The organism is Flavobacterium sp. 28YEA47A, from assembly GCF_041262125.1.
GTDB lineage: Bacteria > Bacteroidota > Bacteroidia > Flavobacteriales > Flavobacteriaceae > Flavobacterium.
Map to the genome: position 1 here is coordinate 1 of NZ_JBGCCI010000006.1, position 57,671 is coordinate 57,671.

43 protein-coding genes (1 of these 43 running past the window's edge) are annotated in these 57,671 nt (G+C 40.2%); 16 read left to right on the plus strand and 27 right to left on the minus strand.

Annotated features, from left to right (window positions below; translation table 11 throughout):
• The 3 genes from ABH942_RS09885 to ABH942_RS09895 form a co-directional block, all read left to right on the plus strand.
• Window positions 1-1,925: gliding motility-associated C-terminal domain-containing protein (locus ABH942_RS09885; protein WP_370031536.1), on the plus strand; the 1,925-nt coding region annotated here is incomplete at its 5' end.
• 52 nt (window positions 1,926-1,977) lie between these two features.
• The gene (locus tag ABH942_RS09890; protein ID WP_370031538.1) at window positions 1,978-2,889 is read left to right on the plus strand and encodes a type IX secretion system membrane protein PorP/SprF; all 912 of its coding nucleotides are present in this window, start codon (window positions 1,978-1,980) and stop codon (window positions 2,887-2,889) included.
• Between the two features lie 11 nt (window positions 2,890-2,900).
• Entirely contained in the window at window positions 2,901-4,832 is a 1,932-nt protein-coding gene (locus ABH942_RS09895) for an OmpA family protein (protein WP_370031540.1), read from the plus strand.
• A 286-nt stretch (window positions 4,833-5,118) separates the two neighbouring features.
• Here the strand turns inward: ABH942_RS09895 and ABH942_RS09900 are convergent, their stop codons facing one another.
• The 9 genes from ABH942_RS09900 to ABH942_RS09940 all read right to left on the minus strand — a co-directional run bounded on the left by ABH942_RS09900 (window position 5,119) and on the right by ABH942_RS09940 (window position 26,194).
• Window positions 5,119-5,517, minus strand: a complete 399-nt coding sequence (locus ABH942_RS09900; protein WP_370031542.1) for a hypothetical protein — start codon at window positions 5,515-5,517, stop codon at window positions 5,119-5,121.
• A gap of 158 nt (window positions 5,518-5,675) precedes the next feature.
• A complete protein-coding gene (locus ABH942_RS09905) occupies window positions 5,676-5,891 on the minus strand; it encodes a hypothetical protein (RefSeq protein ID WP_370031544.1) in 216 nt (71 codons plus the stop codon).
• A gap of 35 nt (window positions 5,892-5,926) precedes the next feature.
• Window positions 5,927-12,499 carry a T9SS type B sorting domain-containing protein gene (locus ABH942_RS09910; protein WP_370031546.1) on the minus strand — a complete coding sequence of 2,191 codons (6,573 nt, stop codon included), beginning with the start codon at window positions 12,497-12,499 and terminating at the stop codon, window positions 5,927-5,929.
• Window positions 12,500-12,610: 111 nt separating this feature from the next.
• The gene (locus ABH942_RS09915) at window positions 12,611-15,835 is read right to left on the minus strand and encodes a gliding motility-associated C-terminal domain-containing protein (RefSeq protein ID WP_370031548.1); all 3,225 of its coding nucleotides are present in this window, start codon (window positions 15,833-15,835) and stop codon (window positions 12,611-12,613) included.
• Window positions 15,836-16,010: 175 nt separating this feature from the next.
• On the minus strand, window positions 16,011-19,979 hold the full coding sequence (locus ABH942_RS09920) for a T9SS type A sorting domain-containing protein (protein ID WP_370031550.1): 3,969 nt from the start codon (window positions 19,977-19,979) through the stop codon (window positions 16,011-16,013).
• Window positions 19,980-20,316: 337 nt separating this feature from the next.
• Window positions 20,317-20,511, minus strand: a complete 195-nt coding sequence (locus ABH942_RS09925; protein ID WP_370031552.1) for a hypothetical protein — start codon at window positions 20,509-20,511, stop codon at window positions 20,317-20,319.
• A 12-nt stretch (window positions 20,512-20,523) separates the two neighbouring features.
• Window positions 20,524-23,274 carry a T9SS type A sorting domain-containing protein gene (locus ABH942_RS09930; protein ID WP_370031554.1) on the minus strand — a complete coding sequence of 917 codons (2,751 nt, stop codon included), beginning with the start codon at window positions 23,272-23,274 and terminating at the stop codon, window positions 20,524-20,526.
• Window positions 23,275-23,896: 622 nt separating this feature from the next.
• Entirely contained in the window at window positions 23,897-24,703 is an 807-nt protein-coding gene (locus ABH942_RS09935) for a helix-turn-helix domain-containing protein (protein ID WP_370031556.1), read from the minus strand.
• Between the two features lie 75 nt (window positions 24,704-24,778).
• A complete protein-coding gene (locus tag ABH942_RS09940) occupies window positions 24,779-26,194 on the minus strand; it encodes an aldehyde dehydrogenase family protein (RefSeq protein ID WP_370031558.1) in 1,416 nt (471 codons plus the stop codon).
• Window positions 26,195-26,396: 202 nt separating this feature from the next.
• On the opposite strand from ABH942_RS09940, the gene ABH942_RS09945 reads away from it, so the two are divergent.
• The 3 genes from ABH942_RS09945 to hemN all read left to right on the plus strand — a co-directional run bounded on the left by ABH942_RS09945 (window position 26,397) and on the right by hemN (window position 29,657).
• Window positions 26,397-27,215, plus strand: coding sequence for an SDR family NAD(P)-dependent oxidoreductase (locus tag ABH942_RS09945; RefSeq protein ID WP_370031560.1), 819 nt, complete (start codon window positions 26,397-26,399; stop codon window positions 27,213-27,215).
• A gap of 77 nt (window positions 27,216-27,292) precedes the next feature.
• The gene (locus ABH942_RS09950; protein ID WP_370031563.1) at window positions 27,293-28,189 is read left to right on the plus strand and encodes a helix-turn-helix domain-containing protein; all 897 of its coding nucleotides are present in this window, start codon (window positions 27,293-27,295) and stop codon (window positions 28,187-28,189) included.
• Window positions 28,190-28,289: 100 nt separating this feature from the next.
• A complete protein-coding gene (hemN, locus tag ABH942_RS09955) occupies window positions 28,290-29,657 on the plus strand; it encodes an oxygen-independent coproporphyrinogen III oxidase (protein WP_370031564.1) in 1,368 nt (455 codons plus the stop codon).
• A gap of 229 nt (window positions 29,658-29,886) precedes the next feature.
• Here hemN and ABH942_RS09960 read toward each other — a convergent pair whose 3' ends face one another.
• The 8 genes from ABH942_RS09960 to ABH942_RS09995 are packed head-to-tail and all read right to left on the minus strand — an operon-like array spanning window position 29,887 to window position 38,568.
• Window positions 29,887-30,588 (minus strand): sulfite exporter TauE/SafE family protein, encoded by a 702-nt coding sequence (locus ABH942_RS09960; protein ID WP_370031566.1) that lies wholly within the window; start codon window positions 30,586-30,588, stop codon window positions 29,887-29,889.
• Between the two features lie 6 nt (window positions 30,589-30,594).
• Window positions 30,595-31,047, minus strand: coding sequence for a FixH family protein (locus ABH942_RS09965; RefSeq protein WP_370031567.1), 453 nt, complete (start codon window positions 31,045-31,047; stop codon window positions 30,595-30,597).
• A gap of 53 nt (window positions 31,048-31,100) precedes the next feature.
• A complete protein-coding gene (ccoG, locus tag ABH942_RS09970) occupies window positions 31,101-32,519 on the minus strand; it encodes a cytochrome c oxidase accessory protein CcoG (protein ID WP_370031568.1) in 1,419 nt (472 codons plus the stop codon).
• A gap of 26 nt (window positions 32,520-32,545) precedes the next feature.
• Window positions 32,546-33,481, minus strand: coding sequence for a cbb3-type cytochrome c oxidase N-terminal domain-containing protein (locus ABH942_RS09975; protein ID WP_370031569.1), 936 nt, complete (start codon window positions 33,479-33,481; stop codon window positions 32,546-32,548).
• A complete protein-coding gene (locus ABH942_RS09980) occupies window positions 33,478-33,681 on the minus strand; it encodes a CcoQ/FixQ family Cbb3-type cytochrome c oxidase assembly chaperone (RefSeq protein ID WP_370031570.1) in 204 nt (67 codons plus the stop codon). The genes ABH942_RS09975 and ABH942_RS09980 overlap by 4 nt, the downstream gene beginning before the upstream one ends.
• Window positions 33,682-33,685: 4 nt before the next feature.
• Complete coding sequence (gene ccoN / locus ABH942_RS09985; RefSeq protein ID WP_370031571.1) at window positions 33,686-35,878, minus strand: cytochrome-c oxidase, cbb3-type subunit I; 2,193 nt, start codon at window positions 35,876-35,878, stop codon at window positions 33,686-33,688.
• Window positions 35,879-35,911: 33 nt separating this feature from the next.
• Window positions 35,912-36,115, minus strand: a complete 204-nt coding sequence (gene ccoS / locus ABH942_RS09990) for a cbb3-type cytochrome oxidase assembly protein CcoS (protein WP_139998554.1) — start codon at window positions 36,113-36,115, stop codon at window positions 35,912-35,914.
• Between the two features lie 59 nt (window positions 36,116-36,174).
• A complete protein-coding gene (locus ABH942_RS09995; RefSeq protein WP_370031572.1) occupies window positions 36,175-38,568 on the minus strand; it encodes a heavy metal translocating P-type ATPase metal-binding domain-containing protein in 2,394 nt (797 codons plus the stop codon).
• A gap of 105 nt (window positions 38,569-38,673) precedes the next feature.
• Between ABH942_RS09995 and ABH942_RS10000 the strand changes: the two genes are divergently transcribed.
• The 4 genes from ABH942_RS10000 to ABH942_RS10015 all read left to right on the plus strand — a co-directional run bounded on the left by ABH942_RS10000 (window position 38,674) and on the right by ABH942_RS10015 (window position 42,532).
• Window positions 38,674-39,354, plus strand: coding sequence for a Crp/Fnr family transcriptional regulator (locus ABH942_RS10000; RefSeq protein ID WP_370031573.1), 681 nt, complete (start codon window positions 38,674-38,676; stop codon window positions 39,352-39,354).
• A 131-nt stretch (window positions 39,355-39,485) separates the two neighbouring features.
• Window positions 39,486-40,583, plus strand: coding sequence for a sensor histidine kinase (locus ABH942_RS10005; RefSeq protein ID WP_370031574.1), 1,098 nt, complete (start codon window positions 39,486-39,488; stop codon window positions 40,581-40,583).
• Window positions 40,580-41,344 carry a LytR/AlgR family response regulator transcription factor gene (locus tag ABH942_RS10010; protein ID WP_370031576.1) on the plus strand — a complete coding sequence of 255 codons (765 nt, stop codon included), beginning with the start codon at window positions 40,580-40,582 and terminating at the stop codon, window positions 41,342-41,344. The genes ABH942_RS10005 and ABH942_RS10010 overlap by 4 nt, the downstream gene beginning before the upstream one ends.
• Window positions 41,345-41,776: 432 nt before the next feature.
• Window positions 41,777-42,532 carry a hypothetical protein gene (locus ABH942_RS10015; protein WP_370031578.1) on the plus strand — a complete coding sequence of 252 codons (756 nt, stop codon included), beginning with the start codon at window positions 41,777-41,779 and terminating at the stop codon, window positions 42,530-42,532.
• 157 nt (window positions 42,533-42,689) lie between these two features.
• On the opposite strand, the gene ABH942_RS10020 is transcribed toward ABH942_RS10015, so the two are convergent.
• Window positions 42,690-44,012, minus strand: coding sequence for a S41 family peptidase (locus ABH942_RS10020; RefSeq protein WP_370031579.1), 1,323 nt, complete (start codon window positions 44,010-44,012; stop codon window positions 42,690-42,692).
• A 139-nt stretch (window positions 44,013-44,151) separates the two neighbouring features.
• On the opposite strand from ABH942_RS10020, the gene ABH942_RS10025 reads away from it, so the two are divergent.
• On the plus strand, window positions 44,152-44,829 hold the full coding sequence (locus ABH942_RS10025; RefSeq protein ID WP_370031581.1) for a transcriptional regulator: 678 nt from the start codon (window positions 44,152-44,154) through the stop codon (window positions 44,827-44,829).
• 114 nt (window positions 44,830-44,943) lie between these two features.
• On the opposite strand, the gene ABH942_RS10030 is transcribed toward ABH942_RS10025, so the two are convergent.
• Window positions 44,944-45,537 carry a hypothetical protein gene (locus ABH942_RS10030; protein WP_370031582.1) on the minus strand — a complete coding sequence of 198 codons (594 nt, stop codon included), beginning with the start codon at window positions 45,535-45,537 and terminating at the stop codon, window positions 44,944-44,946.
• Between the two features lie 391 nt (window positions 45,538-45,928).
• Here ABH942_RS10030 and ABH942_RS10035 point away from each other — a divergent pair, with 391 nt between their 5' ends.
• Window positions 45,929-48,757 carry a M16 family metallopeptidase gene (locus ABH942_RS10035; RefSeq protein ID WP_370031584.1) on the plus strand — a complete coding sequence of 943 codons (2,829 nt, stop codon included), beginning with the start codon at window positions 45,929-45,931 and terminating at the stop codon, window positions 48,755-48,757.
• A 74-nt stretch (window positions 48,758-48,831) separates the two neighbouring features.
• On the opposite strand, the gene ABH942_RS10040 is transcribed toward ABH942_RS10035, so the two are convergent.
• Both ABH942_RS10040 and ABH942_RS10045 read right to left on the minus strand, forming a co-directional pair.
• Window positions 48,832-48,915: a T9SS type A sorting domain-containing protein gene (locus tag ABH942_RS10040; RefSeq protein ID WP_370031922.1), complete on the minus strand. Its 84-nt coding sequence runs from the start codon at window positions 48,913-48,915 to the stop codon at window positions 48,832-48,834.
• Between the two features lie 370 nt (window positions 48,916-49,285).
• Entirely contained in the window at window positions 49,286-49,624 is a 339-nt protein-coding gene (locus tag ABH942_RS10045; RefSeq protein WP_370031585.1) for a DUF6249 domain-containing protein, read from the minus strand.
• Between the two features lie 427 nt (window positions 49,625-50,051).
• Here ABH942_RS10045 and ABH942_RS10050 point away from each other — a divergent pair, with 427 nt between their 5' ends.
• The 3 genes from ABH942_RS10050 (at window position 50,052) to ABH942_RS10060 (ending at window position 51,402) form a co-directional block, all read left to right on the plus strand.
• Window positions 50,052-50,642: an RNA polymerase sigma factor gene (locus tag ABH942_RS10050; protein WP_370031586.1), complete on the plus strand. Its 591-nt coding sequence runs from the start codon at window positions 50,052-50,054 to the stop codon at window positions 50,640-50,642.
• Window positions 50,623-51,024 carry a hypothetical protein gene (locus ABH942_RS10055; protein WP_370031587.1) on the plus strand — a complete coding sequence of 134 codons (402 nt, stop codon included), beginning with the start codon at window positions 50,623-50,625 and terminating at the stop codon, window positions 51,022-51,024. Before ABH942_RS10050 ends, ABH942_RS10055 begins: the two co-directional genes overlap by 20 nt.
• A gap of 165 nt (window positions 51,025-51,189) precedes the next feature.
• Window positions 51,190-51,402 (plus strand): hypothetical protein, encoded by a 213-nt coding sequence (locus ABH942_RS10060; RefSeq protein WP_370031588.1) that lies wholly within the window; start codon window positions 51,190-51,192, stop codon window positions 51,400-51,402.
• A gap of 12 nt (window positions 51,403-51,414) precedes the next feature.
• Here ABH942_RS10060 and ABH942_RS10065 read toward each other — a convergent pair whose 3' ends face one another.
• On the minus strand, window positions 51,415-53,247 hold the full coding sequence (locus ABH942_RS10065; protein ID WP_370031591.1) for a M1 family aminopeptidase: 1,833 nt from the start codon (window positions 53,245-53,247) through the stop codon (window positions 51,415-51,417).
• A gap of 339 nt (window positions 53,248-53,586) precedes the next feature.
• Between ABH942_RS10065 and ABH942_RS10070 the strand changes: the two genes are divergently transcribed.
• Window positions 53,587-54,909: a serine hydrolase domain-containing protein gene (locus ABH942_RS10070; RefSeq protein WP_370031593.1), complete on the plus strand. Its 1,323-nt coding sequence runs from the start codon at window positions 53,587-53,589 to the stop codon at window positions 54,907-54,909.
• 308 nt (window positions 54,910-55,217) lie between these two features.
• On the opposite strand, the gene ABH942_RS10075 is transcribed toward ABH942_RS10070, so the two are convergent.
• The 5 genes in view from ABH942_RS10075 to ABH942_RS10095 are tightly spaced (at most 16 nt apart) and all read right to left on the minus strand, a layout consistent with a single transcriptional unit that may run on beyond the window.
• Window positions 55,218-55,988: a T9SS type A sorting domain-containing protein gene (locus ABH942_RS10075; protein WP_370031595.1), complete on the minus strand. Its 771-nt coding sequence runs from the start codon at window positions 55,986-55,988 to the stop codon at window positions 55,218-55,220.
• Between the two features lie 5 nt (window positions 55,989-55,993).
• Window positions 55,994-56,518: an ankyrin repeat domain-containing protein gene (locus ABH942_RS10080; protein ID WP_370031597.1), complete on the minus strand. Its 525-nt coding sequence runs from the start codon at window positions 56,516-56,518 to the stop codon at window positions 55,994-55,996.
• Window positions 56,519-56,521: 3 nt separating this feature from the next.
• Complete coding sequence (locus ABH942_RS10085; RefSeq protein WP_370031599.1) at window positions 56,522-57,073, minus strand: YceI family protein; 552 nt, start codon at window positions 57,071-57,073, stop codon at window positions 56,522-56,524.
• Window positions 57,074-57,089: 16 nt separating this feature from the next.
• Window positions 57,090-57,443, minus strand: coding sequence for a cytochrome c (locus ABH942_RS10090; protein ID WP_370031601.1), 354 nt, complete (start codon window positions 57,441-57,443; stop codon window positions 57,090-57,092).
• A 9-nt stretch (window positions 57,444-57,452) separates the two neighbouring features.
• Window positions 57,453-57,671, minus strand: partial view of a DUF5777 family beta-barrel protein gene (locus ABH942_RS10095; protein ID WP_370031603.1) — the end only. The gene runs 627 nt beyond the window's last position; only the last 219 of its 846 coding nucleotides appear in the window; the start codon falls outside the window, past its right edge; it ends in the stop codon at window positions 57,453-57,455.

Sequence of the window (57,671 nt, forward strand, 5' to 3'; positions counted from 1 at the left end):
TAACAACTCCGTCGACCAACCCAGGCGTGGAATTAGATCCGGCAACAGGAACGGTAAGCGTAGACCCACAGACACCTGCTGGAACCTACACTATCATATACCAATTATGTGAGATACTAAACCCGACAAATTGTGAGTCGGCTACTGTAACCATAATTGTCAATCCGGCTCCAATTGATGCCGTAAATGATGATTTGAGCGGTACAATTGTAAACGGAAATGAAGGAATGGTAAATATCGGAAACGTGTTTGCTAACGATACGCTTAATGGTGTAGCGGTTATTCCATCAGAAGTAACCTTGACAACTATAAATGCAGATGCTCCACTGACATTAAATCCTGACGGAACAATAACTGTTGCGCCTGGAACACCAGCTGGAACGTATACATTAGAATACAGTATTTGTGAAGTATTGAATCCAACCAATTGCGATACGGCTATAGTAACAATTTTGGTTCAGGTACCGGGTATTGAAATTATCAAGCAAGGAACTTTCAATGATGCAAACGGAGATGGATTTGCACAGGTAGGTGAAACCATTACTTATAATTTCACGGTAACCAATACCGGAACTATGCAATTGACAAACATTACGGTATCTGATCCTTTGGTAGCTGTAAATGGCGGGCCTCTTGCAACTTTAGCAGCAGGTGCTACTGATTCGACTACATTTATTGCGGTCTATACATTTACACAAGCTGATATTGACGCAGGATTTGTAAACAATCAGGCATTGGTAACCGCTACTCCGGTAGTTGGGACACCAATTTCAGACCAGTCAGACAGTAATGACCCTACATTGCCAGGAAATGATGATCCGACTGTAACTGTATTACCTCAAAATCCTAAGTTTGAATTATTCAAAGAAGGAATATATCAGGATGCAAACAATGATGGAATCGTAAATGCCGGAGATGTTATCCAATATAGCTTTACGGTAAAGAATACTGGAAACGTAACGATTACGAATATTACTGTAACCGATCCTATAGTTGCAGTTTCAGGTGGGCCTATTGCTTCTTTAGCACCACAAGCCTCTGATTCGACAACTTTCACGGCAACTTATACAATAACTCAGGCAGATATTGAATTAGGAGCGGTTTATAACTTAGCATTGGCAGAAGGAACTGATCCGGCTGGAAATCCAATCGATGTGGAATCGCAAGATCCATCTCCGATAGATCCGAACGATCCGTTATATGAACCGACTTGTCCAGATTGTACAGTTACGATTATTGAACAAAATCCAGGTATTGCGCTGATTAAGACAGCAACTTTCAATGATAGCAATAACAACGGAATTGCAGAAGTAGGAGAGACCATCACTTATGCCTTTACGGTAACCAACACAGGAAACGTGAGCTTGAGCGATGTAACTGTTACGGATCCGCTACCGGGAGTTGCTGTAAGTGGAGGCCCTATAACTCTTGCAGTTGGACAAAGCGACAGCACGACATTTACGGCTATCTATACCATCACGCAGGCCGATATTAACGCAGGAAGTGTTTCTAACCAGGCATTCGTATCAGGTAAGAGTCCGCTGGATGTAGAAGTTACAGATGCTTCTGACCATACAGACAATACAGGAAACAATCCTACGATTGTAGAAATTGACGGATGTACAATCAATGTATTTAATGTAGTTACTCCAAATAACGATGGCAGCAACGAATTTTTATACATAGGAGGATTAGGATGCTATCCAGACAACAAAGTAGAAATCTTTAATCGCTGGGGCGTTGTAGTTTACGAAACAAGTGGCTATAACAACAATGATAAAGCCTTTAGAGGATACTCAGAAGGAAGGGTTACAGTAAACAAATCAGAAGGATTACCTGATGGTACTTATTTCTACGTCTTGAAATATAAAAAACAAGACGGTACTGTAAGAGAGAAAAGCGGCTATTTATACTTAAGCAGATAAAGTTAAATTCCTGGGAATCGGAATGGGTTCCCAGGATAAACAAATTAAACCAATGAAAAAAATAATCATACTTTTCGTCTGGATTCTTGTAGGTGCAAGCGCATTTGCACAACAGGATGCGCAATACACGCAGTATATGTATAATACCATCAATATCAATCCCGCTTATGCAGGTTCACGAGGCGTATTCAGCGTTTTTGGACTTCACAGAACGCAGTGGGTTGGTTTGGATGGAGCTCCGGTGACCAATACGGTTTCTATTAACACGCCTATCAGCGGTACTAATCTTGGAATGGGATTGTCGTTTGTGAACGACAGGATAGGGCCTACAGATGAAAATGCAATTTCTGCAGACATCTCTTATACTGTTAAGACGTCAGAAACATTTAAGTTGTCTTTCGGAATTAAGGCAACGGCAAATATGTTCAATTTAGATGTTAATAAGCTGAATCCGGCTGATCAAGGAGATCCACGATTAATGAATCTGAATAATAACTTTACGCCAAACATGGGAGCAGGAGTTTATTTTCATTCCGATAAAATGTATTTGGGACTATCGGTACCGAACTTTTTTGAAACACACAGATACGATGACAATTCAGTATCTGTAAATCAGGAAAGAATGAATTTTTATCTGATTGGAGGTTATGTTTTCGATTTGAGCCAAAGCATCAAATTCAAGCCGGCCTTTTTGATGAAAGCCGTAAAAGGAGCACCGCTTCAGGCTGATGTCTCAGGAAACTTTCTTTTCAATGACAAGCTGACGCTTGGAGTTGCCTGGAGATGGGATGCAGCTGTGAGTGCTATGGCAGGATTTCAGATAACAGAGGGACTATTTGTAGGCTACGGATACGATATGGAAACGACAAAGTTGGCAAACTACAATTCAGGTTCGCATGAGGTTTTCCTTCGTTTCGAATTATTTAGCAAATTCAACAAAGTAACCTCTCCAAGATTCTTCTAAAAGCAGCAACTATGAAAAAACAATTATATACAGTCTTGGCAGTCTTTTCTTTATTGACTGCCCAGGCACAAGAAGCCAGGCTCGCGGCTGCCGACAAGCAATATGAAAAATATGCCTATGTCGATGCAATCAAGACGTATGAAAGAGTAGCAGAAAAAGGATACAAATCAGTAGACCTGTTCCAAAAACTGGGAAATGCTTACTATTTCAATGCAGAACTAGACAAAGCTAACAAATGGTATGCTGAACTTTTTGCAATGAACCAACCGATTGATGCCGAATACTATTATCGCTATTCGCAAACCCTGAAATCGGTAGGCGATTATGAAAAGGCTAACGAAATGCTGGCGCAGTTCAACCAAAAGAATGCGGCCGATTTGAGAGCGCAGCTATACACTAAACACAAGGACTATCTTGAAGAAATAAAAGCGAATTCGGGCAGATACAAAGTAGAAAACATTGGTATCAACTCAGAATATTCCGATTACGGAACTGCTTTTTTCGGAAACAAGCTTGTTTTTGCTTCAGCCAGAGATACGGGTGGTATTTTCAATAGAAAGCACCAGTGGACGAACCAGTCGTTTACAAAGTTGTATGCTTCTGAAATCAGTTCAGATGGTTCTATGTTGGAGCCGGAACAATTCAACACTTCCCTGAATACAAAGTTTAATGAGGCTACTCCGGTTTTTACCAAAGATGGAAAAACAGTGTACTTTACCAGAAATAACTATAACAAAGGGAAAAGAGGAAAGAACAGCGACAAAGCGACGTTATTGAAAATCTACAAAGCTACCCTTGAAAAAGGAAAATGGGTAAACGTAACGGAATTACCTTTCACGAGTGACAATTATAGTACCGCGCACCCTGCCTTGAGTCCAGACGAAAAAACCTTGTATTTTGCGTCAGATATGCCGGGAACTTTAGGGCAATCGGATTTGTTTAAGGTGGCAATTAACGCTGATGGCAGTTTTGGAACTCCGGAAAATCTGGGTAAGCAAGTCAATACGGAAGGCCGCGAAACTTTTCCTTATGTTACAGACGAAAACGAATTGTATTTCGCTTCTGACGGACAACTTGGATTAGGAGGTCTGGATGTTTTTGTAACTCAGATTAACAAAGATGGAAGTTTTGGCGAAATCAAAAACGTAGGAGCTCCGGTTAACGGGCCAAAAGATGACTTTGCTTTTATAATCGATACCAAAACCCGATTTGGATTTTTCTCTTCGAACAGAGATGGCGGTAAGGGTTATGATGATATTTATAAATTTCAAGAAACAAGACAGTTGAAATGTGAGCAATTGTTATCAGGAGTTATTACGGATAAAGAAACCGGACTTCCTATTGCCAATGCAAGAGTAACGCTGTCAGATGCCTCGTTTAAGGTAATCAAGACCATTTATGCTGATCACGAAGGAAAATACAGTTTTGATGTAGAATGTGGTAATGCTTATTATGTTAAGGCGGAAAGCAAAGACTATACGCCAAACGAACTAAAAGCCATTATCCCGAAAGAATCTGGAGAAACAGACCTTTCTATCGAATTGGATAAACCAGTTAAGCAGATTACGGTTGGAACCGATTTGGCGAAAACATTTGGTATCAAGATTATCTACTTCGATTTAGATAAATGGAATATCCGTCCGGATGCAGCCATTGATTTAGCTAAAATCGTTGATGTGATGAAACAATATCCGAATATGAAAGTAGATGTTCGTTCGCATACGGACAGCCGCCAGACGCATAAATATAACCAGAAACTTTCTGACCGCAGAGCAAAATCTACCATTGACTGGATGGTTCAGGATGGAATTGCAAAAGAAAGAATCACAGGTAGGGGCTATGGCGAAACCCAGTTAGTTAATAAATGTGCTGATGGTGTTGAATGTACTGAAAAGGAACACCAGCAGAACAGAAGAAGCGAATTTATCATCACAGCCATGTAATGTTTAGATAGTTTTAAAATTGAAAACCGTGCTTTTTACAGCACGGTTTTTTTATTTAGAATAATTGATTATCTGAAGTCTTATATTAAAAACATTAAAAACAAACTCCAATAGGTTTATATTTTTATTGCTTTGCGGCTCTGCGCCTTTGTGTGGAATAGTTGCTCGCAAAGGCGCAGAGCCGCAAAGAAAAAAGTAATGATTCATGAAATTTGTCCTGATATAAAGTTTCCGGTCAATAAAAAAGCTCCCTTTAGGAGCTCTATAGTAATAAATCCGGATTGTATTACCGGGAAATAAAATCTTCAGCGTCAGTAAACTGTGACTTAAAAGCAGTAACCATTTCCTTTAGGTTCTCGGTTTTGCAGTTTAGCTTAAAAGCATAAAAACTAAGTTGTCCGTGATTTGGAAATTCCTTATCCAATTCCGCTTCAATATTGAGAATATAATTCAGAGCCTGTTTTTTGACATAACCCCAAAGTTCTCTGATTTTTGCTTTAGTGAAAGATTCTTTATGATTGGCTCCGAAAGCATCACTAATGCACTTTTCAGCAATCTCTTTAAAAAAAGGTTCCTCTGGAAAAGAGTACTTATAATATCGGTCGGCATACACCTTAAATTTGCGCATGATGCTTTGTACTACTGAAACGCCGTTGTCCAGAGCATGTGTCTTATTATATTCCATAACGTTCACCCTCGTGGTAAAAGGGATTTTTTGTAATTTTAAGTAATAGATTAGGGTTCTACAAACTTACTTTAAAATTTGTTCTTTATCAAATTAAAGGACTTAAAATAGGTTAAAAAAAAGCCTTATTTAGACTGATTTCATTCAAGTTATGGGAATTATTTAGACGTTTTCTTAGATTCTGTAAGATTTTTCTTTTTATACTTCGTATCGAATAGTTTTTTGATTTTGTTGCTCACAAGTGATGCTTTCACATTAATAACTCTTCCATTGTTAAAATGAAATTCATATTCGTCAATTAGCTTTTCGATTTTGTATACCTGATCCATATTGTATACGACATCTTCGTACCTTTTTGGTTTGATGAAATTCATGCTGTGGTATTTAAAACGAACAATAAATTAGAGCATTATCTTTTCAGGGCAAAATGTGCCTTAAATTCTTTATTAACACCATCACGGCTCTTATAAAGCAATTTGAACCAATAATCTGTTGCAGGTAGAGGATGTCCGTTATAAGTACCATCCCATCCCGCAGATGAAGGGAAAATTTGCTTGATTAGTTTTCCGTAGCGGTCAAAAATATAGATGGTAGCTTCTGGCTGGTTAGAAAGCCCGTCAATGTTCCAGGTGTCATTATAGCCATCCGCATTAGGCGTGAAATAATAAGGATAATTCAAAGCATATACAGTGAGAGTAATGAATCCACATCCTTGTGTATCTCTTACGGTAATTTCATATTCGCCTTCGTAAATATTCGTAAACTGATTGCTTGTCTGTGGCGCACCACCATTCAGTTGGAATTCATATTGTCCTGAACCGCCAGTAACGTTAATCGTAATAATCTGGTTTTTGTTAAAATCTCTTCCCACAGTTGCTTCTGCAATGGCAATAGACGAAGTGCCTACAGTTGCTGTTGCTGTTGCCGTACATCCGGTAACCAAATTAGTAACGACTACCTCATAAGTTCCAGGTTCGGTCGCAACATGTGTATTGGTTGTAGTAGGAAGAACGGCATTGTTTCGTGTCCACACAAAACTATGGTTCGCATTTGGAATCTGGCAATACAGATTAACAGTCGAAATAAAAGCGCCTGTTTGATTGTCAAGACAGATAAAACCATCCTTAAGAACTGGCTTTGGCGGCGAAGTTACCGTTATAGGCTTTCTGACTGATGCGGTACAGGTACCATTGTTCGCAGTATATATAATCATTACTGATCCTGCACTAATTCCGGTAACATTTCCGGCTGCATCAACTGTTGCTATATTAGTGTTGTTACTTGACCAAGTTCCGCCAGGAGTAGAATGAGTGAGTTGTATGCTGTTTGAAATACACACTGAACCTGGGCCGGTTATAGCAGGTAAGACAAAACTGTTGATAGTAACTGTAAGAGTCATATTTGTAGCACACTGGCCTGCGTTAGGCGTAAATACATAGCTTCCGCTTGCCGTGTTGCTTATAGTGGCAGGACTCCAGGTTCCGCTAATTCCATTAGGCGATGTCCTTTGAAGTGCCGGTACCGTATCACCGTTACAGAAAGTTAGTGCGGTAGGGAAGTCCGGTAAAATAATATTGGTAACTGTTACAGTTAAAGTAACCGTTGCAGCGCATTGTCCTGTATTTGGTGTAAATACATAATTTCCGCTTGTTGTATTACTTATCGTGGCAGGACTCCATGTACCCGTGATTCCGTTAGGAGAAGTTGTATTTAATACAGGAGCTGTACTTCCATTACAGATTGTCATTGCTGTTTGGAAGCTCGGCACGATTCGAGGTGTAATAGTCACTCTCAACGTCATAGTAGTCGCACATTGACCTGCGCTTGGAGTAAATACATAATTTCCGCTAGCCGTATTGCTTATTGTCGCAGGACTCCATGTTCCGGTGATTCCGTTAGGTGAAGTTGCCTGTAATGCAGGAACTGTTTCTCCGTTACAGAAAGTCAGGGTTGTAGGGAAGTCTGGCGTGATATTGTTATTGATAGTCACATTCAATGTAGCTGTTGTAGCACACTGTCCGGCATTAGGCGTAAACACATAGCTTCCGCTAGCCGTACTGCTAATGGTTGCAGGACTCCATGTTCCTGTAATTCCGTTTGGCGAAGTTGCCTGTAATGCCGGAATAGTCGCTCCGCTACAGTAGTTCAACGCTGTAGGAAAGTTAGGCGTGATAACGTTATTGATAGTCACGTTCAGGGTGGCCGTTGTGGCACATTGTCCTGCATTTGGAGTAAATACATAGCTTCCGCTAGCCGTGTTACTAATGGTTGCAGGACTCCATGTTCCTGTGATTCCATTAGGAGAAGTTGCCTGCAATGCAGGAACTGTGGCTCCGTTACAGAATGCCAATGCAGTAGGGAAGTTAGGTGTGATATTGTTATTGATGGTTACGTTTAACGTAGCTGTTGTAGCACATTGTCCCGCGTTTGGAGTAAATACGTAGCTTCTGCTGGTTGTATTACTTATGGTTGCTGGATTCCATGTTCCCGTGATTCCGTTAGGTGAAGTTGCCTGCAATGCAGGAACCGTAGCTCCGTTGCAGAATGCCAATGCAGTAGGGAAGTCTGGCGTAATGTTGTTATTGATAGTTACGTTTAAGGTAGCTGTTGTACCACATTGTCCCGCATTTGGCGTAAACACGTAGCTTCCGCTGGCCGTGTTGCTAATGGTTGCTGGACTCCATGTTCCTGTAATTCCATTAGGCGAAGTTGCCTGTAAAGCGGGGATAGTCGCTCCGCTACAGTAGTTCAACGCTGTAGGGAAGTCTGGCGTGATAATATTATTGATGGTTACGTTCAGGGTAGTCGTCACGGCGCATTGTCCTGCGTTTGGCGTAAACACGTAGCTTCCGCTGGCAGTATTGCTTATGGTTGCAGGACTCCATGTTCCTGTAATTCCATTAGGCGAAGTTGCCTGTAAAGCAGGAACCGTAGCTCCGTTACAGAATGTCAATGCAGTAGGGAAATCCGGCGTAATATTGTTATTGATGGTTACGTTCAGGGTAGTCGTCACGGCGCATTGTCCCGCATTTGGCGTGAACACATAGCTTCCGCTGGCCGTGTTGCTAATGGTTGCTGGACTCCATGTTCCTGTAATTCCATTTGGAGAAGTTGCCTGTAATGCAGGAACCGTAGCCCCGTTGCAGAATGCCAATGTAGTAGGGAAATCTGGCGTGATGTTGTTATTGATAGTCACGTTCAATGTGGCTGTTGTAGCACACTGCCCCGCGTTTGGCGTAAACACATAGCTTCCGCTGGCAGTATTGCTTATGGTTGCTGGACTCCAAGTTCCTGTAATTCCATTTGGAGAAGTTGCCTGTAATGCCGGGATAGTCGCTCCGCTACAGAATGCCAATGCAGTAGGGAAATCCGGCGTAATATTGTTATTGATAGTTACGTTTAAGGTAGTCGTCACGGCGCATTGTCCTGCGTTTGGAGTAAATACATAGCTTCCGCTGGCAGTATTGCTTATGGTTGCGGGACTCCATGTTCCTGTAATTCCGTTTGGCGAAGTTGCCTGTAAAGCCGGAATTGTAGCTCCGTTGCAGAATGCCAATGCAGTAGGGAAATCTGGCGTGATATTGTTATTGATGGTTACGTTTAAGGTAGCCGTTGTAGCACACTGTCCTGCATTTGGAGTAAATACATAGCTTCCGCTGGCCGTATTGCTTATGGTTGCAGGACTCCATGTTCCTGTGATTCCGTTTGGCGAAGTTGCCTGTAAAGCCGGAACTGTAGCTCCGTTACAGAATGCCAATACAGTAGGGAAATCCGGCGTGATATTGTTATTAATGGTTACGTTTAAGGTAGCCGTGGTAGCACACTGCCCTGCATTTGGTGTAAACACATAGCTTCCGCTGGCCGTGTTGCTAATGGTTGCAGGACTCCATGTTCCTGTAATTCCGTTTGGAGAAGTTGCCTGTAAAGCCGGAATAGTCGCTCCGCTACAGTAGTTCAATGTTGTAGGGAAGTCCGGCGTGATGTTGTTATTAATGGTTACGTTTAAGGTAGCTGTTGTAGCACACTGTCCCGCGTTTGGTGTAAACACATAGCTTCCGCTCGCCGTATTGCTTATGGTTGCAGGACTCCACGTTCCTGTAATTCCGTTAGGCGACGTTGCCTGCAATGCGGGAATTGTAGCTCCGTTGCAGTAGTTCAACGCTGTAGGGAAATCTGGCGTGATGTTGTTATTGATAGTCACGTTCAACGTAGCTGTAGTGGCACATTGTCCCGCAGTAGGAGTAAACACATAGCTTCCGCTGGCCGTATTGCTTATGGTTGCAGGACTCCATGTTCCTGTGATTCCGTTTGGCGAAGTTGCCTGCAATGCAGGAACCATAGCTCCGTTACAGAATGCCAATGTAGTAGGGAAGTCCGGCGTGATATTGTTATTGATAGTTACGTTTAGCGTAACATTTGTAGCACACTGTCCCGCGTTAGGAGTAAACACATAGCTTCCGCTGGCCGTATTGCTTATGGTTGCAGGGCTCCAGGTTCCAGTAATTCCGTTAGGAGAAGTTGCCTGTAAGACAGGAACTGTAGCTCCGTTGCAGAATGCCAATGCAGTAGGGAAATCCGGTGTTAGGTTGGTGTCGATAGTAACATTCAAGGTAGCTGTAGTAGCGCACTGTCCGGCATTAGGCGTAAACACATAGCTTCCGCTGGCAGTATTGCTTATGGTTGCAGGACTCCATGTTCCTGAGATACCGTTAGGCGACGTTGCCTGCAATGCAGGAATTGTAGCTCCGTTACAGAATGCCAATGCGGTAGGAAAATCTGGCGTGATATTGTTATTAACGGTTACGTTTAATGTAGTTGTTACGGCACATTGTCCTGCGTTTGGTGTAAACACATAGCTTCCGCTGGTTGTATTGCTTATGGTTGCTGGACTCCATGTTCCTGCAATTCCGTTAGGTGAAGTCGTATTCAATGTAGGAACTGTAGCTCCATTACAAAGTGTCAGTGTAGTAGGGAAATCCGGTGAGATTGTATTTGTAACTGTCACGTTGAATGTTACGTTGGTAGCACATTGTCCGGCATTTGGCGTAAACACATAGCTTCCGCTCGTCATGTTACTTACAGTTGCAGGACTCCAGGTTCCTGTGATTCCATTAGGCGATGCGATATTCAGGACAGGTGCAGTAGCTCCTGAGCACAAAGTGAGGGCTGTTGCAAAATCCGGAGTAATACTGCTGGAAATAGTAACGTTTAATGTAACACTAGGAGAACATAGTCCTGCAGTTGGTGTAAATACGTAGCTTCCACTAGTGGTATTGCTAATGGTTGCAGGACTCCAAGTACCAGTAACTCCGTTAGGCGAAGTAGTGCTTAAAGCTGGTATAGTTGCGCCCGTACAGTATGCAAGTGAAGTTGGGAAATCAGGAATTGTTGATGGATTTACTTTCAACTGGGCAGCATTACTTATCAAAGTATGCTGGGTAGAAGTAACCTGGCAATAATATTGGCTGTCATCGAGCGTCAAAGGTGCAGGAGTGATAGTAAGCGTATTTGTATTTGCTCCTGAAAATGGGGCTGTATTGGTAATGTTAATCCAGTTTCCAGCTGTGTCGAGTCTTTTCCATTGGAAAGTAAAGCCTGTACTGTTTGCAAGAGAAGCCGTATAAGTAACCGTATTATTCTCACAAATAACCCTGCTGGTTGGGTTTGATAAGGTTGGCGGAACAGGATTAGTTACATTATGGATTCCAATATTGGCACAACTTTCAGTTGTTAGAGTATTCCAATCGCTACCATTAAAAACAGGTTTTGGGGCTACAGCATTTGGATTTCTGATAACAGAATAACCTACATTGTTGGGAGCATGGACATTATCGATAAGAACTCCGTTTTTAAGCAATTGAAATTCATCATTGGCATTAAATCCGGTAGGATAGGTTTGGTTTGAAGTAATACCGCAAGGAATGGTACCTGTTCCAATTCCTATTAAAAAAATTCCTCCCGGAGGTATGGAACCGCTCAATACGATTGTATAAAAAGTGGTGCCGCCAATATCTCCATATCTTCTTATGGTGTATCCGGCAAGATTGACAGTAGATGCCGTTCCATTATATATTTCTATAATCCCACCATCGCCTGCCTGTGCATCATAAAGTTCGGAAATATAGATATCGCTAGAATAATTACCGACACTTGTTGTCGAAATTTTAGTAAAATTGCCTGCTGAAAATCCTTCACATCCGTTTGTAGTAATGCTGATAGGTCCTGCGGAAGCGTTCCCAGCCGGTACATAAGCTTTGATAACCGTATTAGAAACTACAGTAAAGCTGGTGGATGGAATGCCATTGAATTTTACGGCAGAAGTTCCGCTACCATTCGTAAAGCCGCTACCGTTTATGGTAACCAATGTATTTTGAGGTCCTGAAGTAGGCGTAAAAGAAGTAATCGATGGTGCGACACAATTGGAAGTCACGCTTCCGTTTAATGTAAAATCATCCAGACGTAATGTACCATTTCCAGTAGATCCGGTAAGCGAAATCACAACAGTAACAGTTCCGGTAAGTCCGGAAACCGTATTGGCAACATTGGTGGTTCCTATAGCGCCGCCAGTAGCATCAACAGTACCGCTTCCAACATTGATACCGTTAATGGTCATTGACCAGTTTTGAGGCCCAAAATTACTCCTCTGTCTCCAAAAATCAAATGAAGTAACGTTTACCTGATAATTGGCAGCAACGTTAAATGTCAAGGTAATTGTAGCATTTGTTGACGTAGTAAGACGGATAGCTTCTCCTGTAGCTCCGGCTGTACTTGTCCACGTATTAAGGCTGTTGCTCCATGATGAACCGGACAGATTCGTATTTAAAGTCGTTGGAGCTACCGTATAAGGATGTGCCGAAATAGTGGTTGTTCCAAAATTATGATAATAAATCTGAGCCGTAGTACTGGATACGGTCATCAAAAAAAATAAGACCAAAAAAATAAGCGTATTTTTTTTGACAGAATTGCTAAGGTTTCTTGACATAGTATGGGAGATTAGCATTATTTCAAAACCTACGAAAAGTAATGTTTATTCTACTTTAGAAGGATCGGTTTTCTTTATTAAATGTTTAATAAACAGTTACTTTATTGTTTTTTATCGTTGTCTGTTGACGTAAACCCATCCGGTTACTGTTTGCCCGTCACTTTTGGTGATGGCATAATAATATGTTGCATCCGGCAGTTCTTTTCCGTTATCAGATTGTCCTTTCCATTGATTTGTATAATTCTTGTATCCGTATACTTTTACACCATATCGGTTGAAAATAGTAAGTTCTTTTACACCTAATCCGCTAAGGTCGAATTCGTCATTCTTACCGTCGTTGTTAGGAGATATTCCTTTTGGAATGCTGCAGAAAATACCGTAAACAGTTTCATCTCGTGTTAAAGTACAGCCTTGTGCTGTGGTAACCTCTACGGTATACGTTATTGGGAATTCTTCCTGAACAGGAGTAGAATTCAATAGTTCCGTTACGTTCAAATATGAATCGGTTCCCACTCTGATGCCCAGGTTGTTTTTCCATTCATAATTGGCATCATTTATTTCAAAACCAGATAGAGGAGCAACTGTCAGCATATAATTTCCGCCTTCACATCCGTTTTCAACTTTAAAATCAATTTGTCCTATCGTTACATTCAATGTTACATTAGCAGCACATTGTCCTGCGTTTGGTGTAAACACATAACTTCCGCTTGTTGTATTGTTGATAGTAGATGGATTCCATGTTCCTGTGATTCCGTTTGGTGATGTTGTAGCCAAAGCGGGTACGCCATCTCCATTACATAGTGACAATTCTGTTGCAAAATTTGGAATGATGCTATTGGTAATAGTTACATTTAAAGTTGTGCTTGTACCACACTGTCCTGCATTAGGAGTGAAGACATAGTTTCCACTTGTGGTATTGCTAACAACCGCCGGACTCCATGTTCCGGTAATTCCGTTTGGTGAAGTAGTATTCAATACAGGCGCCGTGCTTCCTGAGCATAATGTAAGTGCAGTAGGGAAGTTTGGCGTAATGCTGCTAGACACGGTTACGTTTAAGGTTATATTTACAGCACATTGTCCTGCATTTGGAGTAAATACGTAGCTTCCGCTTACAGTATTGCTAACAACTGCCGGACTCCAAGTTCCAGTGATTCCATTTGGCGATGTTGTGTTCAATACAGGTGCCGTACTTCCGGTACATATTGAAAGCGCAGTAGGGAAACTTGGCGTGATGCTGCTTGATACGGTTACGTTCAAAGTAACATTTGATGCACATTGTCCTGCATTTGGAGTAAACACATAGCTTCCGCTAGTTGTATTGCTAACAACAGCCGGGTTCCATGTTCCCGTAACTCCGTTTGGTGAAGTTGTGTTTAATACAGGTGCGGTACTTCCGGTACATAATGAGAGTGCAGTAGGGAAGTTTGGCGTGATGCTGTTTGTTACGGTCACGTTCAAGGTTACATTTGAGGCACATTGTCCCGCATTTGGAGTAAACACATAGCTTCCGCTTGCAGTATTGCTAACAACCGCCGGACTCCACGTTCCTGTGATGCCGTTAGGCGAGGTTGTGTTCAATGTTGGAGCTGTGCTTCCTGAACATAGTGAAAGAGCAGTAGGGAAGTTTGGCGTGATATTGTTAGACACAGTCACGTTCAAGGTTACATTTGAGGCACATTGTCCCGCATTTGGTGTAAATACATAACTTCCGCTTGCAGTATTGCTAACAACCGCCGGACTCCACGTTCCAGTGATTCCATTTGGCGATGTAGTATTCAATACAGGTGCCGTACTTCCGGTACATATTGAAAGAGCAGTAGGGAAGTTTGGCGTGATATTGTTAGACACAGTCACACTTAAGGTTACATTTGAGGCACATTGTCCCGCATTTGGTGTAAATACATAGCTTCCGCTAGCAGTATTGCTAATCACAGCCGGACTCCACGTTCCTGTAATTCCGTTTGGCGAAGTGTTATTCAATACAGGTGCCGTACTTCCGGTACATAATGAAAGTGTCGTCGGAAAATTAGGCGTAATGCTGTTAGATACTGTCACGCTTAAGGTTACATTTGAGGCACATTGTCCTGCATTCGGAGTAAACACATAATTTCCACTTGCAGTGTTGCTAACGACTGCCGGACTCCAGGTTCCTGTGATTCCGTTTGGTGAAGTAGCGTTTAATACTGGTGCTGTGCTTCCGGTACAGATTGAAAGTGTAGTAGGGAAGTTAGGCGTAATGCTGTTAGATACAGTCACGCTTAAGGTCACACTAGAGGCACATTGTCCCGCATTTGGCGTAAATACGTAATTTCCACTTGTTGTATTGCTAACCACAGCCGGACTCCAAGTTCCGGGAATTCCATTTGGCGATGTAGTGTTTAATACAGGTGCTGTACTTCCGGTACATATTGAAAGCGCAGTAGGGAAATTAGGTGTAGTGCTATTAGTTATTGTAAGATTGATTGTATCTGTGATTTCAAGTCCACAACTGTTTATAGCTGTCAAGGTAATAGTAACAACACTTCCTGGTGAGGCGGTTGAAGTATAAGTAGTCGCCAGACTGTTAGGTGTTGTAAAAGTACCGCTTGGGGCTGACCATCTTACCGATTGATAGCCTTGCGCAGTTCCGTTCAAAGAGATTGTGACTCCTGCACAAGATGACATAGTAGCAGGCCCGGCATCAACTGTAAATGGAGGAACAGGCGCAGAACAGCCATTGTTGATATATGTTGCTGCTCCTGCTGGTGTATATTGTACTATTGCGCCATCGGCAGCAGCGGGATTACCGTTGGTGTCAATTAGCAATGCACGATCATAGGAAACTGTATCTGAACAGGAACCAAAAGAAATAGTCAGTGTTCTGATTCCGGTTCCGTAATTAGCAAAATGCCCTGACGCTGTACTCGGGTTATTTTGGAAAATGATATAAACGTTATCGGTTAAAGCTCCAAATGAATTCAGGGCTGTATCAAAATTGTGGCTGGTGACTAAAATCACGCTGGCATTGGCTGGTAGAACGCCTCCTGTAGGTTCAATTAATTGGCCACATCCGCCAGCATCAAGAATATCAGCATTTAGAGTAGCTACTTTTGCAGCAGTGACAGAGTTTCGTACAAGTCCCTGCCATGGATTGTTTGGCCATGACACGCTCATATTGCTTGTGTTTATAGCGGTGTTACCCACCTTAAAGCGTACCATTTCATTCAATCCTTCCTGTACACCACAAGCATCGACTAAGATACTTTCGATTTGAAAACATTGAGAAAATGCGTCTTGGTAAGACATAAGAGCTAGAACAATTATAGCCAGAAAATGTTTGAACTTTTGTAATTTCATTTGAGTCAGTTTAAAACCGGCGCAATCTAGGATTAAGAGATTAACTGAAGCCTTTGTTAATTTTATGAAAATGTTATGTAACTACCCTCTAATGTTAAGTTTGTGTTACCTTTTTGTTAACTATATGAAAAAAGCCCACTGTATCAGCAGGCTTTTTTTAAGAAATTGTTTTCTCTTATTTCTTTAATACTCTAAAAGTTTTCTGTGCTTTTCCAGAAGAAACTCTAACAAGGTAGGCTCCTGTTTCTACATCAGATAAGTTGATGGTTACCTGAGTGCTATTAGTTGCTTTGTCCATTATCTTTTGCCCTATCAGGTTGAAAACTTCAACAGAGATTATGTTTTCTGAATAAGAAATAGATAACATATCGGTCACAGGATTCGGATAAGCCTTAAGGTTCTTAAGATCAAATTCAGGATTGCTCAACATCATTGAAACAGTTACTGCCAATGGGCTGCTGCTGCATCCATTGATTGTTTGTACAGCATAGTAGGTTGCACCGTCAACAAGCAGTTCGCTCAAATCTAATGTTGGTGTTCCAGCTTCGGCTGCTGCTTCAGTAGCATACCATACCAGATTTGTTCCTGTAACTTCCAAAACAGCTAATGTTTCGCCTTCTGTGAAATCCTGATTTTCATCACCGTTTGGTTGGGAAACAGAATTTAAAGTTACAGACGTTAATATTCTGGCGCTTTCACATCCGTCTATTGTCATAGTCGCATAATAATCACCGCTTGCCAATGCCTGAGTTGATGATAATGGCGTACTTCCGGTTGGAGCATCATACCATTGGATTCCTGTTGTGTTTGGCAACAATTCGCTTACAGTTGCAGCGTTGCAGAAAGTCTGAGCTGTTGTTGTTGGAGCCGTAACCGTATTTAAGATAACAGACGTTAGTGTTCTGGCACTTTCACATCCGTCTACTGTCATAGTCGCATAATAATCACCGCTTGCCAATGCCTGAGTTGATGATAATGGCGTACCTCCGGTTGGAGCATCATACCATTGGATTCCTGTTGTGTTTGGCATCAGTTCGCTTACAGTTGCAGCGTTGCAGAAAGTCTGAGCTGTTGTTGTTGGAGCCGTAACCGTATTTAAGATAACAGAAGTTAGTGTTCTGGCACTTTCACATCCGTCTACTGTCATAGTCGCATAATAATCACCGCTTGCCAATGCCTGAGTTGATGTTAATGGCGTACCTCCGGTTGGAGTGTCATACCATTGGATTCCTGTTGTGCTTGGCAACAATTCGCTTACAGTTGCAGCGTTGCAGAAAGTCTGAGCTGTTGTTGTTGGAGCCGTAACCGTATTTAAGATAACAGACGTTAGTGTTCTGGCACTTTCACATCCGTCTATTGTCATAGTCGCGTAATAATCACCGCTTGCCAATGCCTGAGTTGATGATAATGGTGTACCTCCGGTTGGAGCATCATACCATTGGATTCCTGTTGTGTTTGGCATCAGTTCGCTTACAGTTGCAGCGTTGCAGAAAGTCTGAGCTGTTGTTGTTGGAGCCGTAACCGTATTTAAGATAACAGAAGTTAATGTTCTGGCACTTTCACATCCGTCTATTGTCATAGTCGCATAATAATCACCGCTTGCCAATGCTTCTGTTGATAGTAGGGCAGTTCCTCCGGTTGGAGCATCGTACCATTTTATTTCGGCAGTGTTTGGTAGCAATTCGCTTACAGTCGCAGTATTACAAAATGTCTGAGCCGTTGTTGTTGGAGCTTCAGTTTGATTAACCGTAATTGTTGCTATAGCTGAATTAGCTTCTGCACAAGGTGCATTTTGTACAATCGCACGATAATAAGTAGTTTCTGAAAGATTGGTGTAATCCAGTGTAGTAGAAGTATTTTGGATATCAGTAACTGTACCGCTAAAGTCTGCAACATTCGAAGATTGCCATTTCAGAATACTTCCTGTATGATTTTCCAGAGTAAGTGTTCCGTTGTTTGCCTCGAAACATACAGTTGCATTTCCTGTTATTGTTCCGCCATTGCTGGCTTCTACTACAGTAACAGTAGCACTTCCGCTCATGTCAGCAGTTTGAGCGATACAATTAGCATCCTCTACAGCAGTTACTGTAAACGTTTTTGTCTCAGTAGGTGTAACTGTAAAAACATAAGGCGAGGCCTGGATATTGGTAACAGGAAAGGTTGAAGTTCCATCGGTATATGTAATTGTCCACGGAGCTGTTCCTGTCAAGGCAATACTCAGGTCAGATGAAGTCGAACCCAGGCAGATGGATTGATCTCCACTTATTACTGCTGTTGGCCTAGAATTGATAATCAAAAGTGTGCTTATGCCTGTAAGTGTGCTTTCGCAATTTGGAGTAAGGTCGGTTCTGGTAATAGAAATAATTTCTAATGCCAGACCATTATCTGTTGACAATACCGGTACTTCAAAACTGGCTTCTCCAGAAGCATTAGCTATGATTCCAGTAACAACTACTGCTGTTTCGCCTGCTATAGTATACGTAATATCTGAAGTACTGCTTGCAATTAACCCGGTCAGGCTGATAACAGCGTTGCCATCCGTTCCGCATAAGGCAGTTGTAGATGCAGCAGTTACAGTAGGGGAAGGATGTACTGATAATGTAACAGAATTGTTTGCAGCAAGTGTGTTTGGACAGGAAGCAACATCAGTTCTCTCAATAGTTGTTACAACTAAAGATTGTCCGTTGTTACTGTAAGGAAGGCTTGTCGTAAAGCTGGCATTACCGTTAATGTCTGCAACAATACCTGCGACGTTTTGCGCAGTGCTATTATTAATAGTGTAGCTGATAGAAGAGGTTGATTCAGGAATAAGACCGGTTAGGTTGATAGTAGTTGTACCTCCGTTGCACATAATATTGGATTGTGTAACTCCCGAAAGTGTTGCTGCTCCTGTAATTATAATATTATGTCCGTTGTCGTTGTCGCTGAAAGTTAACGGATCTTCATTATAAACTCTTACTCTGTAATTGGTGCTTGGTGTTATATCTGCAGGAATTATCACAGTTATAGGACTGGTAGCAGATACTCCAACGATATTGGTTAGTGTTGTAGGGAAACTTCCGTCAGCATTAGAAAGCTGAGCATAAAAATTAGCGCTGTTGAAAGTACCTGTCGGTGTAAAATCTAAATCAAAGGTATTATCGATTCCGTTGCAGTAAGGGCCGTAAGGTTCGTCGTCAACAACAATAGAACTTACAACCGGAATACCGTTTCCGGTAACCGAAACCAATTTGTCTGTAGCTCCTGGTGATGTGAATACGATATTTCCCGAAGCTGTTCCTACGGATGTAGGGCTGAAACGAACCCATACCTGTATGTCATTTAATGTGCCTCCAACCGGGCTGATGTCAGTGCCGGGATACCAGTTGATACCATCCGTGCTGATCTCAAATCCTGCCGGAGCCAAAATGCTTACGTCATCAGTAAGTCCGACACCATTAAATGTAAAGCTTGTTGCCGCTGAGTTGTTCCCTACCATAACATCACCAAAAGAAACCAGTGAAGTGGTAGAAGGAGTTATCAGAGGATTCACCGCAGCAACAACGCTACCATCTATCTTTAAAGAGTTTGTTCCACCGGTGATGTAATAATTTCCTGTAGAACCTTGCGGAATAATCCTGAATTTAACAACGACACCTGCCGCAATATTCTGCAAAGCGCTGATTCCTGATAGAGAAACCGAGTTAGGTGTTCCGGTAGTACCGCTCGTAGATGAGGTTGTCCATGAGGCCACGCTTGTAAAAGGTCCTCCATTTATAGAATAATAAACAACGCATCCGGTTGGGCCCGAATTGGATCTTCGGGTTGCGGTTGAAATAGAGCTAAGGCTGACCTTGTATCCGACAGCTGCCTGGAAAGTAAAATAAAAGCTGTTGGAGTCGGATTGGCCTGTTGACCATCCTCCGGAACCTCCCCAGCAGTTTCCTGCCGGTGTACCGCTTGTGGCAATACTCGAACCTCGGATAAGCCCAGAGGTTTGCAAGTTGGCATTTCGTGTTGAAGGTGTCCAGGGGCTGACACCAAAACCGCCGCCAGTATTATTGGCATCCCAAGCTAGAATCTGAGCATAATCAGTAGTGGGATAAAGTAGGAAAAGAATAAAAAGAAATGGGAGAATGAATTTTTTGTGTAAAGTTGTATTCATAGGGCTGTAATTTTGAGGAATCTGTTTTTATTTGTTCATTTACAGATACATACAAAGATTATCAATATATTCCCGTTGGACTTTATCTAGGTGTTTTATTACTGTAAAATCAAAATTATGATTATGTTACCTATATCAATTAAAATTTAATTGGTTGTCAGGAGCCTGAAGATCTTGGATTTTTGATTTTAGCTCCAGATTAGAATAATTACACGAATTTAGAAGTCTATTAACCTCAGCACCTTAGCGCCTCAGAACCTTAGTACCTTAGCCACTTTTAAATAAAAAAACGGCTGTAATTTCTACAGCCGTTTTTATCAGTATTCTTTAAAAGAATTTATGCTTCCTTAGTTCTGCTTTTTAGCAATTTGTAGCCTAAATAGACTCCAGCCAAAAGCATCGGAACAATATAGTCATTGATTGGTGCTGAAGGAACGTCTTGCGTATCGTCGTCGAAATCTTCCTGGGCATTCATGGTTTGAACTCCAGCCGACAGCATCAGGATTATAAGTAAAGTTTTGAAGTTTTTCATCTTGATAGGGATTTATTTTACTGCAATTTTTTGTTTTACCGAGCTGGTTCCGTTAGATACCTGAAGGATATAGATTCCTTGGCTTAATTGCAATGATGGATTTACGGTTATGATACTTGAACTTTCTACGCTAGTCTTGTAGATTTCCTGTCCAACAAGGTTGAATAACGTGATAGCTACTTTTCCGGTAACATTGTTTGGTAATGCAATGTTGAACTGGTTGTTCTGTATTGGATTCGGATATACTTTTACAGTGCTGCTGTTCCATTCTCCATTTCCTAAAGCAGCAGAACGGAATACTACGCGAAAACGGTCGTTTCCGTAAGAACTAGTTTCTGATGTTGTTGCAAAATTTACAGAATTAGTTCCAGATAAGTTCAACTGGGTTTCTGTATTGGCATATTGGTCAATAAGATAAGCCTGCATGTCTTCTGAGAAGTTAGCCGCATTGATTTTGAAAGTATAGCTTTTACCAGCCGTGAATTGAAGTGTTTTTACTTGCAATTCATCATTAGCTGCAACAGGAGCCAAAGCATCAATAGCTAGGATTTTGTTGTTTCGTCCAAATGCTAAGTGTTCGCCTGAACCATAAAGTTTTTCAACATCACCTAATCCGATAGCATTATTATAATTGCTTCCAAATACAGCAATTGTACCGTCGATAGGATATCCTGCTTCTGCTTCATTAGCATCATATACAGCTATACGGAATACTGATTTTTCTTCCGTAGCGTTGGTTCTGAAAACATTTGTAGACTGTGAAGCTTTGTTGTTTTCTTCAAAAGTAACTGCACCGGCTATTCCTGTTATGGAGTTTTTTACGAAAAACGCCTGTCCTGGTTGGATATACTGGTTAACTGCAGATTCAGGTAAGTTGTTGCTTCCCACAGTCTGGCTGTAGGCTACATAACGACCTCTTTGTGCTGCAGTACCCATATTAGGATCCCATGCATAATATACATCTTCTACACCTAATTTAGTTACTAAATCCCAATTCACCGGGCTTACGTATGGATTTCCGATAAGGCTATAACCGTTAGTTGTAGTATTTTCAGTAGCGTTGATAGCTGGAGTACTCACAGCATCAAATACAACCTGACCCGTTTTTAAAGTTCCTTTTGCAGATAAGGTCACGGCTGCATTCATGTCGGCTGCAGAAGTCTGTCCTAAGTCTACATTTCGGTCACCGCGGATCAAGATTCTGTAACCGTTTCCGGCCATTAAATTAGTAGCATTTGTATTTGCTATTGCACTCCAACCGCTGCCTGAAGGCGTGTCGTTATTATACACATACATAGATGGATTTCCTGTCAATGTAGTGTCGAATCCGTTTGCACCTGTATCAGAACCTGTAATATGAGTTCCGGTTTGCCAGTTGTTGCTGATAAAGTTGGTGGTAGTAACTCCCGGTGTTAAAAATCGGAAAGCACGTTTTCCCTGAGGAATATAACGTTCTACGGTAACTTCTCCTGTAATTGAACCAGTTACAGCAGCGATTCGTGCAGAACCTGAAGCTGTCGATTTCAATACTAGGTTGCCATTAGTAGCTAAATTACCTGATATTACATCAAGAACTCCTGTTAGGTTGGTCGTACCGTCTAATGTTAACCCTGCAGTATTGCTTAGGATTAATTTCTCTACAGTATTGTTTACAAAAAAGTTAGCCGGAAGCGCCTGTGCTGTAGTTCCTGAGAAAGTAATGTCTCCAGCCGTAGCATCGATAGTTCCGCCAGTTTTTGACAATGTTTCTTTTACATTCAATCCGTTAGTACCGATAACTACGGTACCCGAAGTAATGCTAAGATTTTTTGATACAATAGGACCTTGCGGTGCTGCTGTATTCGTATTATAGTTTCCACTGATAATTGCATCAATTGTAGCGGTTGGATTTCCGTTGCTCCATGTTGAACCGTTCCATGTAGTAGAAGTAATAACTCCTGTTCCAGAAACGGAGATGGTCTGGTTAGAAGCTCCTGAAGTAGCTAAAGTAATAGAGCCAGACTTAGGTCCAGTACTTAGAGGTGAGAAACGCACATAAAGCGGTCTGCTGGTTAGCGTACCTGATGTTGGAGTAAAGCTCACAGAGCTTAACCATGTTGAATTGTTTGTACTCACCTGGAAATTTGTAGGAGCTGTTGCAGTAATATTACCGGTAAGGTTAGTACCTGCCACATTAACAGACGAACTGTTAGATGAAGAACCTACATTGATATTACCGAAATTGGAAATAGATGTAGAGCTAACTGTAAACGCAGGAACGACCGGTGCCGCTGTAACGATAACATCATCCATATCACAGTTACCGGTAGCTTTGGTATAACTCCATCGGATGTAACGCGTAGAAGAAAGCAAAGCCAAGTCAAAATCAGAACATTGGGCATTCGTAATTGATGTTGCACCCGTAGCTGTACCATATCTTCCTAATTCAGTATAATCAGTACCATTAGCAGACTGTTCTACCAAAAGATAAGATTGCCCTGACATTCCTTGATTTTTTAAGGTCATCGACAAAGTTCCAGGAGCAGCATTAATAAAAAGTATCCTGTTGTCACCTGTCCCATCAAAAGTCGTTGCACTGTTGTTTGAACAGGCAGAGCTTGTAGTTCTGTGTGCGCATCCGTTGTTTGTCCATCCGGCGGGCTCAGATCCCCATGAAGTCCTGTTTACTGGCAATGTGGCCTGCCCCCATGCAGTGCCGAAAAATAACCCAAGTACCGCTAGTCCCAGTGACTTGATGTAATTTGTTCGTAGAATTGTTTTCATCAATAAAAGTTAAAAGTTTAGAAGTCAAAGTTATAGGATTGATACCCAAGGCTCTTGAGCTTTAGATTACCTTTTCGTTAAAGAACTTTTACGTATGGAGATGTTATTTTAATAAAGCGTGACCTTAAGGTTAAGAAGTTTATTATATGTTTAAATTTTTTTAAGGTTGTTTAAACGTTAAATCCTTGTTTTATGCGGGATAAGAGAGGAATAGCTAAAATTTAATTAGAAATCTCTTACATTAATAAGTGATTGAATTGAGATTACGGATTTCCGTAAGAAGGGTTGGGATTAGGTTAAAAATCTTCAAAAATAGGTAGTGATAAAAAACGAATATGTTTTAAATTTCTACAAATCTCAACTAAAAACAAACGCTTGTACATTCGTTAATTTCTTTAATTTATTTTTCCTGTATTTTTGAATTGGAATTTAAATCTTATTGATTAAGAGAAGATGTTTGAAGTATTTTTTAAGGTACTAAGATGCAGGGCTCTGAGGAGCTGATTATGGAGTTCATGTAAAATAGAAAGTTATTGGAAGCAGGCTTTTTGTGTCTTTTTTCATTTGGGATAGCCTACTTAAATCTGTGTAATTATTTAATTTGTGGCTAAAACATCCAGCTTTAATATTGCACTTTCGAAGGCGATACTCCATACTTTTTCTTAAACGCAAATGAAAAATGCGACAGGTCTTCAAAACCCACATCGATATAAACTTCAGATGGTGTCTTGGCCTTTTTAGTAATTAGATAATACGCTTCCTGCAATCGGCGTTGTTGTAGCCAGTGGCTTGGCGTATCCTGAAATATTTTCTGAAAATCACGTTTGAATGTAGCCAGGCTTCGTCCTGTTAAATAAGCAAAACGCTTGAGATGCACGTTGAAATGGAAATTTCTGTTCATAAAAGCTTCCAGGTCTATTTTGCCGGGCTCATTAAAATCAAATAAAATGTCCTTCAGTTCCGGGTTGATCTTAATCAAAAGATATATGGCTTCTTTGGTTTTTAACTTTAAAAGCTCCTTGTTGTTTTCCTGCGGCAATTGCAGATAGGCGAGCAGGGATTCCATAAAGCTGACATAAAGCGGATTGGAAGCAATAGGAAGAATTGCCCTTTCCGTAGCCGTTTTTGTAGCTGTATAATTGATTTCCCGACTCACTTCACGTAGCGTATCCCGATCCAGAAATAAGGAAAGAAGTTTGAATTCTCCGTTTTCCGGCGGCTGTTTGGCAAACTTAGCCAGCCGATTTCGAATGCTAAGACGGAAATCGCCCTCTTTGCTTTCATAGGCATTTTTAGCATCCCAGGCCGACATCGTACCCGATATCTGGTAGCTAAAAACATGTTCGGGAATAAAATGTTCGCCCTCTCTGCTGCGCTGGTAGTAGCAGGAATATAATACTTGCGGAAGGTCTTCTCTTATTGCTGTCATGAGCGTAAAGTTAAAAAAATAGCTTCAGAAATACAGCCGTTTTTTGCCGTATTCCTGAAACATTATTAATTGTAATTATCCTATTAAGGCCTTTGGTTCCAAATAAGCTTCCAAACCATAAATTCCAAATTCTCTTCCTATGCCGGATTGTTTAAATCCTCCAAATGGCGCTTCTGGATCGTGATTTAATCCGTTGACCAATACGCGTCCGGCATTAATCTGAGAAGCAACACGTCTCGCTCTTTCGTTATCGGCAGAGCTTACATAAGCCTGTAATCCGTAAACGGTATCATTGGCAATTTCAACAGCTTCGGCTTCATCTTTATAGGTAATAATGGATAACACCGGACCAAAAATTTCTTCCTGTGCGATACGCATTTTGTTATCTACATTATAGAAAACGGTAGGTTTTACGAAATTTCCGTTTTCCAATCCTTCTGGATGCCCAAGTCCGCCTGCAAGCAGTGTAGCGCCTTCGTCAATACCCAATTGGATGTAATTTTGTACGCGTTCGTATTGCTTTTTGCTTACCATTGGCCCAACAGCCGTGGTTTCTTCTTTAGGATTGCCAACCGGAAATAAAGGAAGTATCGTTTGTATTAATTCTTTGGCTTCTTCCAATCGGCTTTCCGGAATCAAAAGTCGGGTTCCTGCTACGCAAGCCTGTCCGCTATTCATAAAGGCAGCTGCAATAGCCGTTGGAATAGCTTTGGTAAAGTCGGCATCTTCTAAAAGGATATTTGGCGATTTGCCTCCAAGTTCCAGAGTATAACGTTTAAGAGTAGCCGCAGCTTCGCGGGCAATAATCTTCCCTACATTGCTGGAACCGGTAAATGAAATTTTGGCTATATCCGGATGGCTGCTGATTTCGGCGCCAACCACATCGCCCAATCCGTTTACAATATTAAATACACCGGCAGGCAATCCTGCTTCATCCAAGCATTCTGTCATGATTTGTGTCTGCAAGGCACTCATTTCACTTGGTTTGATAACTACCGTACATCCGGCAGCAACTGCTGTGGCTAGCTTTCCGGCAATAAAGCCGTTGCTGGCATTCCAAGGAATAATAATACCTACAACTCCTAGTGGAACCAACTGTACTTCAGAAAAGCCCATCTTTTTTGTAAAGTCGAATTTTTCCAAAGTAGCAATGGCAGAAGTAAAGGAACTCAACGTAAATTCCATACTCATTTTAGAGAATTGATACGTGCCGCCATATTCTTCAACCATCACATCAATAAGCTCGTCTTTTCGTTTCGAAACGACTTCATGCAAACGTTTCAAATAGTCGATACGTTCTGCTTTGGTTGTTTGAGAAAAAGTCTTGAAGGCTTCTTTGGCTGCTGCAATAGCATCTTGAACATCCTGCTTATTTCCCAAAGTAACCTGTCCGATTAGCTGATTGGTTGATGGACTGATAAGGTCAAATACCTGATTTCCTTTTGGCTTTACAAATTCGCCATTGATGTAGATTTTGTCAATCGTTTTCATATCTATACATTATTTGATTCATTTTTATAGGACAAAATTCGGATACAAACAGCCGATGTGCTTTGCTGGAAAGCTCAAAGTTACTTTGCTGTATGGCTCATGCCTCAAAACAAAATGTATATGCTTTACCGCCTTTTGTATAAATTTTACGGCGGGTCTCCATTCTAACTTTGTCCTGTTATTAATCTAAACATATTTACTGATGTCAAAAATCATATTTATTACAGGAGCTTCCCGAGGATTTGGGAAAATATGGGCAGAAGCCTTCCTTAAACGAGGCGATAGAGTTGCTGCAACAGCAAGAAATCTGGATTCGCTCAAAGAATTAAAAGCACAATACGGCGATGCGATATTGCCAATACAATTGGATGTGACTAACCGTGAACAAAGTTTTGCAGCTGTTAGCCAGGCCAAAGAATATTTCGGAAAACTGGATGTTATCATCAACAATGCTGGTTACGGACTGTTTGGTGCCATAGAAGAAACTTCTGAAAAAGAAGCCAGAGACATGATGGAAACCAACGTTTTTGGATTGTTATGGATTACGCAGGCAGCACTTCCTATTTTGAGAGCGCAAGGCCACGGACATATCATTCAGCTGTCGAGCGTATTAGGAGTGGCTACATTGCCAACTTTAGGTATATATAACGCATCCAAGTTTGCCGTTGAAGCTATAAGCGAAACGCTTGCCAGTGAAGTTAAGGAATTTGGTATCGCTATAACTTTGGTGGAACCAAACGGTTTCTCTACAGATTGGGGGCCTACTGCACTTCAGTCAGAAGCTAACACAGCCTATGATAATGTGAGAGCTGCCTTGCACGCCCAAATGGCTGATACGGATTCTTTCGGAAAACCGGAAGCGACTACAGAAGCCATATTGAAATTGGTTGATGCTGCCAATCCTCCATTGCGTCTGTTTCTTGGAAAAGTTGCCCTGCCTTGGGTAAAAGAAGTATATGCGCAACGCCTTTCAGAATGGGAAGAATGGGAAGAAGTATCCATAAAAGCCCACGGAAATTAATCTGTTTTTTTAGTATATTTACGTACCTAATTTTAAAAAGAACTACGCCTTTAAAAGCGTAGTTCTTCTACTTTTTTATGAGACATTTTAAGACCATAAGCGAACTGCACCGTTCCATTGGCTATCCGCCGCCGGAAAATCCGTTGGTTAGCCTGGTAATGTGCGAAAAGCTGTCCGAATGTTCTATTGGACAGAGCGAGTTCACTACCGATTTTTATATGATTGCTTTTAAGAAAATCAAATCGGGTTATGTGCTTTACGGGCGAACCAAATACGACCATGACAATGGATCGATGATGTTCATGAAGCCAAGACAAGTAATCGAAATCAACAATGTAGAACTCGAAGAAAAAGGATTCATCATCTGGATCCATGAAGATTTCCTAAACGGCTACCATCTGCATTCTGAGATAAAAAAATACGGCTATTTTGATTATGAGGCCAATGAGGCGCTCCATCTTTCGGCACGCGAAGAACAAATTATTTGGGACCTACACAGCAAAATTGAGCTGGAATATTATAATAATCAGGACGAATACAGCCGGGAAATTATCATTGCCCATATCGATTCCATACTGAAATATTCACAACGTTTCTATAAACGGCAGTTTATCAACAGGACGGAATTGTCTGGAAAGACAGTTTCTAAGTTTAATGATTTGCTGGCATCCTATCTTGAAAAAGGAAAACTGCAAGAAAAAGGACTTCCAACAGTCAAATCACTGGCAGATTTATTCAACCTTTCGCCCCGCTACCTGAGTGATCTTTTGAAGCAGGAAACAGGAAAAACGGCAATCGAACTGATCCATATCTTCTTAATTTCTGAAGCTAAAAACTTGTTGCAAGGTTCTGAAAACTCGGTTTCTGAAACGGCTTATGCCTTAGGTTTTGACAATCCGCCGTATTTTTCAAGGCTTTTCAAAAAAGAAGTAGGCATGAGTCCAAACGAATACCGCAAAAATTTCGTGAATTAAGATATTCTATTCAAAGTCATGCTGTTAAAATCAGCTAACATGACAATTATCATTCTTTAAAGAGAACGGTAGCAGTAGCTTTGGCATAAAATTACCGATTATGCCAAGCAATTCCCTTATCCAGAAATATAATGTTCCCGGCCCAAGATATACGAGTTATCCAACTGTTCCGTATTGGGACAATAGCGATTTCAGTTATGAGGCATGGATGCAATCTTTCAAAAAATCATTTCGTGAAAGCAATAGCGCAGAAGGCATCAGCATCTATATTCACTTGCCATTTTGCGAAAGCCTTTGCACATTTTGTGGCTGTACCAAGCGCATTACCAAAAACCATAGTGTAGAACAACCTTATCTGGAAGCCGTTTTAAAAGAATGGCAGTTGTATTGCCATGAAATGGATGAAAAGCCTATCATCAAGGAAATCCATTTAGGAGGTGGGACACCTACTTTTTTTGCCGTAAAGCATTTAGAAGATCTGGTAAATGGCATATTAAAAACCGGAACCAAAGCGAAAGACTTTGAATTTAGTTTTGAAGGACATCCCAACAACACTACAAAAGAACATCTTCAAAAATTATACGACCTTGGATTTCGCAGGGTGAGTTTTGGCGTACAGGATTATTCTGAAACCGTACAGAAAGCCATCCATCGCATCCAGCCTTTTTCCAATGTGGCAAAGGCGACTTTATGGGCAAAGGAAATTGGCTATACGTCAGTTGGGCACGATTTGGTTTTCGGCCTGCCGTTTCAGACTTTGGAAAATGTGGTCGATACTATCGAAAAGACCCGTTCACTGATGCCAGACCGTTTGGCATTTTACAGCTATGCCCATACACCGTGGATTAAAGGTAACGGACAGCGAGGCTATAAAGATGAGGATATTCCAAAAGATGAAGAAAAACGCAAATTATACGAAATAGGCAAAGCCTTACTGCATTCTAACGGCTATCATGAAATTGGAATGGATCATTTTGCATTGGAAACCGATTCACTTTATAAAGCAGCACAAGAAGGAAAACTGCACCGTAATTTTATGGGCTACAGCCATTCCAAAACACAACTCATGATTGGATTGGGCGTTTCGTCTATAAGCGACAGTTGGTATGGTTTTGCCCAGAATGTAAAAGATTTGGATGATTATTATCAATTGCTCGAATGGAACCAGGTACCCGTAAACAGAGGTCATATCCTTACCCAAGAAGATTTGATTATCAGACAGCACATACTCAACCTCATGTGCCGTTTTGAAACCGAATGGAACCATACAGAAGCGCATTTCCCGGAACTTCCTGCCGTACTCAACGAATTATCCGAAATGGAAAATGACGGTCTGCTACACATTGAAAACAACAAACTTGTCATTACCGAAGCCGGAAAACCATTTTTGCGTAATGCCTGTATGGCGTTTGACCTCCGTTTAAAACGCAGAATACCGGAAACGCAGGTGTTTTCATTGGTGGTGTAGAGATTTTTAAGGTACTGAGGTACTAAGGTTCTAAGGCGCTAAGGTTGAAAAGTATTGAGGTTAAAGGTAAAAAGGCTCTAAGGTGCTAAGGTTGAAAGATATTGAAGTAAAAAGGTTCTAAGTTTTTTGTTGAGAGGTAAACAATAAACAAAATTATTTATAAAGAAATCTCTTTTTCCAAAAACCACACCAAACCTTAGTACCTCAGAGCCTTAGTGCCTTAGCTCCTTTATTTACAATCTGGAGCACTCTTCACAAACAAACTCATATCGCCAGGCGAAACATACATAATATCCAATCCCATACCGCGAAGAATAAATAATGTTCCTATGATTACGGTAACGACAGGAATCACTTTCTGTAATTTACTTCTGAAGCCGTTGCTTAAAAAACTGCCGGCATAAGCCGCAGCACTTAGCATTGGGATAGTTCCCAGTCCGTAAAGCGCCATATACGCAATTCCAAGAGGTGCGTTCTGCATGGCTAGAGCGCCAAACAAAGCGGCATAGACTAATCCGCAGGGTAGAAATCCGTTTAAAAGTCCAATGAGAAATAAGGAACTGTTGCTTTTTTTCTTGAATTGTTTCCCAAGTGCAGATTTTACTTTGGAAATGATGGTATAGACTGGTCTTGAAAAATTATACCTCATAAAAATCTTTTCCGGAATGACAGCAATCGATATCATCAAAACACCAACAATAATAGACAATTGCTGTTGCATTCCGGCCAGATAAAAACCTTTTCCTAACAGACCAAATAGAAGTCCCAGACTGCCGTAAGCCGTTAATCTCCCCAAATGATAGAGCAGGAGCTGGGCTGTCTTTTTCGCCTGACTGCTACGGTCGAGTGGCAGCATCATGGCAATAGGACCGCACATTCCCACACAGTGGAAGCTGGAAATAAGCCCGAAGAAAAAAGCAGAGTATAACATTAGGGTTTAATCAAGCGTGAGCTGTTTTTTATTGATATAGCCGGTACCGTTGTAATTCCAGTCGGCAATAATGTCCCATCGGCCGCCAGCCAAATCACTTTTAGGTATGAGCAAATTGGAAGAAGACAATGCGATTGGAATCTCAAAGTCTAATTTCTGGCTTGACGGCCTGTAAAGGGACACTTTTCCTGTAATATTTTTATAGTCGAAGCCTACGGGAAATGTTACTGTAATGCCATTTTCTCCGGCTTCAAAAGATACTTTCTGTTCGAGTTTTGAAGCATTATCCTCCTTATCGAGTTGTGCCTGAAGTCCTGTTTCGTATTTATAATAATCTTCAATGACGAGTTCGTTATCGTATTTATGGTCTGATTGTACCAAAAAGACAAAGAACAAGATAAATGACATGAATACTGCAAAGGCAATAAAGATTCCGGTTCCCCAGTTTATTTTTTTCATGATTTCTATTTTTTAGCACCATCAGATCTTGTGAACCTGACGGTGCGATTATTTTAATTAAAGCTCCTAGGACCAAGGAAGTTGGTACGCTCGGTTTCAATGAGTTTTCCACCTTCAAAAACACCTATTTCAATAGTAGTGCGGTCGCCTTTCAGAAAAGCCGGATGGATTTCTACAAACAGCGTTCCCTGTGCCATTCCTTCCTTAGCAATACCGAACCACGATTTCCCTACGGTTTTTATGGTTCCTTTTGGGCTGAGCAGTTCGAAATGTATATCTTCAAAATCGTTTACCGTCTTGTTGACAATCTTGTAGGTATATACATTGCTGATATTTTCGCCCTTGTGCTCAAACAATTGTCCGGGTAGTCGCAATATGGTCGCTTCCACATCATTTCTCAGGAATAACAATCCTATAAAAATTGCGGTAAGAATCAACAAAACAGAAGTATAGCCTTTCATACGGGCAGTAAATTCAAACTTCTTGTTTTTTGTAATCTCGTCTTCAGAAGCATAACGGATCAATCCTTTTGGCAAGCTGACTTTTTCCATAATGGCATCGCATTCGTCAATACACGCCGTACAGTTGATGCATTCCAGCTGAGTTCCGTTGCGGATGTCAATTCCCGTTGGGCAAACATTGACACATTGCCTGCAATCAATACAATCGCCTTTACCGCTAAGTGTCCGGTCTTCTCTTTTATCGATTTTGGCACGGCCTTTTTCTTTTTCACCACGCACATGGTCATAAGCCACGATAATCGATTTGTTGTCCAGCAGTACGCCTTGCAATCGACCGTATGGGCAGGCGATAATGCAAACCTGTTCACGAAACCAGGCATAAACAAAGTAGAAAACTCCGGTAAAAATCAACAAGGCAATAAAAGTGCTAAGGTTATTGGAGAGCGGTTCTTTTACCAGCCTTATTAATTCGTCACTGCTAATGAGATAGGCGAGAAATACGTTGGCAATCAAAAAAGAAATGATAAAAAAGATGATCCATTTCAATACCCGTTTTCGGATTTTCTCTGCATCCCATTTTTGTTTGTCAAGTCGCATTTGCGCTCCACGGTCGCCATCAATCCAGAATTCGATCCTGCGGAAAACCATTTCCATAAAAATAGTCTGCGGACATATCCAGCCACAGAAAATCCTTCCGAAAGCCACTGTAAATAGTGCCACAAACACAACTCCTACCAACATTGAAATCACGAACAGGTAGAAATCTTGCGGCCAGAACGGAAATCCAAAAATGTTGAATTTACGTTCCATCACATTAAACAGCAGAAACTGGTTGCCGTTAATTTTTATAAAAGGAGCTGCAAACAAAAACAGCAGTAAAAAATAGCTGACAATCTTCCGCTTTTCATACAGTTTTCCTGTAGGTATCTTAGGATAGACCCATAATCTTTTTCCTTTATCATCTACTGTCCCAATCGCATCGCGAAAAGACTCATCCCGCAATTTTGGCATAATTCTTATTTTTTAGCCGGCAGCCCTTAATTTTGGGCTACCGTTTTTGCTTCTTCCGTTTTTGTGTCTGCTGCCTTTGGTGCCTTTTCATCTACCCATATTTCACCTTCAGTAGGCTTAGGGTCTTTAGGATTTGAACCTTGCAGTGATAGTACATAACTAGCGACCTGCTGGATTTCAGAAGGTTTTAATGTGCCTTTCCAGGCTACCATTCCTTTACCATCACGACCACCTTCTGTGATGGTATGGAAAACATTTTTGATGCCGCCTCCCAAAATCCAATGGTCGTCAGTCAGGTTAGGACCAATAGCACCACCGGCATCCGGCCTGTGGCAAGCCACACAGTTAGTTTCAAATATTGTTTTTCCTGCTGCAATATCGCCTGCATCGGTAAGCAGCGTTACCGTTTCGGCATCAATCAGGTCCTTGGCTGTTTTTTTGTATTCTTCAACAGCTAGTTTGGCTTCGGCCATTTCGGTTTCAAATTCTTTGGCCTGGTCGTCATGTCCAAAAATGTGGTATTTAGCCAGATAGATGAAGGCAAATACAATACAGGCATAGAACAATTTCGTCCACCAGGGCGGCAGGTCATTGTCGAGCTCCTTAATACCGTCATAATCATGGCTGAGCAAAATGTCGTTTTCGGTTTCGATAGGACTTTCTTTGACAAACCATTTTTTGATTTTTTGAAACAGCTTACTGTCGGTAATTTTTATTTCATTGGCTTCTTCCAGTTGTTTGCGCTGCTCGTCTGTCAATAAGTGATAGGTCACATTATCTACCGCTGCCACGACTATTTCAATGGCAATAAGCAGGAATAGGAAGACAACCAAAAAGACTGAAATCATTGGATATTTCACAAAAGCGGGCCTGTCGCCAGAATCTATAAAATACTCCATAGCCAGAAATACGGCAAAAAAGATAATCGGTACTCTTAGGTATACCGGAAAGATTTTTTTCATGGCTTGTCGTTTTTAAGGTTATCGATTTCGTTTTCGCTTTCAAAAGGAATATGGCTCAGTTCTGTAATCTTTTCTTTCTTGTACGTATACGTCCAGGCATACAGGACTACAAAAAACAGGAAGAAAATCAGCAGTGAAATGATGGGATAGATCTCGATACCCGAGATGGTTTCCATATTGTGTTTGATAAATTTCAGCATGACGTTAGTTGTTGGTTTTTGCTTCTTTGACTTTGATATCGGTTCCTAAACGTTGCAGATAAGCAATCATTGGAACAATTTCTCTTTGATGCATTGGCACAAAGGTTTCGCCTTTGACAGCTGCTGCCTTTTGGCTTTCCTCATAACTTTTCTTGAAATCAGGATCAGCATACAGGTTTTTTTCTATGGCTAACGCCTGTTCTTTGATGGTTGCCTGTGCATTGGCAATTTCTTCTTTGGTGTAAGGAACACCTAACTGTACCATGACTTCCATTTTTTTCTGGATATCGGAATAATCCATCGGTTTGTTGTCAAAAAGCCATTTGTAGGACGGCATGATTGATCCGGCTGATGTGCTTCTTGGATCCCACATGTGGTTGAAATGCCAGTTGTCAGAATACTTGCCTCCAATTCGCATCAGGTCTGGCCCGGTTCTCTTAGAGCCCCAAAGGAATGGGTGGTCATAGACATATTCTCCGGATTTGGAATATTCACCATAACGTTCCACTTCAGAACGGAACGGACGAATCATTTGTGAGTGGCAACCTACGCAGCCTTCACGGATATACAAGTCACGTCCTTCCAGCTCCAGTGGAGTATAAGGTTTGACGGATGTAATTGTCGGAATGTTTGATTTTACCATAATGGTTGGCACAATCTGTATGATACCACCAATCAGGATGGCTATAGTTGCCAATATCGTTAACTGTATAGGTCTTCTTTCCAACCAAGGGTGGAATTTTTCGCCTTTCAATCTTTTATTTGTGATTTTCTGCAAAGCAGGAGCTTCGGCTAATTCGTCTTCGATTGCTTTTCCTTGCTTCACGGTTTTTACGATGTTATAGATCATCACAAAAAGTCCGATGATAAACAGGGTACCTCCAATTGCTCTCATCCAGTACATCGGCATAATTTGTTTTACGGTTTCAAGGAAGTTTCCATACACTAAAGAACCGTCAGGATTGAACTGTTTCCACATAGAAGCCTGAAGGAATCCGGCAACATACATTGGCAACGTATACAAGATGATTCCTAAAGTACCAATCCAGAAATGGAAGTTAGCCAGTTTTTTAGAATACAATGATGTTTTTGCCATACGTGGTAATAACCAGTAAATCATACCGAATGTCAGGAATCCGTTCCATGCCAAAGCACCTACGTGTACGTGAGCTACGATCCAGTCTGTAAAGTGGGCAATAGCGTTGACATTTTTAAGCGATAACATTGGTCCTTCAAATGTTGCCATACCATAACCTGTGATGGCTACGACAAAGAATTTCAATACCGGTTCTGTTCGTACTTTATCCCAAACGCCGCGTAATGTCAGCAATCCGTTAATCATACCACCCCAGGACGGAGCAATCAGCATGATGGAGAATACAACGCCCAGGTTTTGTGCCCAATCCGGCAATGAAGAATAGAGCAGGTGGTGAGGCCCAGCCCAGATATAGATAAAAATCAATGACCAGAAGTGGATAATAGACAATCTATAGGAATAAACCGGACGATTGGCTGCCTTTGGTACGAAATAGTACATCAGTCCTAAGAACGGAGTTGTAAGGAAAAAGGCCACAGCATTATGTCCGTACCACCACTGTACCAACGCATCCTGAACTCCGGCGTATACAGAGTAACTTTTTAACGCTCCAACCGGAAGGGCAAGGCTGTTAAAAATATGCAGTACGGCTACCGTTACAAAAGTAGCAAGGTAGAACCAGATGGCTACATACAGGTGGCGTTCTCTTCTTCTGAGAATCGTTCCTATCATGTTGATACCAAATACTACCCATACTACTGCAATCGCGATGTCTATAGGCCATTCCAGTTCAGCATATTCTTTTGAAGAAGTATAGCCCAGCGGTAACGTAATGGCGGCAGCTACAATAATAAACTGCCAGGCCCAAAAGTTGATTTTGCTTAGCACATCGCTGAACATTCTTGCTTTAAGAAGACGCTGTAACGAGTAGTAAATACCTGCAAAAGTAGCGTTACCTACAAAGGCAAAAATAACCGCATTGGTATGCAGCGGACGCAGCCTTCCGTAGCTGAGCCATGAAATGTTTTCCGTAAGGTTAGGGAAGAGATACATAGAGGCAATCAAAAGCCCCACAAGCATCCCTACCGCTCCCCAGATGATGGTCGCGTAAAGGAATTTCTTTACGATCTTGTTGTCATAGTAAAACTGTTGTACTTCCATGCTTGATTTTGGATTTATTGGATTATCAGATTGTTAAGGGTTGGTTTTCGGACTGCTTTTCCGGATTTCGGTTTTGGGTTCCTGCTTTTTCGAAACAACTTCATCGTCAAAAAGCACCCGAACCGATGGAGTATAATCATCATCGTATTGTCCGCCCTTGACTGCCCTGACAAAGGCAATAAAGAAGCCAACAGCAACGACAATGCTGATGGAGATTAATAAATAGATGACACTCATACCTTAGATTTTATAAGAACAAAATTACTTTGGCGGCTTCGGGAAAAACATGATATTTATCATGCCCGGCCAGTTTTAGATTTTAGTTTTCGTGCATAATAATTACTTGCCAACGTGACAAAACTGATGATGGTTACCGTGCTCAGAGGCATGATAATAGCAGCCACTAAAGGAGATAGTTTTCCGCTTACGGCAAAGCCCAGTCCAACGACATTATAAAGCAGCGAAAGCGTAAAGCTCATTTTGATAGTGGTGATGGCTTTTTTAGAAAGTTTCAGGAAATAAGCAATCTTTGAAAACTCCGTTGCATCGAGTATACCGTCACAAGCCGGGGAGAATACATTCACATTCTCAGAAATGGAAATCCCCACATTACTTTGTGCCAGTGCTCCGGCATCGTTCAATCCGTCGCCAATCATCATTACATTATGGCCAGCATCCTGCCACTTTCTGATGGCTTCCAGTTTTTGTTCGGGTTTTTGGTTGAAAAGCAATTCTGTACCTTTTGGCAGCATCTGTTCCAATTGTTCACGTTCGCCATCATTATCACCCGAAAGGATTTTTATATCATAATTCTTGCTCAGGCTGTTGAACAGCTGTTCCAAACCTTTGCGATATTGGTTGTCGAAAACATAACTTCCCTTATAATCGTTGTTGATAGCAATATGTACGGCTGTTTGTGTTGTTTTTGAAGTTTCATATCCAACATAGGAAGCAGCGCCTAATTTGATACAGTTTCCATCAATAATACCTTCAATGCCTTTTCCTGTAATTTCTTCGAAACCATGCACGATGCGGAGTTCTGCAACCGGCAAGAAATCATACAGTCTGCGGCTTAGTGGATGATTAGAACCTCGCAACAGGTTTTTGATATAGGAGAGTTCAATAGCAGAAAGCGATTTTCCTTTAAAAGAAATGTCAGACGCCTTGCTGGTTGTGATGGTTCCGGTTTTGTCAAAAACAATCATGTCTGCTTTGGCAAGCTGTTCGATGACACCGGCATTTTTAAGATACAGTTTCTGCCTGCCCATAATTCGCAGTACATTACCTAAAGTGAAAGGAGCAGTCAAAGCCAACGCACACGGACAGGCTACAATTAAAACGGCGGTAAACACATTAAAGGCCGTGTTTGCATCTTTAAAAATCCAGTAGGTAAAACCGAGAAAGGCAATCAGCAGCAGGGCAGGCGTAAAATAACGACTAATGGCATCGGTAATGCTTCTGCGGTGTTCGGCATTTTTCTTTTGGAAAATATCATTGCTCCACAATTGGGTAAGATAGCTTTGGGAAACGGAACTTAGTACTTCCATTTCGATTACTTGACCGAGCAACCTTCCTCCTGCAAAAACCTTATCACCCGATTTTTTATGGATAGGATCTGCCTCTCCGGTCACAAAACTGTAATCAATCTGGCAGTCGTTACTAATAAGTATGCCATCTACCGGAATCAGTTCCTGGTTGCGGATAAGTAGTCTGTCTCCTTTTTGGATATCGTATACGGGAACCGAAACTTCTTCCTGCTGTGCCTTGATTTGTGTGACAGCAATTGGGAAATAGGATTTAAAGTCTCTTTCAAAAGATAGAAAACTATATGTTTTTTGCTGGAACAGCCTGCCTACAAGCATAAAGAAAACAAGAGCGGTAAGGCTGTCAAAAAATCCTTGTCCGTAACCCAGGACAATATCTACGGTACTACGAACAAACATCACGATGATTCCCAACGCAATCGGGATATCGATATTAAACATGCCGTTTCGGATACTCTTATAAGCAGAAACATAATAGCCGCTGGCGGAATAAAGGAAAGAAGGAAGTGACAGCGCAAAAATCAACCATCGGAAAAAACCGCGATACTGGTCGAGCCAGAATTCTTCGGTTTCAAAATATTCAGGAAAAGAAAGCAGCATGATATTTCCGAAACAGAAAAAAGCTACACCCAATTTATAAATAAGGCTGCGGTCTGAAGCGGTCTTGCCTTTTTCGTAATTCTCTAACGAAATATATGGCTCATAACCTATGGTGCAGAGCATCAATACGATGTCTTTGAGGGTAGTTTCTTTGGGATTGAAAATAATACGTACTTTCTTTTCAGAGAAATTGACCTGGGAAGAACCTATGCCGCGATGAAGTTTGTGGAGGTTTTCCAAAATCCAGATACAGGAACTGCAATGGATGTGCGGAATATAAAGAGAAACGATACTCGTGCCTTCTTCCTCAAATTCCAACAGCTTAGCAGCTATCTTTTCATTGTCTAAAAAATCATATCTTCCATTTACGGCCTGAGGCGAAGCGCCCGGCATTTTTTCAAAGTCATAGTAGGAAGTAAGTCCGTTGTCTGCGAAAATTTCATATACCGTTTGGCAGCCTTTACAGCAGAACGATTTTCCGTCAAAAACGATTTCTTCTTTTTTAATAACTTCAAGACCGCAATGGAAACAACTGTGCGTGTCCATAATTTGCTCATTTACCTGATGCAAAGTTTGGAAATGCCTTAGGCGTAAACTATGATAATTATCATGCTTTTCCGTATCTTTGCAAAACTAATTCCCATCCCGCCCATGAGTAAGTGTGAACAATGTATCGTTCGAGAGTTTAGCTCGCTTAAGGCCCTCAATAAAGAGGAACTGCTTAAGATAGCGGACTGCAAGTCGTCTTATATCATCAAAAAAGGAGAGCCTATTTTTGAAGAAGGAGAGAATGTAAACGGTATTTTTTGCGTTAGGGATGGAGTCTGCAAGCTGTCTAAACTGAGTGCCAATGGCAAAGATCAGATCATCAAGCTGGTATCAAAAGGAGAATTGTTAGGACAGCGTTCCATGATAAGCGATGAACCTGCCAATTTGAGTGCTATTGCGCTTGAGGACATGGAAGTGTGTTTTATACCAAAGAGCGAAATCATGCCATTATTCAACCAGAATAATGCGTTTTCGATGAATGTGATGCGGGCCATTTGTGGCGACCTTAAAGAAGCCGACGATCATGTGGTTGATATGGCACAGAAAACGGTAAGAGAACGTCTGGCAGAAACACTTTTACACTTGCAAGATACCTTTGGAATGCACGAAGACGGAAGCCTTAAAACCCAGCTGACCCGTGAAGAAATTGGCAGCATGATTGGAACGGCAACGGAAAGTTGTATCCGCCTGCTATCTGACTTTAATAAAAGCGGACTTATTGAGCTCAAAGGCAAGAAAATATTTTTAAAAGACATTAAGGGTTTAAAAAGAGAAGCAGAGTAATACGCTTTCTTAGCCATAAACATAAATTATATAAAGCACGGATTGGATTTCAGCCCGTGCTTTTTTTATTGTAACAAAAACAGGAAAAAACCAACTAATAACCCATAATTGGGTTAAGCCTAAAGAATTAGATGGAGCAACAGGAAAAAATAAATCTTAGAAAAAGGAACAGCATAAAGAATGTACTGCTGATTACTTTTACGTTTGTTGTATCCTATGCAACCGTCTTTCTTATTTTTCCTTATTCTTATTGGCAACGTTTTTTTGCCATGCCGGCATACAAACTGGTGCAAGATGTACTGATTAATTTGGTGTTTTGTACTGTAGTTGTATGGTTCAGTCTTTTTATAGACCGTAAACTGAACAAATGGATTTCATGGATGGTTCGTCCTTTGAAACGATTGCTGATTCAAGCCTTGTTTCAGATTTTAGGAGCATTATTTCTGATAATCTGCCTGACGTTTGTGTACCTGATATTTGGCGCAGCCGATACGGTTCAGCCTTCGCCTATTGGTTTGCGTGAAGGATTATATACCGTTATTTCGATTATGCTATGGGCGTTAATGGTCAGTGCTCTTAATACAGGCGATTTTCTGTTGCGTAACTGGAAAGAAGCTACTGTAAAAGCAGCAGAACATGAAATTAATGCCGCCCGGAATAAGCAATTGGCTTCTGAAATCGAATTGCAGGCGCTTAAACTACAACTCGACCCGCATTTTGTATTCAATAATCTGAGCGTACTTTCAGAATTGATATTGAAAGACCAGCAGCTAGGTTATGAGTACACAGAAAACTTTACTAAAGTCTACCGCTATCTGCTTGTCAATTCTAAAAAAAAGCTGATACCTTTATCTGAAGAATTGAAATTTCTGGATGCTTATCTTTTTCTGATATGGCATAGGATGGGAGAAGGCTGTGTTTTTAAGATTGATATTGAAGCATCGAAACTCAGAATGATGATTCCGCCAGTGACGTTGCAGCTATTTATTGAAAATGCCCTGAAATACAATCGCACGGAAGAAGAAAATCCGCTCATAGTAGCCATTTATTCTAATGATAATGACGAATTGGTCGTATCTAATAACTTGCTGCCTTTGGTAAATAAGATGGATTCTACGGGAATCGGACTAAAAAATATAATCGATCGCTATGCTTTATTAAGTGATAGAAAACCTTCTGTAGAGCAGGATAGCAAAACCTTTACCGTTAAAGTACCACTTATCTCATGAGCGCATTACGAAACATATTGATACTTGAGGACGAAAAGCTAAATTCAGAACGCTTGCTGAGATTATTGTCCCAAATCCGGCCTGATGTCAAGATTACAGGCATTATGAGCAGTGTTGCTAAAGCTGCGGACTGGCTTTCTGAAAACGAATGCCCGGATCTGATTCTGATGGACGTACAGCTGGCTGACGGGCTGAGTTTTGAAGTTTTTAATCGGGTTGAGGTTAAATGTCCCGTAATATTTACAACCGCTTATGACGAATATGCTGTCAAAGCCTTCAAATACAATAGCGTCGATTATTTGCTAAAACCGATAGATAAAGATGAATTAGAAACTGCTTTAGCCAAGTTTGAACAGACTGCGAAAGCACCACAATTGTCACACGATTTTATGGAAGGATTGCTTGCCAAAATGCAACCAAAAGAATACCGTACGCGTTTTCTGTTACCGTATCGGGATGCCTATCGTAAAATCAATGTTGAAGATATTGCCTTTTTTTATTCACATCTGAACATTAGCTATGCCTATCTTTTTACTAATGAAAAGGTCGTAGTGCCACAAACTTTAGAAGCCTTGGAGCAAGAACTGGAACCCAGAAATTTTTTCAGGGTGAACCGCCAGTATATTGTACAGGCAAATTCTATTGAACAGGTACAGAATTACTTTAATGGCAAGCTAAAACTTAAAATCAAAAATGCTCCGGAAGAGGTTATCGTTAGCCGTACAAAAGCGCCTTTGTTTAAAGAATGGCTGGATTATTAGAAATGGTAATTGATAACAGAAAACTCCACACCAAAATAGATTCCAAATAAGTTTATTTTTTACTTTGCGGCTCTGCGTCTTTGCGTGAAATAATTGCTCGCAAAGATGCAGAGCCGCAAAGTTCACTTTCATTTGCTGTAAACTTCATAAATCTGTGTAATTGATTTAATCTGTGGCTAAAATAAAAAGAGGCACTAAGGTTCTGAGGCACTAAGTTTAAAAGACTTCTTAAATCCGCGTAATTATTTTAATCCGTGATAATCCGCGTGCTAAACAAAAAAATACAACTGAATCTAGCCTGTTAAAAATCACTTCACTTCGCACCACATACATTTCACCTTTTAGTTTGGACGTTTCACTCAGTAAACCTTCCAAACGCCCAAACGCTGCTCATAATTTTGCCACATCAAAATAATAAATAACAGAAGAATTATGAAAAAAAGTAATGCAATGGGCAGAATGGGAATGGCTCATGGAGAAACAAAATTGGGAGTGCAGAATGGAATGAGATTGCTGCTGGCTCTTTTTATGGTATTGTCTGCAATGAGTGTTTCAGCTCAAAAAAATGCAGTGTTGGATGCTTTTGCAAAACATGGTATTGATACAGGTGTTCTTAATCCTGAAAACCTGCAACTTCCTAAAAATTATGCTTATGAGCTTCAACAGACCACAATAACATCCGCAAGTCAAAAAGTAATCAGGGCACAATTTGATCCGTCATTGCCTAAAGAAGAACAATGGACAGTACTTACGGTAGACGGTAAATCGGCTTCACGTTCTGATACGAATTCCTTTCGCAAAAATCAGAAAAAAGAGCAGCCGGCAGCACAGACAGATGATGCGACCTACAGAATTGAAAAAGAAACGCCGGGCCAATTGGTTATAAGCTACAAACAGAATCCGAATCCTTCTGATAAAGATGCCGCTTTTATGAAAGACTGCCGTATGTATATGACCATCAATCTTAAAACAAAAAAAGTAGAACAGGTACAGGCAATCAACGAAAAACCGTTAAAAATCAAAATGCTGAATGCTGAAAAGTTCGATCTTACTATAAAATACAGCTGGAACGAACAGGCAAAACGTTATTTCACTACCACCGAAAATTTGGATATGATGGCTAAGTTCTTAGGACAGGCAACACCAGTTCAAACACTTTCAGAATATTCCAATTATAACAAAAGATAACGGTATTCAGCCCATTAGAGTTGACTGTTGATTTTTACCGCCCCGCAGGCACCTTATTAATTCCTATCTTGACCCAAAGCCAGGGAATTAATGTAGGGAGTTTGCGGGGCAATTTTTTTGAAAGCGCATTAAGAGGAAATTGATTATATATGTTTAATCATTTCAACCTTTTTATCTCTTCACTCCAACCATCTCCCCAATACATTTTTATTGCATTAACACTACCATCTATATCACTTAAAAATTCTATCTGATAATCTTCGCCCACCTGAAAAAAGTTTTCCGTTATAGGTTTCAGGCTTTTAAATTGAATAACAGACTGATTGGTGTCTCGCATTTTTAGTTCATTATTTTCAAATTTCACTTCAAATTCAGCATAGCGTCCTTCATAGCTTTTAGCTTTACTACTGCTAACGGTTATAACAGTGGTTTTTGATTTGTAATAATTAAGCAGCCAGTTTGTTTTCTTATTTTCGTTTTCATCTGCTGATAGTAATTTCTTGTTTAAAATGTCCTGTTGTGCAATTATCAGGCTATTTTCGGAGGCCGCAGGAATATCAGGAATAATGCCTTTGCCTTCCCAATCCGTTTTGGTTACTGCGTTTTCAAATCGGGCATAAGGTATGAATCCGACGAAACCATTGCCTAAGCTAAAACTTCGTGTAAGATGGGCGCCACCACGGGTAGTTTCTCCAATAACCAAAGCGCTTTTCAATTGCTGCAGCGCATATGCAAAACCTTCAGCAGCAGAAAAAGTAGCAGAACTGGTCAGGATATAAATGGGTTTGTTGTAAATCAATCTACCGGTTTTATTTTCAGTACCAATATAGCTGTCGGTCCATGTATTGTCTATTCGGTTAAAAGCACGGCCTGCATAAGTTCTGTCCTTAAAAAAGTAACCGAGCATTTCGTTTACCATAGCTCCATTACCGCCATAATTATTCCGCAGGTCTATAATCAATGCATCTGCATGGGTGATAAATTGCATCACAGCTTCAAGTGTCTTAAGAGCTTCTTTGCTCGATTTGGCAAAGTTGGTAAACTCAATATAACCTATGTTGGATGGAAGAATCTGTACTTTCCTAAAGTAGAAATTCTTTTGCCTCTCTTTCTCAAGATCAACTTGTGATATTTTGTCGGCATTTTTCCCAGAAGCATTGAATTTTAGGATGTCATTTTCAAGTCCGGGATTATACTCTATGCGAATGTGTTTGTCTTTGCTGATAAAGAAAATATCCTGGGTCAATTCATTTCCTAATTCGGATGGACTGCGGAGCGAATCGTATTTTGCAGTCGCATATAATTTCTTCAGATGTATTGTTATTTCTTCTGCCTTATCTGGATAAACATAATAAGAACTTACCAACCGTGTCACATTTTGCAGTAACTGTAGTTTTTCTCCCTGACTGATGTTTGTCGTCTGTGCAAAAAGAAAAGAAGGGCATACAGCGATTGAAATAAAGAATAGAAGATCTTTCATGTAATATTTTTTATCCGAAAGTAATAGAGATCCGCAATAACAGCTGTTTACAAAAGCTTTATATTATCTTTAGAAAATATTATCAGGCATAATACTGGCAAAACTCTCTTATTTTTACAGTCATCTTTTACTTTTAAAAATGAAGCAGCAGGAATTTATCATCAACGGACATTTTTTGATTACGCCATCTTTAAACGCTATCAGAAATCTGCAAACCCAAAAAGAAATGCGATTGGAAGCACGCCTGATGCAATTATTATGTCTTTTAGCCAATACTAATGGTGAGGTTATAACACGCGAACATATCATTAAGGAAATCTGGAATGATTATGGCGGCGGTGATGAAGGTCTTTCACAGGCCATATTTTATTTAAGAAAGGCCTTGGAAGACACCAATAAAGAAATTATAGAAACAATCCCTAAAAAAGGATACATACTACATGCCGTCATTACAGATACGAAAAATAATGCTTTAGAAATTCCCAGGCCAAAATCAGGAAAGTTTATGTATGTCATTTTAGCAATAGCTGTTGGCATAGCTGTATTTATTATTCTTACCAACGCTAAAAAAGACGGACAAACAGAGAAAGATATAATGGAAATTCCTTATCCTGAATTAAATGAAGATAGTCATACTATTATAACAGTCGATGCAAATGGAACAAAATATAAGCTGATACAAATTGGCGATGGCAGACCCGATTTTTACATCAATGACAAACAGGTTGGGATAGAAGAGCAGGAAAAATACTTACCGTTGATTAATGAAATGAGTGAGGCTCTGCAGAAAAAAAACAGCAGCACTAAAAGATTATAAATAAGGGAACTAAGGGGATTACAGTAAAAATATTTTTTCAATAAAAAGGAGGCAGCTGTCTCCTTGTCATTTATTGGTTGTCCTTGATCAGTCCATAGAATAATATCTGTTCCTCTAGAAGATGAATCCTATTTTGACTCCTGCCCTGATGACTAAGTTATTTATGTTTTTATTGTCGATGTCGCCTTTTCCTTTTACTTCCCATTTCCAATTGGCTCCAATTGATGGGTCGATGCAGAAATTTTCCCCGATCATGAATTTATAACCTACGTTAGGGTTGATTATACTCCAATAAGAGTACGTTCCTTCAAAATAAGTGGTTCCAGATTCTCCGAAAAATGAGCTGAATTCCAGATTTCCATACGAAATAAAGTTTTCAGCATAGAAGCCGTTCCATTTCCCTTTTTTTACGTAAGTTCTGCTTCCCAAATCGACTACAACACCAAATCCGTTAAAATTTGCGATGTTATTGTTATAATCCAGGGCAGCAGCAGAAATGTTTAGCAAGTAAGAAGAATTTCTGTTGCCGCTTAGGTGTTTGCTTTTATACTCAGCGCTCAAGCCAAATTGTGCAGGGTCAGAAGAAATCGAATAGAAAGAAAGAGTCAATTTCGGTTCTGTTACTACTGTCCCTGGAGTGCTTTCTTGTTTTTCTTGCGCATAATTGAATGCCGGCAACAATAATACTAATAATAAGATACGTTTCATTTGTGTATTTTAAAAATTGTTAGTGTTTCTGTAGCCGATCAAAACCGACTTCTATTAGCATAGAGGGGCTGGTTTTAAAATGGTTGCGTGGCAGGCAAAAAAAAAAAAGGAAGTAGTAGATAACTATGGTTGAAAATTTCATGTATAAAAAATGGTTTAAATGTGATCTTCTCCTGGTTGCCATAAATAATTAAAGTTTATAATCGAACCTAATTTTTCATTTAAAAATCCCCATAAACAAAGACACAACAATTTTTTAAAATAATTTGATACAATACACATTATAAAATTTGTAACAAAAAATAATAATGTATGACAAATGTGTAATTGTAATAACATAGAGGTATGTTATTAGTAAACTATTACTATTAAGCTTAAAACTAAAACCGAAATGACAAACAAATTATTTAAAATCATCTTATCTGCGGGTTTCTATGGGGCGGTATGCTTCATGGCTACAGAAACCGTGACTGCGCAGAATCTTAGCGAGAAGCTGACTACAGATCCTAAGACAACTACAGGTGTATTGAAAAACGGAATGAGATATTACATCCGTCCAAACAGCAAGCCTGAGAAAAAAGTAGAACTTCGCCTGCTTGTAAATACAGGTTCTCTTATGGAGGATGATGATCAGCAGGGACTTGCTCACTTTACAGAGCACATGCTTTTTAACGGAACCAAAAACTTTCCAAAAAATAAACTGGTAGATAACCTGCAGTCAATGGGAGTACAATTTGGTGCCGACCTGAATGCAGAAACAGGATTTGACACAACGGTTTACATGCTGCCAATCCCTACAGATAATCCTAAAAATCTGGAAACAGCTTTCCAAATCCTACAAGATTGGGCGCAAGGTGCTTTAATGACAGATAAAGATATTGACGAAGAAAGAAAAGTAGTACTTGAGGAAGCAAGAGCAAACCTGGGTGCTATTAGCAGACTTAGAAAAAAATTCCTTCCACCACTTTTAAATTCTAAATACAGCGAGAGACTTCCAATCGGGAAAGAAGAGCTGTTAAAGACATTTAAACCGGACGTTTTAAGAAGATTCTACAAAGACTGGTACCGTCCGGATTTGATGGCAGTAGTAGTAGTAGGAGACGTTACTACAGCACAAGGAGAAGCTTTGGTAAAAAAATATTTCAGTTCGCTTGTTAATCCAAGCAACCCAAGAGAGCGTGTAGCTTATGGTTCTGCCGGATATACTAAACAAGAAGTAATGTTCTTGACAGATCCTGAGCAGACTACAACAAGATTATCGCTTAATTTCTCACCAAGAAAAACAGAAGCTGACAAAACAGTTGGCGATTACAGAAATACATTAGTTGAACAATTAGCTTTTAGTGCTATAAACCGTCGTTATCGTGATCTTGCTGCAGAAGGAGTACCGCCTTTCGCAGCTGCACAGACAGGTAATTCAAGCTATATCAGAAACTATCAGGCACTAAGCCTTACAGTAGTACCGGTAGCCGACTTAACTACGGCTCTTAATGCTGCTGTAAAAGAATTATTAAGCATTGAAGAGTACGGTTTTACCAAAGACGAATTAGAACTGGTTAAAAAGAGTTTGTTAAGCTATGCTGAAAAACAGTATAACGAACGCAACACGACCAATTCTGCGGCTTATTTGGACGAATATGAACAAAACTTCTTTATAGGCGAGGCGGCTCCTGGTATTGAAAAAGAGTTGGAACTATACAAAACATTACTTCCTGGCATTACACCTGAAGATGTGACTGCTGCATTCAAAAAACTGTTTTCAAAAGAAGACAAGCAGAAATTCTTTGCCTATGTTATGAGCTCTGAAACAAAAGATGCGCTTATAAACAATGACGCTACCTTGTTGGCTGCTATACAAAAATCATTTACCCAAAAAGCAGAGAAAAAAGCAGAAGTTGCAATAAGCACTACTCTTTTGGATAAAATGCCTGCAAAAGGGAAAATTACTAAAGTAGAGAAAGACGCTAAATTAGAGGCAACTACCTATACTTTAAGCAATGGAGTTAAAGTTACCGTAAAACCAACTACATTCAAAAGCGATGAAATCCTTTTCTCAGGAGTTAAAAAAGGAGGTACAAATGGGTATGGAGCTGCTGATAAAGCAACGGTATCTATGTTGACTACTGTTATTGAAACAATGGGCTATGGCAAGTTTACGCCTACAGACCTAAACAAATCACTGGCAGGAAAGAATGTTTCGGTAGATCAGTCTATGGGTGAAACTACTAATGAAATAGGAGGAAGATCTGATATTAAAAATCTTGAAAGCCTTTTGCAATTGAACTATTTGGAACTGACAGAACCTCGTCTTGACCAAAACCTATTCAACGGATACGTTAGCAAAATGCAGATGCAGCTTAAGTTTATTAAATCAAATCCTCAGGCAGCCTTTGTTGATACGCTTGTTAATGTAATGTATAACAACAATCCGCTTCGCCCTATGGTAATACCTACTGAAGCGCAAATCAAATCGATAAACCCACAACGTGCTGTAGAAATCTACAAGAACGAATTTGGAAAAGCAGATGGTTACCACTTCTTCCTGGTAGGAAATATAGATGAAAACACATTAAAACCTTTATTGGAGCAATATTTGGCTTCTCTGCCAACAAGCGGAAAAGAACCTAAATTTGTGGATAACGGTCTGAGATTAAAACCAGGAAACAACAAATTCATGTTCAATAAAGGAACAGAACCTAAGAGTCTTGTTGTGGTGCAATATTTTGGAGAACTTCCATATACTGAAGACATGGCGCTAAAAGCGGATATGATGGGTGATATCCTTACGATCCGCGTTATCGAAAAAATTCGTGAAGAAATGGGATCTATCTACAGTGGAGGTTTTAGCGGATCGATGGAAAAAGAACCATATTCTCAGTATGTTATCCAAACACAATTGCCTACCGGGCCTGAGAGTGTTGATGCGATCCTAAAACAAACTGAAGCTGAGGTAACTAAACTTAAGAAAGACGGTCCGGAACAGAAAGACCTAGAAAAAGTAAAGATTGCCATTATCGAAAAAAGAAGAGAACAGATTAAAACAAACCAATATTGGCTTGGCAAACTGCAACAGCTTCAATTCTCAGGAAATAGCGTAGATAGATTCTTGAATTTTGAAAAAGAAATCAATAAGATTACAGTTCAGGATATGAAGGCAGCTGCCAATAAATTCTTTGACGGAAAGAACAGCTTCATAGGAGTTCTTAACCCTGAAAAATAAACCTGATTAGTTGTATAAATACAAGAAAGCCGCCCAAAGGCGGCTTTTTTTATGTTGTTTAGGCAATGTGCTATTTATTGCTTGACTACTCTTAATGTCTTAACCTGTTCACCTGTATATACTTTTATCAGATAGGTACCGCTAAGCAAGTCAGACATATCGATTTGGAATTTACAAAAGACGGAAAGTTTCTAAAAAGAGATTAATTGGCATCATAAATACAAAAAAGAAAAACGCAGGATATCCTGCGTTTTTTATTATAATTTGTCCCAGTCTTTCAAACCTTCGATCTTTTAACCTTCAACTTTTTAGTCATTTTATGGAAATCCGTAATGAAACTAAGATTGTTATTCGTAGGTTTGGATAAGTTTATAAGATGTTAGCTATAAATTTAAGATGGTTTTCGCTGGAGACTATTGAGAATATAAAATAAAAAATCAAGTCTTTACAAGACTCTAACCAACCAATCAACCAAAAAAAACGCAGGGCATTTGCCTTGCGTTTTTTATATATAATCAAACCCAAAAATTATTTTTCCAATTTTTTAGAAAGCGTGAAACCTGTAAATAGGCTGATTCCCGCCATGATAAAGACTATAGCCGTATTTGCAGCATCGCTGTCAAGCATAGTGTAAGCATTTAGAATAGAAATGATAAGAAGTCCGATTCCGATACCTATAAGCAATAAAGACAGATTCAGAAGTAGCAGCTTCCATACAGGAATATTTTGCGGACTGCTCTTAAACAGGCTGGCATCTGCACCTTTCTCTATCAATGCAAGACGTTCGCGGTTACGGGTACTCAAATAGATATAGAAAATTCCAAAAAGTGTAGCGAATAAGCTAACTGGTATAACAATTTTTTCCATGATTGATGATTTTTAAATGTTTATTAATTGTATCTGCATCTTATGACGACAGCTTTCAGATTTCGGTTACATCTTTTTTGAAAAAATAATTATATAGAAAGTTTATACCCAATAAAGAAAGCCAATTTTGATCGACTGCCTCCGGTGGTGAATATCTGTTTTAGCACGTATTAAAATAAAGTCTATGTGAAACAAAATTGCTTTGCGGCTCTGCGCCTTTGCGTGAAATAATTGCTCGCAAAGGCGCAGAGCCGCAATGTTCCTAATAATAGAAATAATAAACTTACCTGTCTGACATAAACTTCCGGATAGCCATTTAATTTTTCTCTCCACAAACTTTACACCTTAGCAACTCAGAAGCGGGCAACAAATATTTTTTTTACCTTAGCTGTAACCTATCTGCTTTTAGTATCGTCTTATTATCCATATGGCACTACCTAACGACCGATATTATATTGACCGGATTATGGAAGGCGATTCCCAGGCTTTTGCGCCATTGGTGGATCGTTACAAAAATCTTGTTTACACCTTAGCCCTACGGATGATTAAAAATACCGAAGAGGCTGAAGAAGCTGCACAAGATACTTTTGTAAAAGTATTCCGGTCGATAGAAAAGTTCAAGGGAGAGTCGAAATTTTCGACATGGATCTATAGGATAGCCTATAATACCTGTCTCGATAGGATAAAGAAACATAAATCAGTACCTTTAGCTGTAGCCATAGACGATTATGGTACACACCAGCTCAGGTCGGCCGAAAATGTGTTGGACACTTTAGATGAAGAAGAACGGCATCGTGCTATGCAGGAATGCCTGCAACAGTTGCCGGGCGAAGATGCTTTCTTACTGACTTTGTATTATTTTGAAGAACAATCACTTGAAGAAATAGCCAAGGTAATAGGCATCAAGGCCAATAACGTAAAAATAAAACTTTTCCGGAGCCGGAAAAAACTAGGTGAAATATTAAGAGCAAAGCTTGAACCTGAAATTATTAGCGAATATGAAAGAGAACGAAAATAAAGAACTGGAAAATTTGGTAGACAAGGCAATGAAAAACCTGCCGTTGGAAACACCTTCCTTTGATTTTACATCCCGTATAATGGCTCAGACTGCTATAGTTCCAAAAAAAGTCATTTCTGCCTATAAACCCATATTACCAAAAACTTTTTGGCTGGTACTGGCAATAATCCTAATCGGATTGCTCTGTTATACCTACTTCTCAGGAGCGCCACAAGAAGAATTATCCTATGGAGTGGATTCAAAACAGATTTACATCAGCAAATTTAGTAACATAACAAACGGGTTAAATTACTCTAAAACAACCATGTATGCAGCTGTAGCTTTATTCTTGGCAATGTTGGTACAAATACCTATTATTAGAAATCATTTTCAAGGGAAGTAAAGTTAAAGAGGTGCTAAGCTACTGAGGAAAAAAGGTACTAAGGCTCCAAGCAAGTCAAAACCTTAGAACCTTAGTGCCTATTAAAATAATTAAACAAAACAATTTATAATAAACAAAATTATTTATATTTACTAAATTATAGCCAAATCCTATAAGCCGGTAAAAATGAAATTATTATTATTTGTCTTGTTAAGCGCCTTACTGTATCAGGCAGAGCCTTCTAAAAAGAAGGAAGTATATATTTGCAACAGCCCTAACGGAAAAAGATTCCACTACAAAGAAAATTGTGAAGGGCTACAAAACTGTACACACAAGATAGAAAAAATAACCCTCAAAGAAGCCCGGAAAGCAGGGAAAACACGTTGCGGTTACGAATAATAATGCAGCAATTTATTCCAGAACTTTAATAAGCAACTTACCATTAGGATCCAATCGAACCTGCTTGGCACCGGCAAACTTAGCGCTGGAAAGCTTAAAACGGTGCTGCTTGTCTTTAATAGGAAAAGAAGCCAACGTTTTTGTACCGTCGCCTAGCGTAAACTCAACTTCCAGTAAAAAAGGCAAAACATCACCTTCCTGGGCAATCAACAAAGCATTATCCTTCAAAGTATAACGCACATGAGGAACCTGCTTGCTCTTTAGCCAAGGCTCCAAAAACGGCTGTACTTTTTTTCCGGTAGTCTTGGTGAGCTTATCCATAAAAAACTGAATAGTCATAGGCTCTCCAGATTGCATAAAGGCTTTCAGCCCTTTTTCAAAATCTTCTTTTCCTAATAACTGCTCAAGCATATAAAACACCCAAACACCCTTATAATAAGAAACACCATCATTAGAAACATCATTCCATAAAGAAACCTTGGTATCATAACCTTCCGAAAAATAAATATTCTTATAACTAGTCAGATAATCGTTGAAAATAGCTTCTCCGTACTGTTTTTCAAGAAAATAACGTTCCGCATAAGAAGCCCAACCTTCCGAAAGAAAATTAGTTGCCGGGCCAATAGGCGTTGTCCAGGCATGGGCCACTTCATGGGCAAACGGAGCACGAGGCGAAGGCTTATCTCTCAAAAAGTCGCTACCTTGTTTAGCGGCAACAATCATATCATTGCTTCGGTTAAGCCAACCGTTTGAGGCATTTGAGCGATCCTGTATGATTGAAAGATATTGACCTCTCGGACTTCCGAATTTTTCAGCCAGCAAATCATAAGCCTCAAGGAAATTCTTATGGACAATATCCGGATTCGGTTTGAAATCAGTATCGCAGAAAATTTCCAACTGATAATCGTTCTTCTTATAACGATACGTTTTCCATTTCTTATCGTAGTAAAGTCCCAGTGCAAATGTAGGTCCGGCTGATCTGGCTTTTATAATTCTCTGATTTTCTGAAACAGTTTCCTCCTGAGGTAGACTGGTGGCCAACTGGTAAGCCGAAGGTATTGCTATACGAACAGAAAAATTGGCGCGATCGTTCGGACTTGAAAAACTAAAAAACGGATGCCAGAAAAACTGATTTCTGACGTGTCCAAACGTATCATCAAAATAACCGGAATTTTTGTCCTTCTCTAACTTGTCAACAGTAAGCGTATAAGAAAGAGCCAACTGCTGTTCGGCATTGATTTTAGTGCGAACCCAAAGTATACCTCCGTTAAACAGATAATCGGCATCTTTGCCATCAACCTGTAGTGACGTTATCTTCGCTTTATGGTTTAGCATTACAGTAAATCCGTAAGACTCTTGGGTAAGGATTTTCATACTGTCGCTCACAGTCATATTACTGCTAGCAGGATCAATAGTAGCGTTTATAATATGCCCCATCAGAAGATTGGAACGATCTATTGGTAGTTTTTCAGTAATAACCCACTTGCCTCCGCTATATTTAAAACGGTAAATACCGGAGTATTTTCCGGAATAAAGGGTTTCATTTCCGGAATTGCCAAAAAACAATGTACCCGTTAGCAATACCAATGCACTCTTCTTGTCGCTTTCAAGTATTTTTGACGGCCCGGCTTTGCGGACAATCTTTGTTTTGCTTTTATCAAGACTAAGAAGCAATTCCTGCTGATCCGCTAATGGGAAATTGGTCTTGATATCGTCTTCTGTTCCAGACTCAAAAGCCTTCTCGCATCGGATTATGGCAAAATCAAGGTCGGTTACAGGAACTTGCGCAAACATAGAACTGCTGGAAATCAACAAAAATAAAAGGGCCAATCGGAATACTCTCATGGTTTGTAGGTATTATAATAATTGTATCAAAAGATATATTGTCATTTAATCAGTCGGGGGAAGTAGCATGATACGAACATGCATAAGGCAAAAATGCAAATTTTATCTTATATTTTTAAAAGAAAACAATTAAAAAATGACAGTTTTTTTCGATAGGCAGTTCTCATTAAGATAAAGAACTGTAATGGCTGTAATGGGACTTCTACAGAAAATTCTTAATAAGATACCACTGTTTTTAAAAATAAAATTGTAACTTTAGTTTGGTTCACAGTGATTTATAATAGTTTTTACTGTGATTTTTTCTTTGCCTTACACGTCATCAATCTTAAATCTATATCTATGAAACAGCCTTACTTTTATTCCCGATTGGTTTTCTGTTCCTGTCTGCTATTTGTTACTGTAAGCAAAGCCCAAGAAAAAACGGTTTATCCTTCTGCCGCAGAAAGCGATCCTGTAAAAATGGGATGGATGGTGGGTTCGCCGCCGCCAGCAAATCGTATACTCCGTTTTGAAGATGGCAGCTTTTTTGAATTTCCGGCCTTGCGATGGAGTGTAGCACACATGCGACAGTTTATGCCTACTGCCAATGTTTCACGAGGTCTGGCTCCTACTAATGCGTTGACAGAAGCGCTTCGAGGCGATATTGGAGATGTGACTTTTATACCGTTAGGAGAAAAAGAACCCATGACTTGGGAAGAAAGCCTTCAAAAAACTTATGCCGATGGAGTTGTCATATTGCATCATGGCAAAATTGTGTATGAAAAATATTTTGGGGCTCTTACGCCAGACGGACAGCATGCAGCCATGTCTGTAACAAAATCGTTTACCGGCACACTGGGCATAATGTTAGCCAAAGAAGGATTGATTAATGAAAAGAAAAAAGTAGCGGACTATATACCGGAGCTCAAAAAATCTGCCTTTGGTGATGCTACGGTAAGAGAGGTTATGGATATGACAACAGCTTTGCAGTTTAGCGAAGACTATGCCGATCCGAATGCTGAGATATGGCAGTTTTCTGCAGCCGGTAATCCGCTACCAAAACCAAAAGATTACAAAGGCCCGAAAAGTTATTACGAATACCTGCCGCTGGTTAAGAAAAACGGCACGCATGGCAAGGCTTTCGGATACAAGACGGTAAATTCTGATGTACTGGGTTGGATCATTGCCCGTGCTACAAAAAAAGATGTGGCAACGGTACTGTCTGAAAAAATATGGAAAAAACTGGGAACTGAGCAGGATGCTTATATATCTGTTGACGCTACAGGAACACCTTTTGCTGGCGGCGGTTATAATCTAGGTTTAAGAGACATGGCACGTTTTGGCCAGCTCATATTGGATAACGGTTTTGCAAACGGATATCAAATCATCCCGAAAGTTGCCATTGAGGATATCAAGAAAGGAGGTAACAAAAATGCTTTTGCAAAAGCAGGCTATCCACTGCTCAAAGGATGGAGTTACAGAAATATGTGGTGGATTACCCATAACGAACATGGTGCATTCTGCGCCCGTGGAGTTCATGGCCAGGTTATTTATATTGATCCCAAAGCCGATATGGTAATTGTGCGTTTTGCCTCTCATCCTGTTGCCTCAAATGCAGCCAATGACCCGTATTCAATTCCGGCTTATCATGCAGTTGCGAAGTTTTTAATAAAATTAAAATAGTTGATAGGGAATAGGGAATAGTGGATAGTGGAAAGTGGAAAGTGAAAAGAGTGGCTAAGATTCTAGGAGCTAAGTTTAGTTTGAAAACTTAAATCTGTGTAATCATACTAATCTGTGGCTAAAATCCCAAATCCAAAATCCCAAATCCAAAATCAAAAATCATAAATCCCAAATCCCAAATCAGAAATCCCAAATCAGAAATCTCAAATCAAAAATCCCAAATCATAAATCCCAAAAATCTCAAATAAAAAAGAGCAGCTGTAGGTAAGGCTGCTCTTTTCATAATGAAACTAAACAAAATAGTAATTTTACTTTTTCACAAGTCTTTCAATAGAAGTTTCATTATTTGCTGTTTGAATTTCTACAAAATATAATCCGGACTGTAACGAAGAAATATCAAGCATTTCTTTGCTATTCGAGAAACGGGCGGCTAATTTTCCAGTAGCGTCATAAATCACAACCGATTTGATATCTTCATCTGTCCTGATTGAAAACTGGCTGCTGGAAGGATTCGGATAAATGGCAAACTTTTTTGCTGCCTCTATATCGTCAACACCCAAAGCCGGAGCCAATGGAACATCAATCTGGTAACCTCTGTTGGCACCGTGATAGGCTAAAGCATAACTGGCCGAGCTCATTCTTGAAAAAGCAAAATCGATAGAAGTATTAGCATATACAAAGGTATAATCGCCTGAACTTGCCGTGTTAAAAGCTCTGGTAGCTACAATGGTCCTGGTTCCTGAAGCCACTGTGTTTGACGTAACTGTCCAGTTATTTGTATCTGGAGTTGGAGCAGAACCTATGCCATTATGTACGGCATCTATCAAAGTAGTTCCGTTGTAGTAAACCACATCCTGTCCGGCTTCCATTCCTTGTCCTTCACTAAATGATCCGAATTGTAAAGCAAACCAGCGGTCAGAAGGCCCGGTTAGCGTTAATGTAGCAGTAGAATTGGTACTGTTCAGATCGAGTTTGGCAGTCATTCCGGTAAGCAGATTAACTGTTCCGGTGGTTTTTGTCTGGGCGTGAGCAACAAGTGCTAAAAGTCCCAGAGACACTGTGAGTAGTGTTCTTTTCATAGTTTTTAGTTTTTAAAGAGGTTAATGATTTCTTGATTTCTGGTATCGATGGCATATTCAAAAGGAGCCTTGCCTTGTTTGTCTTTTTGCGTTTTGTCTGCCTTATAGCGCAGTAGCAATTCGATAAGTTCTTTATTCTTGAACTGTATGGCATAAAGCAGCGGAGTCATTCCGGCAGGATCGGCAATATTCGGATCGGCCTTTCTTTTCAGCAAGGCTTCCGCCAGCTTAATGTTTCCTTTAACAGCAACTGCAGCCAGCGCTGTGCCGCTTGAACTGCTATAATTGATGTTTTTTGCGTTTTCTGTAAGATATTCGGCAACAGGCAGATTGCCTCTGTAGCAAGCTAGAATCAAGGGCGTAAAACCCATTGCATTGGTTTTGTTGATAGTGTCCGGATTTTTGGCAATCAAAGCTTTTATTTCTTCAACAGTACCATATCGGGCGGTATCAAAAACGTCTTTAGGGCCTTTGTTTTGTGCAATGGCAGAAGCGCTAACCAGAAATAGGAGTGATAAAAGTTTTCTCATGTCTTATTGCTTATTGAGTAAGAAATTATAATCTACTGCGACCTTGTCGGCTACTTTTTTGCTGACAATTTTTGGAATTTCAATACCAAAATCTTCAGGTTTTACGCTAAAGCTGCCGGTAATCTTAAAAGTAGTGCCGGATTTTGAGATTTTGGCCGTGCTCGATACCCTTTTAGTTTTTCCATGCAGCGTAAGATCACCTGTAATGGTAACAGTCTTTTCTGCGGCAGTAATCTGTGAAGCATCAAAATCTTCTATCTTGCCTTTAAAACTCGCTTTTGGGTATTTATCAGATTCTACATAATTTTCATTAAAATGTTCCTCCATAAGGGCTACCTTAAAACGAAATCCTTTCATCAGCGTAAGCGCGGCAAAGTCACCTGTAGAAGTTTCAAAAACGGCAGAAGTGCTTTTGCTTTCTGCGGCAACTTCTTCAAATGAAGGAACAGAGGCTTCAAATTTTACGTTTCCGCTTTTGGTAATGTATTTTTGCGCATTGGAAGACACTGCAACCAACAGAAACAATGTTATTAACGATAATTTGTTTTTCATCATTTTTATATTCTTTAGTTTAGTTTTCTGGTAAGCCGTCAGTTCTCCATTGCAGGAGCAGGTTGATTTTGTCTTGCGGCATTCTTCCCGTTTGCGGCATCTGGCCTGTTTCTCCGTTTTGTCTTTGTATCCTGTCAAGCAGGTTGGTGTTCTGTACCGCATCTTTAACTTCAAGATAGGTAGTCAGCGGACGGAAAGCAGATACGCCTCCGGGCGAATGACATCGTACGCAGTTGGCATCAATAATAGCCTTTGCGGTGTTTTGATATGTGACCGGGCCATTAATGACGGTAGGCTCTTCTAAATCTTCATAAGTATTGGAATCGCAACCAAAAATTACACCCAGAGCCAATAATAATAGTATCTTTTTCATGTCAGCTAATTAAAAAACACGGTATAAATTAAATCCGAAGAAAAAATCGCCTTTGCCCCAATCTCCGGCAGCACTTGTCAGATAGCCGCTTTCTGTCATCGATTGTGAGTTGGTGAACAACAGTTGGAAGATATGACCTCCGGTTTCCACATCAAGCCCTACAGACAGCGGATTATTGTAAAAACCGGGCTTGTCGAAATTATAGGCATATTCCAGATTTACAGACAA

Excerpts from the sequence above, each read along its gene's own strand:
- ABH942_RS09895 (WP_370031540.1), top strand. The coding sequence starts at position 2,901 with ATGAAAAAACAATTATATACAGTCTTGGCAGTCTTTTCTTTATTGACT.
- ABH942_RS09975 (WP_370031569.1), bottom strand. The coding sequence starts at position 33,481 with ATGAAAAAAATCTTTCCGGTATACCTAAGAGTACCGATTATCTTTTTT.
- ABH942_RS09940 (WP_370031558.1), bottom strand. The coding sequence starts at position 26,194 with ATGAAAACGATTGACAAAATCTACATCAATGGCGAATTTGTAAAGCCA.
- ABH942_RS09905 (WP_370031544.1), bottom strand. The coding sequence starts at position 5,891 with ATGAATTTCATCAAACCAAAAAGGTACGAAGATGTCGTATACAATATG.
- ABH942_RS10040 (WP_370031922.1), bottom strand. The coding sequence starts at position 48,915 with ATGTCTGACTTGCTTAGCGGTACCTATCTGATAAAAGTATATACAGGT.
- ccoG (WP_370031568.1), bottom strand. The coding sequence starts at position 32,519 with ATGCCAAAATTGCGGGATGAGTCTTTTCGCGATGCGATTGGGACAGTA.
- ABH942_RS09930 (WP_370031554.1), bottom strand. The coding sequence starts at position 23,274 with ATGAAAACAATTCTACGAACAAATTACATCAAGTCACTGGGACTAGCG.
- ABH942_RS09980 (WP_370031570.1), bottom strand. The coding sequence starts at position 33,681 with ATGCTGAAATTTATCAAACACAATATGGAAACCATCTCGGGTATCGAG.
- ABH942_RS10070 (WP_370031593.1), top strand. The coding sequence starts at position 53,587 with ATGAAACAGCCTTACTTTTATTCCCGATTGGTTTTCTGTTCCTGTCTG.
- ABH942_RS10045 (WP_370031585.1), bottom strand. The coding sequence starts at position 49,624 with ATGGAAAAAATTGTTATACCAGTTAGCTTATTCGCTACACTTTTTGGA.
- ABH942_RS10020 (WP_370031579.1), bottom strand. The coding sequence starts at position 44,012 with ATGAAAGATCTTCTATTCTTTATTTCAATCGCTGTATGCCCTTCTTTT.
- ABH942_RS10090 (WP_370031601.1), bottom strand. The coding sequence starts at position 57,443 with ATGAAAAAGATACTATTATTATTGGCTCTGGGTGTAATTTTTGGTTGC.
- ABH942_RS10080 (WP_370031597.1), bottom strand. The coding sequence starts at position 56,518 with ATGAGAAAACTTTTATCACTCCTATTTCTGGTTAGCGCTTCTGCCATT.
- ABH942_RS10085 (WP_370031599.1), bottom strand. The coding sequence starts at position 57,073 with ATGATGAAAAACAAATTATCGTTAATAACATTGTTTCTGTTGGTTGCA.
- ABH942_RS09995 (WP_370031572.1), bottom strand. The coding sequence starts at position 38,568 with ATGGACACGCACAGTTGTTTCCATTGCGGTCTTGAAGTTATTAAAAAA.
- hemN (WP_370031564.1), top strand. The coding sequence starts at position 28,290 with ATGCCAAGCAATTCCCTTATCCAGAAATATAATGTTCCCGGCCCAAGA.
- ABH942_RS09890 (WP_370031538.1), top strand. The coding sequence starts at position 1,978 with ATGAAAAAAATAATCATACTTTTCGTCTGGATTCTTGTAGGTGCAAGC.
- ABH942_RS10050 (WP_370031586.1), top strand. The coding sequence starts at position 50,052 with ATGGCACTACCTAACGACCGATATTATATTGACCGGATTATGGAAGGC.
- ABH942_RS10065 (WP_370031591.1), bottom strand. The coding sequence starts at position 53,247 with ATGAGAGTATTCCGATTGGCCCTTTTATTTTTGTTGATTTCCAGCAGT.
- ABH942_RS10030 (WP_370031582.1), bottom strand. The coding sequence starts at position 45,537 with ATGAAACGTATCTTATTATTAGTATTATTGTTGCCGGCATTCAATTAT.
- ABH942_RS10025 (WP_370031581.1), top strand. The coding sequence starts at position 44,152 with ATGAAGCAGCAGGAATTTATCATCAACGGACATTTTTTGATTACGCCA.
- ABH942_RS10005 (WP_370031574.1), top strand. The coding sequence starts at position 39,486 with ATGGAGCAACAGGAAAAAATAAATCTTAGAAAAAGGAACAGCATAAAG.
- ABH942_RS09965 (WP_370031567.1), bottom strand. The coding sequence starts at position 31,047 with ATGAAAAAAATAAACTGGGGAACCGGAATCTTTATTGCCTTTGCAGTA.
- ABH942_RS10010 (WP_370031576.1), top strand. The coding sequence starts at position 40,580 with ATGAGCGCATTACGAAACATATTGATACTTGAGGACGAAAAGCTAAAT.
- ABH942_RS10015 (WP_370031578.1), top strand. The coding sequence starts at position 41,777 with ATGAAAAAAAGTAATGCAATGGGCAGAATGGGAATGGCTCATGGAGAA.
- ABH942_RS09920 (WP_370031550.1), bottom strand. The coding sequence starts at position 19,979 with ATGAATACAACTTTACACAAAAAATTCATTCTCCCATTTCTTTTTATT.
- ABH942_RS10060 (WP_370031588.1), top strand. The coding sequence starts at position 51,190 with ATGAAATTATTATTATTTGTCTTGTTAAGCGCCTTACTGTATCAGGCA.
- ABH942_RS09900 (WP_370031542.1), bottom strand. The coding sequence starts at position 5,517 with ATGGAATATAATAAGACACATGCTCTGGACAACGGCGTTTCAGTAGTA.
- ccoN (WP_370031571.1), bottom strand. The coding sequence starts at position 35,878 with ATGGAAGTACAACAGTTTTACTATGACAACAAGATCGTAAAGAAATTC.
- ABH942_RS10055 (WP_370031587.1), top strand. The coding sequence starts at position 50,623 with ATGAAAGAGAACGAAAATAAAGAACTGGAAAATTTGGTAGACAAGGCA.
- ABH942_RS09915 (WP_370031548.1), bottom strand. The coding sequence starts at position 15,835 with ATGAAATTACAAAAGTTCAAACATTTTCTGGCTATAATTGTTCTAGCT.
- ABH942_RS09950 (WP_370031563.1), top strand. The coding sequence starts at position 27,293 with ATGAGACATTTTAAGACCATAAGCGAACTGCACCGTTCCATTGGCTAT.
- ABH942_RS09945 (WP_370031560.1), top strand. The coding sequence starts at position 26,397 with ATGTCAAAAATCATATTTATTACAGGAGCTTCCCGAGGATTTGGGAAA.
- ABH942_RS09935 (WP_370031556.1), bottom strand. The coding sequence starts at position 24,703 with ATGACAGCAATAAGAGAAGACCTTCCGCAAGTATTATATTCCTGCTAC.
- ABH942_RS10075 (WP_370031595.1), bottom strand. The coding sequence starts at position 55,988 with ATGAAAAGAACACTACTCACAGTGTCTCTGGGACTTTTAGCACTTGTT.
- ABH942_RS09960 (WP_370031566.1), bottom strand. The coding sequence starts at position 30,588 with ATGTTATACTCTGCTTTTTTCTTCGGGCTTATTTCCAGCTTCCACTGT.
- ccoS (WP_139998554.1), bottom strand. The coding sequence starts at position 36,115 with ATGAGTGTCATCTATTTATTAATCTCCATCAGCATTGTCGTTGCTGTT.
- ABH942_RS10035 (WP_370031584.1), top strand. The coding sequence starts at position 45,929 with ATGACAAACAAATTATTTAAAATCATCTTATCTGCGGGTTTCTATGGG.
- ABH942_RS09910 (WP_370031546.1), bottom strand. The coding sequence starts at position 12,499 with ATGTCAAGAAACCTTAGCAATTCTGTCAAAAAAAATACGCTTATTTTT.
- ABH942_RS09925 (WP_370031552.1), bottom strand. The coding sequence starts at position 20,511 with ATGAAAAACTTCAAAACTTTACTTATAATCCTGATGCTGTCGGCTGGA.
- ABH942_RS10000 (WP_370031573.1), top strand. The coding sequence starts at position 38,674 with ATGAGTAAGTGTGAACAATGTATCGTTCGAGAGTTTAGCTCGCTTAAG.